This window comes from Rhodococcus sp. AG1013, assembly GCF_003350365.1.
GTDB lineage: Bacteria > Actinomycetota > Actinomycetes > Mycobacteriales > Mycobacteriaceae > Prescottella.
Map to the genome: position 1 here is coordinate 1 of NZ_QQAT01000006.1, position 54,986 is coordinate 54,986.

Consider the following 54,986-nt stretch of genomic DNA (forward strand, 5'->3'; position numbering starts at 1 on the left):
CGAGGATGACGACGCTGGCGCCGTCGGCGAGCAGGGCCTTGGCGGTGGCGAGGCCGAGGCCCGAGGCGCCGCCGGTGACGAGGGCGACGCTGTCGTTGACGATCATGTGGGTTCCTTCCGGATGTTCTTGTGCTTCAGGGTCGTTCGATGATGGCGCGTTGGCCGTTCCCGCGCCTTCGCGGATGGTCTGCAGACCGTACCGCTCGCCTGCCGCTTCGAGGTGAATGACGAGTGGCGGGTCCCTTTCCCAACAATCTTACTTATCGATCGCTAAGTGTTAGTACCACGGGGGCCGAGGGAGGTCAACGTGTGGGTCAGTGCTGTTCGGCCCCGACCATCTTCGACGCGATCGCCGCGTACTTGGCGGCCACGGCCTGGGGTCCCAGTTTGCCCTCGGTGTGGTACCAGCGGGGAATCGCCTGGCACATGCCAAGGATGGCCCGGGTCGTCTCGGCCGGGTCCTCGACGTCGAAAGCGTCCGCGCGGTTTCCGTCCCGGACGATTCCCAGTACAAGGTTCTCGATGCCCTTGCGGACGGTCCGGTAGCGCTCGTAGGCCTCGGGGCTCAGGTAGCGCGCCTCGCCCTCGACGGCCGCCAGTCGCGCCCGATCGGTCATCCGCAGCACGATTGCGGACACCACGTTCTCGAGCCGTCGGGCGGGGTCGTCCTCGCCGGCGTCGTCCGCGGCGTGTGCGCGTGTCAGCACGTCCCTGGTGGACAGCTCGGTAAGGGCGACGAGCAGGCCTTCCTTGCTCTCGTAGTGGTAGTACAGCGCCGGCACCGTGACCCCGACCCGGCGGGCGATCTCGCGCACGGATGCGCCGTGGAAGCCCTTCTCGTAGAAGGCATCGAGCGCCGCTGACAGGATCGGCGTGAGCTCCAGCGGCTCGAGGCGCTGCCACTGAGGCTGAGGTGCGTCACCAGCTGTTGTGCCCATCTACGGTCTCACCTGTCGATCGTCGGTCAATGCTCGTCGAGAATACGCACGGTGCGGGTGTCCCGGGGCGCCCCGCCCTGAGCGCCCCGCGGAAGCGGAAGGGTCCCTTCACGCGCTGACAGCGTGTGTGAAGGGACCCTCCGCTCGAGCGGTGACCGCTTACTTGCCGGTGAAGTTGGGGGAGCGCTTCTCTGCGAAGGAGCGCGGGCCCTCCTTGGCATCGTCGCTCTTGAAGACCGCCATGCCGATCTGGGCCTCGAGCGCGAACGCCTCCTCCTCGTGCATGCCCTCGGTGACCCGGATGGTCTTCAGGATCGCCTGCACCGCGATGGGGCCGTTGGCGGCGATCTGCTCGGCGATCTCGAGTGCCTTGTCGAGGGCCGTGCCGTCGGGGACGACATGGCCGATGAGGCCGAGTTCCTTGGCCTCGGGGGCGGGAATCGTCCGGCCGGTCAGCAGGATCTCCGCGGCGACGGTGTACGGGATCTGGCGCACCAGTCGGACCGCGGATCCGCCGAGCGGGAACAGTCCGAGTCGCGCCTCGGAGACGCCGAACCGCGCGCTCTCGCCGGCGACGCGGATGTCGGTGCCCTGCAGGATCTCGGTGCCGCCGGCGATGGCCGGGCCCTCGACCGCGGCGATGAGCGGCTTGGTGAGGCGGCGGCCCTTCAGCAGTGCCGGCAACCGCGTCACGTCCATCCCGGCGCCGAACTTGTCGCCCGGGGCGTTGCGGTTCATCTCCTTGAGGTCCATTCCGGCGCAGAACGTGCCACCGGCGCCGGTGAGGATCGCGACGCGAATGTCGGGATCGGAGTCGATCCGGTCCCAGGCGTCGGTCATGATCGCCATCATCTCGCCCGAGAGCGCGTTCCGGGCCTCGGGGCGGTTCATCGTCACGATCATGACGTGGCCACGCTTCTCGATGAGGCAGTGGGGCGATTTCGCCGAAACGTCTGTGTTTTCCGTAGTTTCGGTGGACACTGAGGGCTCCCGCTATGTGTGTGAGTTGAGTCTCAAATTGGGTCTTGTCACCGACAGTAACACGTTCTACTTTGTTGACGTGGCCATTAATATCGCAGATCTCGTAGAACACTCGATCGACCTCAACCCGGACCGCCTCGCCCTCGTGGACGCCGACCGTGAGCTGACGTTCGCGCAACTGGAGGAGAAGGCCAACCGTCTGGCCAACTACCTGCGGGATCAGGGCGTCGCGCCCGGCGACAAGGTAGGCATCTACAGCCGGAACACCATCGAGGCCATCGTGTCGATGGTTGCCATCTTCAAGGCCCGCGCCATCATGGTCAACGTCAACTACCGGTACGTCGAGAACGAGTTGCAGTATATCTTCGAGAACTCGGACATGGTCGCGCTCATCCACGAGCGCCGCTACAGCGACAAGGTCGCGGGCGTCCTGCCCGAGACCCCTCTCGTCAAGACGGCAATCGTCGTCGAGGACGGCACGGATCTCGACTACTCGTCGTACGGCGGCGTCGAATTCGAGAAGGCGCTGTCCCAGGGTTCGCCCGAGCGCAACTTCGGTGAGCGCAGCCCCGACGACATCTTCATCCTCTACACCGGCGGCACCACCGGCATGCCCAAGGGCGTCATGTGGCGGCACGAGGACTGGTGGCGGGTGCTCGGCGGCGGTGTCAACTTCGTCACCGGTGAGTACCTGCAGGACGAGTGGGAGCTGGCGAAGCTCGGTGCCGCGCACCCCGCGATGGTCCGCTTCCCGATTCCCCCGATGATCCACGGCGGTTCGCAGTCGGCGGTGTTCCACAGCCTGTTCGGTGGCGGCACGCTCGTCATGCACCCGGAGTTCGACGGCCACGAGGTGTGGCAGGTCATCGACCGTCACAAGATCAACCTCATCTTCATCACGGGCGACGCGATGGCGCGTCCCATGATCGACGCGCTCATTGCCGGCAACCCGGAGACCGGTGAGCCGTACGACCTTTCGTCGCTGTACGTGATCGCCAGCAGCGCGGCCCTGTTCTCGCCCGCGCTCAAGGAGCAGTTCCTCGACCTGCTCCCGAACCGTCTGCTCACCGACTCGATCGGCTCCTCGGAGACCGGATTCGGCGGCCTTGCGACCATCACCAAGGGCTTCGAGCACACCGGTGGCCCGCGCGTGAAGATCGACGCGGCCACCGTCGTCATCGACGACGACGGCATCCCGGTCGTGCCCGGTTCCGGCCAGGTCGGCATGCTCGCCCGCAGCGGCCACATTCCCCTCGGCTACTACAAGGACGAGGAGAAGACCAAGGCGACGTTCAAGGTCCTCAACGGAATTCGCTACTCGATTCCGGGCGACTACGCCACGGTCGAGGAGGACGGCACCGTCACGATGCTCGGCCGCGGATCGGTCTCGATCAACAGTGGCGGCGAGAAGATCTACCCTGAGGAGGTCGAGGGCGCCGTCAAGACGCATCCCGACGTCTTCGACGTCCTGGTCGTCGGTGTGCCCGACGAGCGCTGGGGCAACCGTGTCGCGGCCGTCGTCGCACCGCGCCCCGGAACCAACCCGAGCCTGAACGATATCGTCGAGGCAGCCCGCAAGGAGATCGCCGGCTACAAGGTGCCGCGCAGCCTGTGGCTCGTCGACGAGATCAAGCGCTCGCCGGCCGGCAAGCCGGACTACAAGTGGGCCACCGCGGAGACCCAGTCGCGCGACGCCGACGATCACTACACCAACGGCAAGGACGCTTGATGCACACCGATCTCGCCGAGAAGTTCGGCATCCAGTACCCGATCTTCGGTTTCACGCCGTCCGAGCATGTGGCAGCAGCAATCTCGCGGGCCGGTGGACTCGGTGTCCTCGGTTGCGTCCGGTTCAACGATCCGGAAGAGCTCGAGGCCACCCTCACCTGGATGGACGAGAACACCGACGGAAAGCCGTACGGCGTCGACATCGTAATGCCGGCCAAGGTCCCCACCGAGGGCGCGGCGGTCGACCTGGACAAGCTGATCCCGGCCGAGCACCGCGCATTCGTCAACCGGACTCTCGAGGAGCTCGGGGTCCCGCCGCTGTCGGACGATGTCGAGCGCGCGACGGGAACGCTCGGCTGGCTGCACTCGGTGGCACGCTCGCATGTCGATGTGGCACTCAATCACCGGATCGCGTTGATCGCCAACGCTCTCGGCTCGCCGCCGAAGGACGTCATCGACCTCGCTCACGAGAAGGGCGTGCCGGTCGCGGCCCTCGCCGGGGCCGTCGGGCACGCGCGCAGCCACGTCGAGAACGGTGTCGACATCGTCATCGCGCAGGGCTACGAGGCCGGCGGCCACACCGGTGAGATCGCCTCGATGGTGCTCGTCCCCGAGATCGTCGACGCCGTCGGCGACTCCGCCGCCGTCCTGGCGGCGGGCGGCATCGGCAGCGGCCGTCAGATCGCCGCCGCGCTCGCGCTCGGTGCGTCCGGTGTGTGGATGGGGTCGTACTGGCTCACCACGTCGGAGTACAAGCTCGGCAGTGCCGCCGACGGTCCGTCGTCGATCCAGCGTGCCCTGCTCGGTGCCACGTCGGCCGACACGGTCCGCTCGCGGATCTACTCCGGCAAGCCGGCCCGGCTGCTCAAGACCAAGTGGACCGAGGCGTGGGCCAAGCCCGACGCCCCCGATCCGCTGCCGATGCCGCTGCAGAACATCCTCGTCAGCGAGGCACACCAGCGCATCTCGGCGGGTGACGACCCCGAGGTCGTGGCCATGCCGGTCGGACAGATCGTGGGCCGGATGAACGAGATCCGCCCCGTCGCCGAGATCATGGCCGAACTCGTCGAGGGCTTCGAGTCGACGGTGGCCAGGCTCGACAGTCTGAAGTAGCCTTCGCGGTCACAGAAGAACTGGAGCCCGGAACGACGAAAGTCGTTCCGGGCTCCAGTTCTTCGTCGGAGCTAGGCGTCTGCGGTCTGACGCTCCAACGTGAGCGCGAGCTCCGGTGTGAGGAGTGCGAATTCGTCCTGGCCGCGCTCACGGATCCACACGGGCTCGGGGCAGTGCCAGCGCTCCGCGCTGAGCGTGCGGGTGACGACCTTGAACGTTGCGGTGCGCGGGAACTCGCTGCACACCCGCAGCAGGGTCGGGCGCTGCTTGGGCCCCAGATCGGGCTGCCCGTCCAGGAACTCGGCGAAGGCGACCGGATCGAAGTCTGCCGCATCCGCGGTGGGGATGACGGCGGCCATCACGCGGTCGCCGACCTCCCGATCCGGTACCGCGTACACCGACACCTGCGCGAAGCCGGGATAGCGCACCAGGATCCGTTCGATCGGCGCGGCGCCCAGGTTCTCGCCGTCCACCCGGAGCCAACCGGAGCTGCGTCCGGCGAAGTAGACGAAGCCGTCGGCGTCGCGGTAGGCGAGGTCGCCGCTCCAATACATGCCGTCGCGCAGGCGCTCGGCGTCCGCCTCGGGATTCTTGTAGTAGCCGGCGAACGCGCCCGCGCCGGAAACGTTGACCATCTCGCCCGTCGACTCCTCGGCGTTCACGAGGCGGCCGGAGGCGTCGAATTCTGCAGGCGGGCAGACGGCGCCGGTGTCCGGGTGGCGGATCTCCACGTTGTCCGGGAGGAGCCCGAGGGCGCCCGCCGGGGAGTCGGGGTGCGCCGAGATCGACACGCCGCCCTCGGTGCTGCCGAAGCCGTCGATCACGCGCGCCCCGAAGCGACGCGAGAACTCCCTGACCACCGGCGCGGAACCCTCGTTGCCGTACATGATCTTCAGCGTGTTGTCGGCGTCGTCGGAGTGCTCCGGGGTCGCCACGATGAACGACAGCGGCTTGCCGACGTAGTTGGCGTACGTGACGCCGTAGCGGCGCACATCCGGCAGGAAGCCGGACGCGGAGAACTTTCGTCGCATCGCGATACCGGACCGTCCCCGCAGGGCGACGGCCCACGCGGCCATCATCGCGTTGGAGTGGAACATCGGCATCGACATGTAGACGACGTCGTCGCTGGACAGGCCGAACCGGTCCGCGAGCATCACTCCGGGATCGGCGATCTTGGCGTGCGTGCACCGCACGGCTTTCGGATCGCCACTCGTACCCGACGTGAAGATGAGCATCAACAGGTCGTCGGGCGCGGCCGTGGGCGGGATTGCGGGGCTGCCCGCGAAGGGGGACAGGATCTCCGCCCAGTCCGGGGAGTCCACGTTGATCACCCGGACATCGCCGAGGTCGATGTCGTCGAGAAGGTGGGCCTGGGTGTTCTCGGTGAACACGATCTGGCAGTCCGACAGTGCGATGTCGCGGGCCAGGGCCTCACCGCGCCGGGTGGTGTTGAGGCCGGCGAGAACGGCACCGGAGAACGCGGCGGCACCGAGCAGGGAGGAGAACTCGGGGACGTTGTCCATGAGGACACCGAAATGCCGCGGTCGCGCCGGATCGAGGAGGTGGTTCAAAGCGGATGCACGGTCGTACATTCCGTGGACGTGGTCCGTCCACGGAATGTACGCATCTTCGAATCGGATTCCGTGCGTATCGATGTGGCGGACCTGCGCGAGCAGGTCCGCCACCGTGGGAGTCGCTGTCATTCCCACATCATGACGATTGTGACGCCCGTCATGTTTCCCGATTTCACTGTGTGGGACCGATCCGAGTCGTTCGTTTCGGACCGCTTGTGTCCGTGGTGCTTACGCTGGAGTCGTGGCCAGGACGGCGCCGAGGCGGCGGAGCTGATCGGTCGCGGAGCCGAGCAGGAACTCCTGGCGCTTCGCGGCCAGGAAGTATCGGTGCGCCGGATGGTCCTCGTCGAGACCGACGCCGCCGTGGATGTGCACGACGGAGTGGGCGACGCGATGGCCCGCATCCGCGGCCCAGAACTTCGCGATCTCGATCTCGCCCTCCGTCGGCAGTCCCTCCGCGAGACGGAAAGCGGCCTGCCACAGGGTCAACCGCACACCCTTGACATCGATGTACCCGTCGGCGAGTCGCTGCGCGACGGCCTGGAAGCTGCCGATGGGCCGATCGAACTGGACGCGTTCGCGCGCGTAGTCGGCAGTGATCTTGAGCCCCTGGTCGAGGACGCCGAACTGGAAGGCACTCGAGCCCACTGCGCCGCGGTCGAGGATCCACTCGACGATCTCGCCGCCCTGCTCGACGGTGCCGAGCACGCGGTCGGCGTCCAGCTGGACGTCGGACAGCTCGACGATGCCGGTGCAGCCGAAGTCCGTCGTCTGCTGGCGCGTGATCGTGACACCCGCGTCGCCCGGCTGGACCAGCAGCAGCACGGTGCCGCTCTCGGTGGCGGCCGGCACGAGGATCAGGTCCGCGATCGGTGCCGCGTCGACGACGATCTTGGTGCCGCTCAGCGTCCACCCGTTCGCCGTCTGCTTCGCCCGGGTGACCGGCGCCGCGGGGTTGTCGTTGAGCTCCTCGGCGAGCCCGACGGCGATGATCTTCGATCCTGCGGCCGCGGGTGCACCCCATTCGGCACGCTGGGCATCAGAACCGAATTCGGCGATCGCGCCGGCGCCCATCACGATCGACGACAGGTACGGCACCGGCGCGACGCCGCGACCGAGTTCGATGAGGATGCTGCACTGCTCGAGAATGCCGAAGTCGTCGCCGCCGACCGACTCGGGCAGTGCTGCGCCGAGCACGCCGGACGACGCGAGCGCGTCCCACAGCTTGCGGTCGAACCGGTCCTCCGCGGAGTCGAGTTCGCGCAGGTGCTCGTTGGTGACGATGTCGGAGACGATGCCCTTGGTGAGACCGGCCAGGTCCTGCTGGGCCTCGGTGAGAGAGAAGTCCATGGTGTGGTCCTTGCTTATCGCTTGGCGTGGGGCTGGCCGAGGGCGGTCATGGCGATGATGTCGCGCTGGACCTCGTTGGTGCCGCCGCCGAAGGTGAGGATCAGTGCCGAGCGGTGCCACCGCTCGAGCCGGCCGCGCAGGACGGCGCCGGGCGAGTTCTGCCGGATGGTGGCGGACGGGCCCATGATCTCCATCAGCAGTCGGTACGCCTCGGTGGCGAACTCGGTGCCGTACACCTTGTTGGCGGACGCGGCCTCGGGGCCGGGAGCGTGGTCGGTGGCCGACGCGATCTCCCAGTTCATGAGCTTGAGGTACTCGGTCTTGGCGTGCACCCGAGCCAGATTGATCTGGACCCATTCCTGGTCGATCACCCGGCGGCCGTCGGCCAGCTTGGTGTTCTGTGCCCACTCGCGCACTTCCTGCAGCGCGGTCATGATCACGCCGGCCGACGTGAGCGCGACGCGCTCGTGGTTGAGCTGGTTGGTGACGAGCTTCCAGCCGCCGTGCTCCTCGCCGACCAGCGAGCTCTGCGGCACGCGGACGTCCTGGTAGTAGGTTGCGCTGGTGTCGGGCCCGGCCATCGTGTGGACCGGCGTGTACGAGAATCCCTCTGCGGTGGTCGGCACGATCAGCATGCTGATGCCGCGATGCTTCTTCGCGGCCGGATCCGTGCGGCACGCGAGCCAGACGTAGTCGGCGTACTGGATGAGGCTCGTCCACATCTTCTGGCCGTTGATGACGTAGTCGTCGCCGTCCTTGACCGCGGACGTGCGCAGCGACGCGAGATCGGTGCCGGCGCCAGGCTCGGAGTAGCCGATCGCGAAGTGCAGTTCACCCGCGGAGATCTTGGGCAGGAAGAACGCCTTCTGTTCGGGCGTACCGAAATGCATGATCGTCGGCGCGACCGAATTGATCGTCAGGAACGGCACCGGCGCACCCGCAATCGCGGCCTCGTCGACGAAGATCAGCTGATCCATCGCGGACCGCTCCTGGCCGCCGTACTCCTTGGGCCAGCCGAGGGTGAGCCACCCGTCCTGGCCCATCTGCTGGACGACCTCGCGGTAGACGTTTCCTGCGCCGTACTCGCCGGTGGTCGCCATCAGTGCTTCGCGACGTTCCGGAGTCATCAATTTCGCGAAGTAGCTTCGCAATTCCTCGCGCAGCTTCTGCTGCTCCGCGGTGTAGGTGATATCCACTTGGTTTCTCCAATCCAGGCTATCGTCGGCGCGGAATCGCGGGATTCGGCACGGTTTCTGGAAAGATCGCGGGCCACGGCTGTGGTGTTCGAGGCCGTGCGGCGGGCTGTCCGTCACCGAGGCGGAGCCGTGCAGCAGCCGCGTCGAGGATGGTTGTCCGAATCATTGCACAGCAGTGAAACAGGTTCTAGTCTTATGACCGAAGTCGTTGGACCGCAGCCCGGTGCAACGCGCTTTCCGCGAGTCTTTCGAACGAATGTGAAAAGAGGAATGGTCATGGAGGTCAGGGTCGACAGGGATCGCTGCGAGGCGAACGGCGTGTGCGTCGGAATCGCTCCCGACATCTTCGATCTGGATGACGACGAGGAGTTGATCATCTCGGCACCCGTGCCCCCGGCCGACAGGGAAGCCGACGTTCGTTCCGCGATCGCGCAGTGCCCGCGCGCTGCACTGACCGAACACTAGACCGAGCCTTGCGGCCAATGTAGAACACGTTCTACATTGGCCGCGTCGCCGGCAGCCGCAGCGACGAGGCACCGATCGGCACGAGGCCGGTCGACGTCACGGGTACGGGAGCGCGTTCATGAGTGCAGTCAACAGTCGCGAGGTCAGCCTGGAGGGCAAGGTCGCAATCGTGACCGGCTCGGGTTCCGGCCTCGGCCGGGCCGAGGCGATCGGCCTGGCACAGTCCGGGGCGGCGGTCGTCGTCAACGATCTCGGTATCAACGACGCGGTCGAGTCCACGCTGGACGAAATCCGCACTCTCGGTGGAAAAGTCGAGTTCGTCGCCGGTGACGTCGGCGAGCGGTCCACTGCGGACGCGCTCATGGCCGCGGCGCAGGGCCTCGGCGGCGTCGACATCGTCGTCAACAACGCGGGCATCGTCCGCGACCGCATGCTGTTCGGTATGTCCGACGAGGAATGGGACCTCGTCCTCAAGGTCCACCTGCGTGGACACTTCCTTCTTTCCCGCAACGCCGCCACGTTCTGGCGGGACCAGTCGAAGGCGGCCGGTGCGCCCGTCTACGGCCGGCTGATCAACACGTCATCCGAGGCCGGACTACTCGGCCCGGCCGGACAGCCGAACTACGGCGCCGCGAAGGCCGGAATCACGGCGCTGACGCTGTCGGCAGCGCGTGGCCTGTCCCGGTACGGTGTGCGCGCCAATGCCATCTGCCCCCGTGCCCGGACGTCGATGACGGAGTCCGTCTTCGGTGACGCTCCCGAGGGCGAGATCGATCCGCTGTCGCCCGAGCATGTTGCCGCGCTCGTGTCGTACCTGGCGTCGCCGGCGGCGGACAAGGTCAACGGTCAGGTATTCGTCGTCTACGGCCCCATGGTCGCGCTGATGGCGGCCCCCGTCGTGGAACAGCGGTTCGACGCGGCGGCGCAGTGGACGCCTGCCGATCTCGCGAACGAGATGGGCGCGTACTTCGACGATCGCGATCCCGAACGCATGTTCTCCGCATCCGAGGCGCTGAAGGGTCTCGGCTGATCGAGGCCGCTCCTCGCAACCGTGTCCCGCAATCTCCCCTGTAACGGGAGATTGCGGGATTTTCGATACATGCAGGACGAATGCGGACGAAGATGGGGCGGACGCGCGCGACGTGAGTCGGTGCGTCGGGGGAGTAGTACTTCGGGGGCATGCCGCCGCAGAACGCTGTACTGGTGTCTAGAACGCGTTCCAGTTTTTCTGTCGGCTCCTGCCGGTCCGGGGCGCTCGGGGATGGGGTTGATTGCGGTTCTGGATGAGCGCGGCGATCGGAGTGGGTTGTCGATCCGGGCTATTTCGGGACGTCGGATCGTGGCGCCGGACGGCCATGGCGTCTCCTTCACGGCCGCGGCGAAGGCGCTGTTCAGGCTCGTTTATGGGGTGGATCGACGTTCCGGGCGTTCAGCCGCTCGGCGTCCCGGCCGGCCGTGTGCAACGTCCGGTGTCGCCGCTTCGGGGCGTGGCGCGCGTCGGGGTTTCGGGTCCCGCGAGTGGAATTCTGAGACTCGGACACGGTGGACCTTTGACAGGTGAACACGTTCTAGTTAATATGACCTGGATCACAGGGCGTTTGTGCTGTTCGGGCGCTCTGGGGGATGTGTTGCGTCGCGGAAGCGATCGGCGCACACGCGATCGACAACGACGAGTTACGAGTACTGGTGAGGAGGAAGAGTGGTCGACCTCCTCGAAGTACCCCTGAGAGCGGCCGGCGGATTCTTCGCGATGTCGGCGGACACGCTCAAGGCCGTCTTTTCGCGTCCGTTTCAACGGCGGGAGTTCATCGATCAGGCATGGTTCGTCGCCCGCGTGTCGATGATTCCGACCGTGCTTGTCGCGATCCCGTTCACGGTGCTGGTGAGCTTCACGATCAACATCCTGCTGAGGGAGATCGGTGCGGCCGACCTCAGCGGCGCGGGTGCGGCCCTCGGCGCGGTCACGCAGGTCGGCCCGATCGTCACGGTGCTCATCGTTGCCGGTGCCGGCGCGACCGCGATCTGCGCGGACCTCGCAGCGAGAACCATCCGCGAAGAGATCGACGCGATGCGCGTGCTCGGCATCAATCCGATCCACCGACTGGTGGTGCCGCGAGTGCTGGCCTCCACCGCGGTTGCGCTCCTGCTCAACGGCCTGGTCTGCACCATCGGTATCCTCGGCGGTTTCCTCTTCTCCGTGTACGTGCAGGACGTCAATCCGGGTGCCTTCGTCAACGGCATCACCCTCCTCACCGGCTTCGGCGAGTTGATGATCTCGATGCTCAAGGCCGGTCTGTTCGGAATGATCGCCGGTCTCATGGCCGCGTATCTCGGGATGAATGTCCGGGGCGGCGCCAAGAGCGTCGGCGACGCCGTCAACCAGACCGTCGTGTTCTCGTTCATGGCGCTGTTCGTGGTCAACGTGCTCATCACCGCCATCGGTATCAAGCTGACGTCCGGATGAGTGACAGGGGGGTGAAGTAGATGGCTCTGGTGGCATCGGGGCGTTTCGTCCGCACTCGGCGGCGGATCGCAAGAACGTCGCGGTCGGTGGACAAGGTTGGCGAGCAGGCGCTGTTCTTCTGGCGCGCGCTCGTGGGGGCGCCGCGCGCGCTGGTGCACTATCGGAGGGAAGTAATCCGCCTGATCGCCGAGATCGGCATGGGTACAGGCGCGCTCGCCGTCATTGGCGGCACCGTCGTCATCGTCGGCTTCCTGACGCTGTTCACAGGCGGTGTGATTGCCGTCCAGGGCTTCAGTTCGCTCGGGAACATCGGCGTCGAGGCCCTCACCGGCTTCTTCTCCGCGTTCATCAACGTGCGCATCGCTGCTCCGGTCATCGCGGGCATCGGCCTGGCCGCCACCATCGGCGCCGGCTCCACCGCGCAGCTCGGTGCCATGCGCGTCTCGGAGGAGATCGACGCGCTCGAATCGATGGCCATTCCGTCGGTTCCGTACCTGGTGTCGACACGTGTGATGGCCGGCATCATCGCGATCGTCCCGCTGTATTCGCTCGCCGTGATCGCGTCGTTCGTCGCGAGCCGGTTCGCGACCGTTGTGTTCAACGGGCAGTCGGGCGGCGTCTACGACCACTACTTCTCGACGTTCCTCATACCGACAGACATCCTGTGGTCGTTCGTGCAGGCGATCGTGATGGGCGTGGCCGTGATGTTGATCCACACCTACTACGGCTTCAACGCAAGCGGCGGTCCCGTCGGTGTCGGTGTCGCGGTCGGTAACGCGGTCCGCGCCTCGCTCATCGCCGTCGTGACCGTGACCCTGCTGATCTCGCTGGCCATCTACGGCCAGTCCGGCAACTTCAACCTCTCGGGATAGGGGGGACGATGCCCGAAGCAAGGTGGAAGACGAAACTCGCTGCGGCCGTGATGGTGCTCGGCCTCGTGGCGATCGTCGTGGTGGCGCTGACGATGTTCGTCGGTGGATTCACGAAGAGCGAACCGGTCACGGTGACAGCCTCACGCTCAGGCCTGGTCATGGAACCCGATGCCAAGGTCAAACTCCGTGGTGTCGAAGTCGGTCGGGTGGCTTCAATCGACGAGGTCGACGGCCAGGCCCGGATCAAGCTCGACATGGATCCGTCGCAGCTGCACCTCATTCCCGCGAACTCTCCCGTCGAGATCAAGTCGACCACGGTGTTCGGCGCCAAGTACGTCAACTTCGTTACTCCGAGCGATCCGTCGCCCAAGTCCCTTCAGCCGGGCTCGGTGATCGGCGCCGAGAGCGTCACCGTCGAGTTCAACACGCTGTTCCAGAACCTGTCGACGCTGCTGCAGCAGATCGAGCCGGAGAAGCTCAACGCGACGCTCGGTGCCATCTCGTCGGCGCTCAACGGACGCGGTAACGAGCTGGGAGAGCTGTTGGGCGAGACGGATGCGTACCTGAAGAAGATGAATCCGACTCTGCCGCAGCTGAAGCAGGACCTCAACGCGGCGGCCACCGTGACCAACACGTACGCCGACGTCACACCGGACCTGATGACATTGCTCGGCAATCTGACCGCGACCAGCGGCAGCATCGTCGAGGAGCGGGAGAACCTGCGAATGACGCTGGAGAACGCGGTGGCGCTGGCGAACAACGGCAACCAGTTGCTCACCGACAACGAGGCGAACCTGACTCGGGCACTCGACCTGCTGGAGCCGACCACGGCCCTGCTGTCGGGCTACTCGCCCGCCATCTCGTGCCTCATTGTCGGCCTCAACAAGGCCCGCCCGATGGCCGAGCAGATCGAGGGCGGCGGCCAGGCAGGCTTCGCGATGAGTTCGAGCTTCCTGGCTGGCCTCGAGCCGTACACGTACCCGCGGGATCTGCCGAAGGTCAACGCCACCGGTGGTCCGAGCTGCTGGGGCCTGCCCGACTTCGATCCAAAGCGTGACGGCAACGCGCCGTTCGTCGTGACGGACAACGCGAACACCCCGTACATGCCGTCGACGAAGAGCACCATCAGCATGCCCACTCTGTTCCAGATGCTCTACGGAGGAACCCCGGTTGCGGAGGGTCGGAACTGATGCGCGCGACCACAGTCAAGTTCCTCGCGTTCACCACTGTCATGGTGCTGATCTTCGCCGGTTTGGCAATCGTGTTCAGTCAGGCCCGATTCAGCAGCACCGACGGCTACCGTGCGGTGTTCACCAACGCGTCCGGTCTCAAGTCCGGGGAGAAGGTGCGGATCGCGGGTGTCCCCGTGGGCACGGTCAAGGGCGTCGAGGTGAACTCCGACAACCTCGCCAAGGTGACGTTCGACGTCGATGCGAAATACCCTCTGGTGCAGAGCACCCGGGCCACGGTCCGCTACGAGAACCTCGTCGGTGACCGGTACCTCGAACTGCTCGAGGGCGAGGGCTCGACGGCGCCGCTCGACACGGGCGGGACCATCCCGGAGTCGCAGACAGCGCCGGCCCTCGACCTCGACCTGCTGCTGGGTGGCTTCAAGCCGCTGCTCCGGGGACTCAGCGCCGAGCAGGTCAACGATCTGAGTGGCGCGCTGCTGCACGTCCTTCAGGGACAGGGCGGCACGCTGGTGTCGTTGCTCGGCAACACCAGTTCGTTCACGTCCACGCTCGCCGACCGGGACAAGCTGATCGGTGACGTCATCACGAACCTGAACACCACGTTGACGACCATCAACGACAAGGGTGACCAGTTCTCGTCGACGATCGACCAGCTCCAGCAATTGGTGAGCGGCTTGGCGCAGGACAAGGACCCGATCGGCGCCGCGATCCCGAAGATCGCTACGGCGACCGACGATCTCGCGCAGCTGCTCCAAGGAGCGCGTCCGGATCTGCAGTCGACGATCGCCCACGCGAGCGATCTCGCGACGAACCTGCAGAACGGCCAGGACGACATCAACTGGGTGCTCGAGCGGTTGCCTGAGGCGTACCGGAAGCTGATCCGCACGGGTTCATACGGCGCGTTCTTCCAGTTCTATACGTGCGAAGTAGCGTTCAAGTTCTCCGGGCCCGACGGGAAGGAACTGCGGGTGAACCTGCCGACCACACCGCTTCAGACGACGGGGAGGTGTGCATTCGATGGCCAAGGGTGAGCGGAATCTCACGCGCATCGGCATCATCGGTGTCGCTGTATCGGCGTGCCTGGTGCTGGCTGGACTGCAGTACGACAGACTGCCGTTCCTGTTCGGCAACGTGCGCTACGAGGCGCTGTTCGAGGACGCGGGCGGGCTTATGCCCGGCGACTTCGTGACCCTCGCCGGCGTCAACGTCGGCAAGGTGGAGAATATCGAACTCGACGGTGCCGAAGTGCGGGTCGCCTTCTCGATGAACGAGGGTATTCGCCTCGGCGGCAGTTCGGGCGCTGACATCAAGACCAACACGATCCTCGGACGCAAGTCGCTTCAAGTGACCTCCGAGGGCGAGGACGTCATGAAGGTCGGCAGCACCATTCCGTTGGAGCGCACCAACTCTCCGTACTCGCTCAACGATGCGCTCGGGGACCTCACCTCGACCGTCTCGGATCTCGACACGAACCAGCTCAACGAGTCGCTCAACGCGGTGTCGGAGACGCTCTCCGACACCCCGCCCGAATTGCGCGCCGCGCTCGACGGCGTCACTCGCCTGTCCCAGAGCATCAACTCGCGAGACGAGTCCCTGAAGGACCTGCTGGGCCGGGCCGAGGGCGTGACGAAGATCCTCGCGGACCGCAGCGACCAGATCAACACGCTGATCCTCGACGGCAACCAGTTGCTCGGCGAACTCGACCGTCGTCGCAACGCGATCAGTGAGCTGATCACGAATGTCTCGTCGGTCTCGCAGCAGCTCACCGGTCTGGTTCAGGACAACGAGCAGCAGATGAAGCCGACGCTCGACAAGCTCAACGCGGTCGTCGCGAACCTGCAGAACAACAAGGACAACATCGGCCAGGCGCTCGAGGGGCTGGCGCCGTACGCGCGTTCGCTGGGCGAGGCTGTCGGCAGTGGCCCGTTCTTCATGGCGTATGTCGCGAACTTCAGCGTCAGCGCGCTCACGCAGACTGCGGTCGATCAACTGTTGTGGCCCGAGCATGTGCCGCAGGACCTCGCCCAGCTCCCGCCATTGACGACCGAGCTCAAGGACCCGAACCGATGAGCGACCAACAGCAGCAGACAAGTACGAGGAAGAAGTGGCTGACGATCGGCGGCGCTGCCGTCGTCGTGGTTGCCGTTCTCGTGGCCGGGGTGATCTACCTGTTCCCCGGGCTCGGAAAGACCACCATCACGGCGCAGTTCCCCTCCACCACAGGCTTGTACGCCGGCGACGACGTTCGAGTGCTAGGTGTGAAGGTGGGCTCGATCGAGAGCATCGACCCCAACGGAACCGGCGCGACGGTCGTCATGAACATCGATCGCTCGGTGGACATCCCGGCCGACGCCAAGGCGGTCATCATCGCGCCCAGCCTCGTCGCTGCGCGGTTCGTGCAGCTCACCCCGGTGTACACCGGGGGAGAGGCGCTGGCAGACGGTGCCGAGATTCCGATGGAGCGCACCGCTGTTCCGGTGGAGTGGGACGAGATCAAGACGGAGCTGACGAAGCTGTCGGACGCCCTCGGTCCACAGGGCGGCGCCGATCAGGGCTCGCTCGGTAACTTCATCGACACCGTCGGGGACAATCTCGACGGCAACGGTGACGCACTGCGCAGCACGCTGCGCGAGCTGTCCGACACGATGAAGACCCTGTCCGACGGGCGAACCGATCTGTTCGCGACCATCCGCAACCTGCAGGTGTTCGTGTCGGCACTCTCGTCGAGCAACCAGCAGATCGTGCAGTTCGGCGGACGCCTGCAGTCCGTGTCGTCGCTGCTGGCCGACACCAGTGACGAACTCGGTACGGCGCTGCAGGATCTCGACGTCGCGATCGGCGACGTGAACCGCTTCGTCACCGAGAACCGCGCCTCACTCACCGAGCAGGTCGGCCGGTTGGCGGACGCGACCTCGGTGCTCGTCGAGAAGCGCCCGCAGCTCGAGCAGGTTCTGCATGTCGCACCGAACGCGCTGGCGAACTTCAAGGACATCTACACCCCCAAACAGGGATCAGTGAACGGTGTTCTGGCCGCGAGCAACGCAAGGAACCCGATCAACATGGTCTGTGGCCTCATCGCGGGGCTCGAAACCAACGATTCGGATCGATCGGCAGATCTTTGCGCTCAGTTCCTCGGCCCGGTGCTCAACTCGATCACGACGAACTACCCGGCGATCCTGACGCGTGTTGCGGATTCCCAGGGTGCTCTGCCGGAGCAGATCGAGTTCAGCCCGCCGAGTCTCGCCGGCCAGGTGCCGGCGCGGGCGCCGTCCGGACCGTCATCCTCCGAGATTGCGCCGCTCTTCACTATGCCGTCGGTCCAGGTGCCCAAGGACCTCGGCGAACTGCTCAATCCGGGAGGTGGGCGATGACCCGGAACCGCAAGCGAACCCGAGTGCTGGCCACGTCGGCCATCGCCCTCACCCTCACCATGGCCGTGACAGGCTGCGAGTGGAACGGTCTCAACTCGGTTCCGTTGCCGGGCACCGAAGGCCGAGGAGACGACTCGTACACCGTTCAGGTCCAGATGCCGAACGTGACGACCATGTCGCAGAACTCACCGGTTCGGGTGAACGACGTCACGGTCGGCGCGGTCACCGGCATAGAGGTACAGGACTGGCACGCCCTCGTCACGGTGTCGCTCAACAAGGACGTGCAGTTGCCGGCCAACACGACGGCGAAGATCGGGCAGACCAGCCTGCTCGGTTCGCAGCACCTCGAGTTGGCGCCCCCGGTGGGCATCGCCCCGCAGGGAACCTTGAAGGACGGGGACGTCATCCCGCTCGAGCGAGCGGGCGCATACCCCACGACGGAGCAGACGCTGTCGTCCCTGTCGGTCGTGCTCAATGGCGGTGGCCTGGCGCAGATCAACGACATCACCCGGGAACTCAACGCGGCCCTCGGCGGGCGCGAGGATTCGATCAGGGACCTCCTACCGCAACTCGATCAGCTTGTGGGCAGTCTCGACGACCAGCGCACCCAGATCATCTCCGCCATGGAGGGGATCGATCGACTGGCCGGCACGGTGAACCAGCAGACCGACACGCTGAACCGCGCTCTGGACGGGATTCCCCCTGCCCTCGAGGTGCTGGTGGCGCAGCGTCAGAACCTGACGAACGCGCTCGTGGCACTGGGTAACTTCAGCGAGACCGCGACGCGCGTGATCAACGCGAGTGGCGACGATCTGAAGGCGAATCTTGCTTCGCTGTCACCGCTTCTGGAGCAGCTCGCCGGCACGGGTAACAACCTGACCGAGGTGCTGTCGCTGATGCTGACCTTCCCGTTCACGATGAAGTACATGGATCAGGTGTTCCAGGGCGACTACGCGAACCTCAACATGATGATCGATCTGACCAACGAGCGCCTGACCAGCAACTTCATCGACCAGACGGGTCTCGGTTCGACACTCGCAGGTGTCGAGGGCGCGCTCGGGACGTTGGCGGGCACGGCCGGCCAGACCAACGATCCGCTCAAGATCCCCGAGCCGAAGAAGCCTGATCTGATCCAGCCCAAGCCCAAACCTGCGACGGCGAACGATATTCCGTCGCTGCAGATTCCTGGCCTTCCGCAACTAGGAGCGCCGACGCCATGATGCTCTCGAGGTTCGTCCGCATTCAGTTGGTGATCTTCTCGATCCTGACCGTCATCGGTCTGGTCGTGATGGCCACCCAGTACGTGCAACTGCCCGCGCTGTTCGGCATCGGGCAGAACCGGGTGACCGTGCAACTGCCCTCGAGTGGTGGGCTGTACGTCAACGCCAATGTCGCGTTCCGCGGCACCAATATCGGCAAGGTCGAGGACGTAGTGCTCACCGAGGACGGTGTGGACGCGAAGCTGTCGATCAGCAGCAGCTACGACATCCCCGCGGACCTCGACGCGGCGGTCAAGAGCGTGTCCGCGGTCGGTGAGCAGTACGTCGACCTGATTCCGCGCACAGATTCGGAGCCGTACCTTACCGACGGGGACGTGATTCCCGTGGGCCGCACGAGCATTCCGCAGGACGTCGGCGCGATGCTCGACCAGGCGAACACACTCGTCCAGAGCATCTCGAACACACAGTTGCGCACCGTGGTCGACGAGTCGTTCAAGGCGTTCAACGGCGCCGGTCCGGATCTGCAGCGACTCATCGACTCGGCGCGACTGTTCGTCCAAGAGGCCAACGCCAACTCGGACGCCACCAAGACGCTGATCGAACAGGCCGAGGGCTTGCTCGACACGCAGGTGGTCACGAGCGACGCGATTCGGGCGTGGACCCAGGACCTGGTGACATTCTCGAACCAGTTGCGCGCCAGCGATCCTCAGATCCGCAGCGTGCTGGCGCAGACGCCGAACGCGGCGAACGAGGCCAACGCCCTGTTCCAGGAGTTGAAGCCGACCCTGCCGCTGCTACTCGCCAATCTGGTGAGTGTCGGCGAGGTCTCCACGATCTACCACAAGAGCATCGAGCAGGTGCTCGTGATCTATCCGCCGCTGGTGTCTTCGTTGCTGACCATCGCGATGAAGGGACCGATCGACGACGGAGCGATCGTGAACTTCGCGCTGCAGGTGAACGATCCGCCGCCGTGCACCACGGGCTTCCTCCCGGCCGACCAGTGGCGTGCACCGAACGAGAGGACGACTCCTCCCACGCCGTCGGACCTCTTCTGCAAGGTGGCGCAGGACGACCCGACCACAGTTCGCGGTGCGCGCAACTACCCGTGCATGGAGGTCCCGGGCAAGCGGGCCGCTTCGCCCGAGGAGTGCCGTAGCGCAGGTGGATACGTTCCGCTGGGCAACAACCCGCCCAGTGGGCCGCCGCAGGATCCGTCTGTACCCTCGTACACGACGGCTCCGGCGAGCGTCGGGAGCGCGAATGTGCCTGCCACAGCGCGCCCCTACGACCCGACGACGGGCAAGTACGTCGGGCCCGACGGCCTGCTGTACTCGCAGCCGGGGCTTGCGGGAGGAACACCGAGAGAGGACACGACGTGGCAGACGATGATGACACGTCAGCAGGGCTGACACCCGACGAGTACAAGCGGCCGACACGTCGGCGTGCCAGTCGCAGTGCGGGACCGGCGAACGGCGACGGCGCACAGTCGGTGAAGAACGTACAGTCTGCCGACTCGGGTACCAGCCCCACAGGCATTATCACGTTGGAGAAGGCCCGGACGCCGGTCGTGGACGCCTCGGCGACGGAATCCTCCGCGGACACCGAGGCAGCAAACCTCTCGGGTCCGGCGGGGGAGGCTGCGTCGGACGATCGGAACCCGGCCGCCTCGACCGACCCCGGTCGGAGCCGCGGGGCGCTGGCGGCCATGATCGCTGTGGGCTTGGTGATCGTGGCGCTTCTCGGGGTCGGTGGGTGGTTGGTGTTCGAGCGGATGGCCGCCAATGATCGTGACGCCCGGCGAGAAGCCTTCATGGGAACCGCTCAGCAGACGGTCCTCAATCTCACGACGATCAAGCCGGAGACTGCCAAGGAAGATGTCGAGAAGATCCTGGCGGGGGCGAGCGGCGAGTTCAAGTCCGAGTTCGATGGCCGCGAGGACCCGTTCGTCAGCATCGTGAAGGAAGCCGGCGTGACCACGGTGGGCCGGATCGTCGCGTCCGGAATCGAGAGCGACAGCGAGGACACCGCAAAGGTTCTCGTGTCCGCGCGCGCCGATGTGACTACCCCCGACGGAGCGCAGAACGGTACGCGTGACTTCCGGATGCGAGTCACGGTGACCGACAACGACGGGACGTTGACCGCTTCGAAAGTGGAGTTCGTGCCGTGACCGACAAGAGTGTTGAGAACGAGGGCGCTGGTATGAGCACCGACACAGGTTTGCCGCCGACCGAGCTCGCGTCCGAGTCCGTGAAGTCCTCGTTGCCGATGGCGCTCGTGGCCGTCGCCGGCGTGGTGGTTGCAGCCCTGCTGGTGGGCGTCGGGTTTCTGGGCTGGGGCTACCTGCAGGATCGCGCCACCGAACAAGCCAGGACCGACGCGGTCCAGGCGGCAACGGCTCAGGCTACGGCGATGCTGTCCTACAACTTCAACGACGTCGACCAGCAGTTGGCTGCCGCCGGTGACGGTCTCACCGGTGACTTCAAGGCCGACTACGACAAGTTGGTGAAGGAAACGATCGCGCCGGGCGCCAAGGAGAAGAAGATCACCGTCGAAGCCACAGTGCAGGCGGGGGCGATCGAATCGGCGAGCCCTGACGACGCGGTGGTGCTGCTGTACGTCAACCAGATCACAACCAGTGAGGACATGCCGGACGCCGCCACCACCGGCAGCCGGGTGCGGATGGAGATGCACAAGGACGGCGATCGCTGGCTGACAGGGCGACTCGCGCCGGTGTAGCGATCGAACCGAACGACCGAACGACAATGGGCTCCCGCACAGCGCGGGAGCCCATTGTCGTTCGGTGGCAGTCCTATTCGGTGTACTCGCCGTCCGCGGGCAGCAGAGCCGCCCCGGCGACGCCCTGCCGGCTGAGTGCGTCGAGGAACGAGCGGGCCCAGCGGTCGACGTCGTGCGCGAGAACCTGGCGGCGCAGGGCGCGCATGTGGCGTCGCCCGTCCTCCCGGTTCTGGTTCAGTGCTTCCTCCATCTTGTCCTTGACGTCGTCGAGGTCGTGGGGGTTGCACAGGAAGGCCTGGCGGAGTTCGGCTGCGGCGCCGGTGAATTCGCTGAGCAGTAGGGCGCCGCCGAGGTCGCTGCGGCACGCGACGTACTCCTTGGCGACGAGGTTCATGCCGTCACGCAGCGGCGTCACGAGCATGACGTCGGCGGCGACGAAGAACGCGATCAGCTCGTCGCGGCCGATGGGCCGGTGGATGTAGTGCACCACCGGGCGGCCCACCTCGGCGTACTCGCCGTTGATGCGGCTGACGGTCTGCTCGATCGCACCACGCATCTGGACGTAGCTCTCCACACGCTCCCGGCTGGGGGTGGCGAGCTGCACCATGACGGTGTCGGCCGGATCGACCCGGCCCTCGTTGAGCAGCTCGTACAACGCGTCGAGTCGGACGTCGATGCCCTTGGTGTAGTCGAGGCGGTCCACGCCGAGCATGATGTGCTTGGGGTTGCCGAGTTCCTTGCGAATCTGCTTGGCGCGGTCGCGAATCGACTTGCGCCGGGACAGCTCGTCGAGCTTGCCGGAGTCGATGGAGATCGGGAAGGCGCCCACCCGCACGGTGCGGAATCCGACCTGGACGACGCCGAGCTTGGACCGCACACCGACCGTGCCGCGCGAGGTCTGCTGGCCGGCGAGACGGCGCGCGAGGAACATGAAGTTCTGTGCGCCGCCGGGCAGATGGAAGCCGATGAGGTCGGCACCGAGCAGTCCCTCGACGATCTCGCGCCGCCACGGCATCTGCATGAACAGCTCGACCGGCGGGAACGGGATGTGCAGGAAGAAGCCGATGGTCAGATCGGGGCGCAGCATCCGCAGCATCTTCGGCACCAGCTGCAGCTGATAGTCCTGGATCCAGACGGTGGCACCCTCGGCGGCCGCCTCGGACGTGGCCTCGGCGAAGCGCCGGTTCACCTCCACGTAGGCGTTCCACCATTCACGCCGGTACTCCGGCTTGACGATGACGTCGTGGTACAGCGGCCACAGGGTGGCGTTGGAGAAGCCCTCGTAGTAGTCCGCGACCTCCTGCGAGCTCAGCCGCACGGGGTACAGGTCGAGGCCGTCCTCGACGATGGGCTCGAGGTCCACGTCGGGGACGCCCGGCCAGCCCACCCAGGCGCCCTTGTTGTTGCGCAGGATCGGCTCGAGGGCCGTGACGAGACCGCCGGGGCTGCGCTTCCAGCGCGTGGTGCCGTCCGGCAGCTTCTCGAGATCGACCGGCAGACGGTTTGCGACGACGACGAAGTCGGATCCTCCGCGCTCCGCGTCATCGGAGTCGGCGCCCGCAGCGCCCTCGGAACTGTTCGATAATTCCGAGAGCTCAGCCACGGATTTCCTACTCTTTCTCAGTCGTCGTTCGTCAGTCGAGCTTCGCGGCAGGTCCGATGCCGAGCATCGAGAGCAGCATGCGGCACTCGTCGGCGTCCGTGGCATACGCAGCGACGACGCGCTGGGCCTGCCGGGCGGTCTCGTCGGCTACGGGCTCGAGGTCCTCGTCCGCGATCTCGTTCTCGGCGGTCGTCTTCGCGGCCATCTTGTTCCTTCCGGCTTGCTGCTACTTCACGAGCAGGTAGTTCCTGACTGCGACTCTATGAGAACTGCCCCGGTCAGCGCCACTCACCACCGGGTTAGGGTCTACTAACACACGCTGTGGTCGAGGGCTGGAGGGTTGATGGCAGGTGGTACCGCGGTGCTGCGCCGCACGTTGGCACGGAATCGTGCGCGTCTGATCGCGGGCACGGTCCTGGTGAGCCTGCATCAGGTGGCGGAAACGGCGGTGCCGATCGCGATCGGCGTGATCGTCGACCGCGCCATCGAGACCGGCGACGTCACCGCGCTGGTGGTGTGGCTGGCCGCGCTCGCCGCGCTGTTCGTGGTGCTGACGTCGGCGTGGCGTTTCGGTGCCCGATTCATCGTCGTCGCCGTCCAGCAGGAGGCGCATCGCCTCCGCGTCGAGGTCGCCGGACGGATCCTCGATCCGCGCGGGGTCCGCACCGACCTGCGGGCCGGTGAACTGCTGACGGTGTCCACGTCCGACGCGGACCGCGAGGCCTGGATCCTCGACGTGGTCCCGCGCGTCGCGGCCGCGCTCACCGCGTTGATCGCGTCGGCGATCGCGCTGCTGTGGATCGACGTTCCGCTCGGACTGGCGGTGCTGATCGGCACCCCCGTCGTGCTCGGCCTGCTGCAATTGGCGGCGCCGTTGATCACCCGTCGGGTGACGGCCCAGCAGGAGACCACCGCGCGGGCGGTGGGCATGGCGACCGATCTGGTCAGCGGTCTGCGGCCGCTGCGGGGCATCGGCGCGGAGGCCACCGCCGCGCGGCGCTACGGCGACGTCAGCCGCGGCGCGCTGGCCGCGACGATGCGGGCCGCGAAGGCGACCGGTGTGTTCGTCGGGGTGTCGACGACGGTCAGCGCGCTGCTCGCGGTGGCGGTGGCCGGGTTCGCGGGCTGGTTCGCGCTCGACGGCCGCATCTCGGTCGGCGAGCTGATCACCGTCGTCGGCCTGGCGCAGTTCATCTCGGAACCGCTCGGCATGCTCGCGCGGGTGCCCGGCTACTACGCGAACGCGCGGGCGTCGGCGGATCGTCTCGCGTTGGTGCTCGACGCCGAGCCGCTGCTCCCGACCGGGACCGTCGAACCCTCCGGCGCGAGCGACGTGCGGCTGCGGTCGGTCGCGTACCGGTCCCTCGACGGCGTCACCCTCGACGTCGCACCGGGCGAGCTCCTCGGAATCGTCGCGTACCGGCCCGAGGATGCCGAGGCGCTCGCCGAGGTCCTGTCGGGGCAGGTGCCGCCCGACCGTCGCGCGGGCGAGGTGCGGATCGGCGGCGTCGACGTAACGGAGCTGGGGCTCGTGCACGCGCGCCGCACGATCCTCGTCGAACCTCACCACACGGATCTGTTCGCCGGCACCGTGCACTCCAATGTCACGGCCGGGGCCGCGGACGCCGACCACGACGTCGTGCAGCACGTGCTGCGGGCGTCGGCCGCCGTCGACGTCGTGGACGCGCATCCGGACGGTCTCGATCACGAGGTGACCGATCGGGGCGCGAGCCTGTCGGGTGGTCAGCGGCAGCGGGTCGCGCTCGCCCGGGCGCTGGCGGCGCAGGCCCCGGTGCTGGTGCTGCACGATCCCACCACCGCGGTCGACGCCGTGACCGAACACGCGATCGCCGACGGCATCGCGGCCGGCCGTCACGGTGGCACCCGCGCGCACTCGACGATCCTCATCACCAGCAGCCCGGCTTTGCTGTCCGTCACCGACCGCGTGGTGGTCCTCGCGGACGGCCGCAGCGCCGCCGAGGGCACCCACGCCGGGCTGTCGGCCACCGACGAGAACTACCGGAAGGCGGTGCTGCGATGAGCGCCCCGGAGCGGCAGTTGCTGCCGATCGCGTCGGCCTCGGAGAGCTGGCGCTGGCTGCGCGGCGAACTGGGCCGGCGCAAGGGCCTGGCGACACTGACCCTGCTCGTCGGGCTGATCGCGGCGGCGGCCGCGGTGGTCCCGGTGTACGTGTTCGGTGTCCTCGTCGATCGGGTGCGTGAGGGCGCCCCGGCGTCGACGATCGTCGGGGTCGTCGCCGTCATCACGGCCGCCGCGATCGTGGCGGGCGCGCTCACCGGGTTGGGTTCGTATCTCATCGCGCGCCTGGGCGAGGGCACGCTGGCGCGGCTGCGGGAGCGGGTGGTGGCGCGGGCGCTGCGGCTGCCGATCCCGACGGTCGAGCGCGTCGGCAAGGGGGATCTGCTCTCCCGCGTCGGCGACGACGTCTCGGTGATCGGCAAGGCCGTCGCCGACGTCGTGCCGGGGCTGGTGTCCGCGCTGCTGCTGGTGGTGCTGAGCATGGTGGCGATGGTCGGCATCGACTGGCGGCTGGGTCTGGCCGGGATGGTCGCGCTGCCGATGTACGCGCTCGCGCTGCGCTGGTATCTGCCCCGGTCGGGCCCGCTGTACGCCGAGGAGCGCGTCGCGATGGGGCGGCGCTCGCAGGCGCTGATCAGCAGCATGCAGGGTGTGCGCACGGTCCGTGCGTACGGCCTCGAGGACCGTCATCTCGCGGACATCGACCGGGCGTCGGCGGAGGCGCGTGATGTTGCCGTCGGGGTGTTCGGGCTGTTCACCCGCTTCGCGGGGCGTGGCAACCGAGCCGAGTTCGTGGGACTGGCGGTGATCCTCGCGGTCGGGTTCGCGCTCGTGAAGCAGGACGTTGTCACCGTCGGTCAGACCACCACCGCGGCCCTGCTGTTCCATCGTCTGTTCAACCCGATCGGCACGCTGCTCTTCACGTTCGACGAGGTGCAGTCGGCCGGCGCGAGTCTCGCCCGACTGGTGGGCGTGCTGCGGATCCCGGAGTCGGACGACGAGGGCAGGACCACCGACCCTGCCGATGCGTCACTCGAGTTGGTCGATGTGCGGCACGGCTACGACGACGACCACGAGGTGCTGCACGGCGTGAGCGTGCGGATCGAGCCGGGGGAGCGGGTGGCGCTGGTCGGTTCCACGGGCGCCGGCAAGACGACGCTCGCGGCGCTGGCGGCCGGTTCGCTGCTGTCGACGTCGGGCGCGGTGCGGCTCGGCGGCGTGCCGATCGCCGACCTCGGGGACCGGCTGCGGCGTCACGTCGCGATCGTCAGCCAGGAGGTGCACGTGTTCGCGGGCCCGCTGATCGAGGACCTGCGGCTGGCCCGGCCGGACGCGACCGTGGACGACGTCACCGCCGCACTCGACGCGGTCGGGGCGCTGGTGTGGGTGCGCGCGCTCGACGCCGGCCTCGACACCGTCGTCGGCGAGGGCGGCCATGCGCTGACGGCGGCACAGGCGCAGGAGCTGGCACTGGCCCGGTTGGTGCTGGCCGATCCGCCGGTCGCGGTCCTCGACGAGGCGACCGCGGAGGCCGGCAGCGCCGGCGCCCGCGAACTCGAACGGGCCGCCGATGCCGCGACCCGGGGTCGGACGACGCTCGTGGTGGCGCACCGGCTGACCCAGGCGGCGGCCGCCGACCGCGTCGTGGTGCTCGAGCACGGCCGGATCGTGGAACAGGGCACTCCCGCCGAATTGGTCAGCGCAGGTGGCCGTTACGCACAGCTGTGGGCGGCCTGGGAGGGCGCCGGTTCAGGCGAGCAACTTGGTGCGCAGGGCGTCGACGGTCTGCTGATCGACACCTAGCCCCTTGCGCACATAGTTCTCGACGCTGCCGTACAGCCGGTTCACCTGCGCGAAAGAGGCGTCGAGCCAGGACTTCTCGACGGCGTCGGAGCGTCCGAGGTAGGTGTTGCTGGCGAGGAAGTCGGCGTACACCGTCTCCTTCGGGACCCCGAGCAGCGTCAGCAACACCGCGGTGCCCCAGCCGGTGCGGTCCTTGCCGGCGCTGCAGTGGTAGACCGTGGCGCCGTCGGTGTTGCCGGCGATAGCCGTCAGCAGGTCGCGGAACGCGACGTCGGAGCCGCGGTAGGTGACCATGAACGGGTAGCCGATGGACTGGCCGATGTCGGACGATCCGTTGACCGCCGCGTCGATCAGCGCGCGGCCCAGCGTGAGCGGCACGAACTCGTGGAATGCGATCCCGTGCTCGAACGAGACGACGTCGGCCACCTGATAGCGGACGCCCTCGGGGATCCGGTCGGGGTCGTCCTTGCGCTCCCACATGTTTCGCAGGTCCACGTCGAGCGTGACGTTCGCGGCGGTCAGCGCGGCCTGATCCGCGTCGGTGAGCGAGCTGAGCCTGTTCGACCGGAACACGAGGCCGCTGCGGACCCGCTTGCCGTCGGACGTCTCGTAGCCGCCGATGTCGCGGAAGTTCTTCGCGCCCTCGAGGCGGATCGCGGTGGTGGGCTCGGTAGCCGGTTCGGCGGATGCGAGCGGAGCGACGAAGGTCGGCGCCACCAGGGCGAGCACGCCCACCACGAGCAGCAGTAGGCGGTTGACGGCGGAGCGGACGGAGCGTGTCGATCCCATGGGGTCCTCACGTCAGACGGGGTAGGTGAGCGGCCCAGTGCCCCTCGCCGATTCGGTGGGAGGGTAGCCGGTCCGGGGCGGTGGCAGCAGGCGAATCGTCGAACCCGGCAGCCTGCCGGCCACATCCGGACCGCGACGCGCTCGATGATCACGCGTCCTTCACCCGGCGGCCAGCGGGGGCGCACCTCGTACTATCCGGCGCCACCTAGCTTAATTGGTCCAGACCAATTATCGGATCGGGTCTGGTGACCGCGCCGAAGACAAAGGAATTCTCGTGAGACGCAGGACTATCGTGATGGCTGCCGTGGCTGCGGCGCCCGTCGCCCCGGGCGTCGCCCAGGCGGATCCCGCGTGGGGAAGTGCCGGAAGCCTCGGGTCCGGATGGGGCGGTTCCGCCGAGCCGAAGGACGCGCCGCCCGCCGCACCGGGCGTCAGCGTTCCCGGTGGGCGGTACGAGCACCCAGTCCGAGCTGAAGTTCACTGCCGAACGGGGCACGACCGTCCGCTACACCCTCGACGGGACGACCCCGACCCGGGCAGCCAGGTCTATGCGCCCGGCCGCCCGTTGAAGATCTCGGACGACACGAACGTCACCGCCGTCGCCTTCCGTGGCGATCAGGCCAGTGCCCCGGTCTCGTTCGGATACCTGATCAGGACGGCGGAGACGCCGATCGCGCAGCTCGTGGTGATGTCGGACGTCCACGTCGGGGACTACGAGAACAACAGCAAGAAGTACGAGAGCTTCTTCGACACCATCGGATCGATCTTCCCGAAGCCTGACGCGATCCTGTCGAACGGCGACATGATCAACGACAACTGGAACGGCAAGGGGCTGGACCACAAGATCGTCTCGCGGATCTTCCAGGAGAACTTCGCGCGCAAGGGCATGACCGATACCCAGGTGCTGATGTCCTACGGCAACCACGACGCGTACCTCGACGACGTCCGGGCCGGCTATCCGAAGGAATGGTTCCCGGATTCCGGCGGGGGCTACTACGAATCGCAACAACAATGACGACCGGTCGATCCACCAGCGTGATTTCACGTCGGTGAACGACGGTTCGATGTCGTACATCGAGATCGATCACGGATATCAGATGGTCACCGAGACGGGGCTCGCGAACCGCTTCGAGTCGCCGACCGCCCAAGGCACTGTTCGTCGAGGTGTATCAGGATCGGACGGACATCAGCCGCATCAACATGGCCGCCGACAAGCACGACATCTACGCCGGTGGACAGTGGTCCGCGAGTTGGCAGCCGCCGTACGCGAGCGCGGGCACGCTCAGCGGCCCGGGGTGGACGGTGGAGTTGAAGGGATCCACGGGCCGGCAGATCAAGGACAACTTCCGCTACACGTCTGCGGCCCGAAACACCGTCGCCCCCGAATTCGCCACGGCCACGCCGCTGTCGGCGGTGACCGCACCCGACGGCGCTGCGGCCCTGCGGATCGAGCAGGCGCGTGACGACCAGATGGTCCACCACTACCGCGTCGACATCACGGACACGACGACCGGTACGAAGGTCGTCTCGTCGAAGGTGCTCTCGGACTTCTACTTCATGCCGCGCCCCAACGTCCTGGACATCCCCGTCCCGGATGCGGTGGCGGGCAACACGTACGAGGCCAAGGTCGTGGCGGTGGACGCGTACGGCAATGCCTCCCCCGAGGCGACGCTGACGTTTACTCGCTGACCGTCGACTGAAACGTTCCGAACTGGGGAAGACTGTTGCCGCAGGGGTTGTCGTGCTGTCGCACGGGTTGTCGGTACTGAATCGGTATGCGGCACTCGCACAAACCCTGCGGCAACTAGCCTGTGCGCGACTCGACGGCGGCTTCGATCACGACCAAATCGACGGATCGGATGATCTGGGCCGCATGGAGACCCCCGACTTCGTCGGCGACGTGTGCTGATTGCTCAACGTCACGTACGAGGACTTCGACGTAGTACCAGCAGCGCGCGCAATCGTGCTGATCGCCGAAGGGCTCGCCGTCACGCTGGTCGAGCGCACCCCGCGATTCGTGGTGCGCTCCCAGCACGTCGCGTTCCCGCTCCCGTGCACGATCCAGCTGCTCGAGTACGTTCACACACCGCCGCGTCCGGTCGTCGACGACGACTCCCGGGCCGCGTTCCCGGCGATCCTGGTGCGCGATCACTACCGGTGCGCGTACTGCCCGAACGTGGATGTTCATCCAGGTGCGCGCGGTGACTGCGTTGGGGGATATACGGGCCATGACAATCGACAACCTCGTTCTCTCACAAAGGGAGTGGCGGGTTCTCGAGGTATGCACGGCCCGTGGCGGCCTGAATCGGCCAGTGGATCACCGGAAGGCGACTACACCGTCGGGGCGCGCACGCCCCGAGAAGTGGGGCGTCAGAGGACGCGGAATCCGGCTGTGGCGACAGGATTCTCGGATTGCCGGTCCATGCGCTGAATCAGCGGATGCAACATGCACTGCGAATACGTATTGATGTGCATCCGACTGTTCCTTCCTGATCGCGTGGCTGACTTCCGGGCGCCCAGTGTGCCACGAATCCCGGCCCCACGCGGCGGAATTGTTTCGACACGCGGCCGGACCGGCGCTCGCACGGTCGACCACGTGTTCCCCCGCAGTCGGGGCGGTGGAGACACGTACGACAACCTGGTCGCAGCGTGTGCGGACTGCAACGGCCGCAAGGCGGACCGGACCCCCGAAGAAGCTGGCATGCCACTGCTGTGGATCCCCCGGGCGCCGCGCGAGGACCTCAAGCGTCAGCGTGCGATCTGGCGCGATCTGACCCCGACGGCGTGAATCACCCTGTAAGGAGGAACAACCGATGACCACCGTGATCTTGGCCGATCTGTTGCCGGTCACCGACGACAGCGACGACTGGGATGTCGCCGCCTGCCGCGGCGACAAGCACCCTGACCGCTGGTTCCCGGACCCGAGCGAGCCGCTCGACTACGCCGCCAGCGTCTGCGCATGCTGCCCCATCGCGGCCGCGTGTGGCGACTACGCCGTGGCCACCCACCAATCCGGTGTGTGGGGCGGACGGGAGTACCGGCGCGGCACCATGGTGCGGTAGCCCGGCGGTGGCGCCGGCGGTTTCGAGGCGGTCGTGGGGTGACCTCGCTGATCACGGGAGTGTTCGTGCACGGCTCAGTCTCGAAACAGCGCCGCGGCCGCGAGTCCGTCGTCCAGGTGCTCGTAATCCCCGATCATCGCAGCGCGAAGGATCGCTTCGTCCATGTCGGACCCGGCGGCCAGCAGTGTCTCGAGTGCCGTGTCGTCTCCGCGCACCGCTGAACCGAACAGGTCCTCGGATGCCTGCTCGAGGAAGTCGGCGAGGGTGGAGAGCGCGGACGTGGGCTCCCGTGACGGGCCCGGTGCCAGCATCATCGGCGCGATGCGCATCGGGTCGTGGCCGACCGCAAACCACCGTCCACTGTCGTACCCGTACGCGAAGTTCGAGATGGCTTCGCTGCATGCTGATTCGAGCCACCAAGGAGTGGATCCGAGGTCCTGCAGCACCTGGCGATTGTCCTCGAGGGTGGGATCGGGGCAGGCGCGATCGAAACCGAAGATCGTCGCCCGACCGTTCGAGAGTCGGGCGAAGTGGAAGTGGGAGCCGCCACCATCGTGGTAGGTGACCCGACCAGCCTCGATGGAGAAGGCGCTCTCGAGTTCCGGCAGGGAGAAGATTGCCGCGTGGACGGCAGCCCATCCCGCGAGCATCCGATGAACTGAATCCGGATCCGGTAGTTCGACCTGAATCTGTTCCATGGGGTGTGCTCTGTCGGGCGGCCCGGACCTACTGGGCGGCGGGGGGCTCGTGCGCGCCACTCGACGCGGCGAGCAGCTGGTCGAGCAGCGCCGGGACGGCGTCCTTGGGGTCGAAGCCGAGCAGGCGGCCGATCAAGGTGAGCATTCCCATTCGTGTCTCCTGAGGTCTCGGCCCGGCCGAAGCCGTGCCCGGTGGGGGAGAGGTGATCTCCGCTGTGCCGTCGGGGACGGTATCAATCGGGTGGGGAGCGCCGACGCGATTCGGCCGAAACCGGGTGTGCGGTGCATTCGAGCAGGGTGACGCCCGGCACCGCCTCACGATCCGGGTCCGGGACGGACTGCGGGGTACCGTTGCCCCAGGATTGGTAGCCCCAGCCCGATCGCAACTAGCCGGAACGTCACGAGGAAGGCCGACATGCCCATCGCCACCATCAACGGGATTCCTCTGAACTACCAGGTCAAGGGTGACTGCGACCTGGTCGTGATGATCATGGGCACCGGAAGCCCCGGCCGGGTGTGGGACCTGCATCAGGTTCCGGCCCTGTTGTCCGCGGGATATCGGGTGTGCACGTTCGACAACCGTGGGATCGCCCCGTCGGGGGAGAGCGTCGACGGCATCACGATCGAGGACCTGGTGGCCGACACGGCGGGGCTGATCGAACTGCTCGGCGGCGGCCCCGCGCATGTCGTCGGCACGTCGATGGGTGCCCGTGTGGCGCAGGAGCTGGCGCTCGCGCGTCCGGAGTTGGTGCGCAAGGCGGTGTTCCTTGCGGGCCACTCCCGGATGGACCAGTTCCAGCGGACCCTCAACGAGGGCGAGCGCGAGCTCGAGGATGCCGGGATCACGCTGCCGTCCAAGTACCGCGCCGCCGTCACGGCCGTCATGAACCTCTCGCCCGCGACGCTCGCGGACCAGCATGCCGCGCGGGACTGGCTCGACGTCTTCGAGTTCTCCGGCGGCAAGACGTCGGCCGGTGTGCGGGCCCAGCTCGCGATGGACCGCGACTTCGACCGGGCCGACGCCTACCGCGGCATCACCCGTCCGTGTCTGTCCGTCGGATTCGCGGACGATCGAATGATTCCGGCCTACCTGTCGAAGGAACTCGCCGACGCCATCCCGAATGCGGTGTACCAGGAGATTCCGGACACGGGGCACTACGGTTACCTCGAGCGTCCCGAGGCCGTGAACAAGGTGGTTCTGGACTTCCTGGCGGACTGAGACCGACGGGCTGAAGAAAGCTGCAGGACATGACCGGCCTATCGGTGACCGCTGCGCAGTCCCGGATCCTGATCGCACAGCAACCGGATCCGCAGAGCCCCGCCCACAACCTGTCGCTCGTCGTCGAGGTCGCCGGTCCGATCGATCTGGATCGGACCGCGGAGGCGATCCGCCGCACCGTCTCCCACGCCGAGGCGCTGCACGTGCGGTTCCGTGCAGGGGAGGACGGCACGCCGCGGCAGGTGCCGGCCCCGGCCGATACGTGGCCGCTCGACGTGGTCGACCTGCGCGAGGCCGCAGATCCGGAGGCAGCGGCGCAGGCGTGGATGGACCGCGACGCTCGCACCCGCGTCGACGTCACCGGGTCCGACGCGCTCTTCGCGCACGCGCTGCTGCGGCTCGCCGACGAGCGCACCGTCTGGTACCAGCGCTACCACCCCGCCCTCGTCGACGGTTACGGGATCGCGTTGCTCGTCGCCGACACGGTCGCCCGCTGCGACGACCCGGACCTCGAATCGAATGCGGGGGAGTGGGCGGTGCGCGATCTGGTCGACGCGGACCGCGACTACCGCGGCTCGGCCCGGTTTGCCGCGGACCGCGACTACTGGCTCGCCGAGGTCCTCGGATCGCCCGAACCGCCGCAGCTGTGCGCCGGTGCCACCGACGCGTCGGCGTCCCCCGAATCGACGACCGTCCACATCGACGCCGGCATCGCGGATGCGTTGTCCGCGTTCGCCGCCGACGTCGGTATCCGCCGTAGCCGGCTGCCGATGGCGCTGCTCGTCGCCTACCTGCACCGCATCACCGGACTGCGCGACCTCACGGTGGCCGTGCCGATCGCCGCCCGCGTGGGACGCGGGATCCGTCGCACACCGGGCACCGTGTCGACGATTCTGCCGGTGACGTTCCACGTGGATCCGGACGCCACCGTCGGGGAACTCGCCCGCGCGATCGACGTCCGACTGGTGGCGGCTCTGCGCCACGGCCGCTTCCCGGGAGGGGATCTCGAGCGCGAGGTCCACGCGATCGACCCGGACCGCCGGGTGTTCGGCCCCGGTATCAACTCCATGATGTTCGAGCACCCGCTCGCACTGGGCGGCTCGCCCGCCGGAGTTCGGGACCTGGTCACCGGGCCGGTTCGCGACCTCGACTTCTCCATCCTCGGCGGCGGGGACGGTGAACCCGTCCGCATCGACCTGCGGGTTCCCGCGGGTCGGCGCGCGGACCTGCTCCGGCACCAGGATCGGTTGGTGCACTTCCTGTCCCAGTTCTTCGCCGACCCCATGGCCACGGTGGGCACGCTCGACCCGATGACCGACGACGACCGCAGCCCGACGCTGGTCCCGACGGACGGGTCCGGGCCGGTCCCGCTCGCGCCGTCGCAGCGCCTGCACTGGCTGCGGCATCGCGCGGCGGGCAGGTCGGCCCGTGCCGACCACGCGCTGGCGCTGCATTTCGCCGGATCGGTGGATCCCGAGCACCTGTCGCGCGCGCTGGACGACGTCGTCGACCGGCACGCCCCGCTGCGGACATTGTTCGCAACGGACGGGCGGGAGGTGCTCGCGTCCGACGGCCCGCGACCGCGCCTCGAGATGATCGAGATCGGTGACGACGACCTGCAGCGCCGGGTCCACGGACTGGCGCAACTGCGGATCGACCTCACCGAGGAGGCGCCGGTGCGGCTGCACCTCGTGTGCGACGACGCCGGACGGCAGGTGCTGCTCCTCACGATGCACTACCTGGCGGTCGACGACCGGTCGGTGGGTCTGCTTCTCGCGGACCTGTTGTCCGCGTACGCGGCTCGATCCGGTGGCGGCCGTCCGCAGTGGGCGCCGCTCGAGGTGGCGTACCCGGACTACGCCCTCTGGCAGGACCGGTTGCTGGGCGATCCCGCCGACCCGGACAGCAGGCATGCCCGGCAGCTCGACTACTGGCGGAATCGGCTGTCGGACATGCCTGCCCGGCTCCACCTACCGGCCCCGGCCGGTGTCCGCGAGCCCCGGCGCGAGACGATCCGGGTCGAGATCGGCGCGGCGCTGCGCGACGGCATCGACCGCCTCGCGGACCGGACGGAAACCAGCACGTTCATGGTGCTGCAGGCGGCGTTCGCCACGATCCTCACGAGACACGGTGCGGGGAACGACATCCCGATCGGTTCGCTGGTCGCGGGTCGTACGGAGGACGCGCTCACCGGCCTGGTCGGGTGCTTCTCCAACCTGGTGGTGCTGCGTACCGACACGAGCGGCTCGCCTAGATTCGACGAGTTGCTCTCTCGCATCCGAGCGTCGAACCTCGAGGCTTTGGATCATCGGGATGTCGGATTCGCCTATGTTGCAGCCGAACTCGGTGGTCGGGCGGGCACCCGCTACCCGCAGGTGCTGCTCGTCCACGACGAGCAGCTCCGGGTCGACGCCCCCGACGGTGTCCTCGACGGACTTCTGCCGGTTCCGGTCGGGATGCCCTCGGCGGAACTGACACTCGGCTTCCGCGAGCCTGCGGGCGCAGGTCCCGTGCATGCGTACTTCGAGTTCTCCACGGGAGTTCTCGATCGGGATACCGTCGAGCGGTGGGCGCGAGAGATGCCGGTACTGCTGGAAGTGGTTTCGGACGCCGAAGCGCGCGCCTGAGCGGGGGCGCGAGCGACGAAGCGCGCGGTCGGTCCTCCGTTGGTGCTCCCCGAGTGAGGATAGCCTTTGCTATCTTCTGCAATGCGCCCGACGCGCGGATCACCGCACGCTTCTTCGAGAAGCAGGATCAGTTCGGCTGGCACCAGGACATGCTGCTCGACGGCGCCACGATGCAGATCGCGTCTCCCGAAGGACCTGGTCACGTTCCGTAATCCGTGCAGCGGAGCGGGTCGAGGCCGACGTCCGCTACAGCACGGTCGACGAACTGCACTCCGCTCCGCCGGAGGAACGCGCCCGACTGCTCGAACTGCACCGCAGCACCAACTATTCGGTGGTCGACATCGAACTGATCAACGAGCTGTACGCGACCGAGTACCGGGAACGGGTCCGCGGTGAGCGGCGCCTGTTCATGCGCCGCGCCTCCGAGATCGACGGCGTCCGCGAAGTAGAGGACGGCATCGAGGTGTCGGTGCGCAGCGCGGTCGACGGGCTCACCGACACGCTGACCTGTGACGCGCTGATCCTGGCCACCGGGTTCTCGGCCGCGCCGCTCGAGTCGCTGTTCGGGAGTTCCCTCCCCGAGGTGAGCGTCGATCGTGGTGTCGGCCGGGGCTACCGACTCGAGGTCGGTCCGGCTGTTCGCGGCGGCATCTACCTGCAAGGTGGGACCGAGAAGACCCATGGTCTGACAGCATCACTGTTGTCCGATGTTGCGGTGCGCGCAGGAGAGATTCTCAATTCGATTCTCGCTCATCGAGATCTCGGCGGCAGCCTTGCTAGGCTGAACGCAGACAACCCGTACGCGACAAGCGAGGTTAGATGAGCACCAATCCGTTCGACGACGAAGACGGCCGCTTCTACGTGCTGGTCAACGACGAAGACCAGCACTCACTGTGGCCCACGTTCTCCGAGGTCCCGCAGGGCTGGAGGATCGTTTTCGGTGAGGATTCGCGTCAGGCATGCGTCGAATACGTCGAGAAGAACTGGACCGACATGCGGCCCAAGAGCCTGCGTGAGGCGATGGAGCAGGACCAGAAGAACGCCGGGAAGTAGCCGCTTCCGGCCCGCCCCGTCGACCTACTGCGTCACGGAATCGGGCACCGAATCGCTCATCACGACGCTGCGTCGTCCGAACCTCGGACGGCGCAGTGTCGTGTTTCGGCGAACTATCGCATTCCGGCGCATCCGGGGCGGCCGCCGTAGCGTCCGGGCGCCCCATTCTCCGAGCGTGACCCCCGCCGCCAGCGCACACCCGATGCCGAACGCGGACAGCAGGGCGCTCAGCCCGATGATCAGTTCGTCGTTCAGCAGCGCGTACAAACCCCGGTAGAGCGACAGGCCGGGCAACAGCGGGGTGATGCCCGCGACCGCGACCACGAGTGGCGGTGTCAGGGCGCGGCGTGCCATCAGGCCACCCGCGAAACCGACCACCGTCGCCGCGATCGCGGACGAGATGACCGGGCCGATGCCCACGCTCTGGGCAATCACGAAGAAGAGGAGCCCGGCGGCGCCGCCCAGTCCGGCCGTTGTGAGTGCCCGACGCTCGGCGTAGCAGGCCAGCGCGTAGAACATGGACGCCAGCGCGCCCGCGGCCATCTTGGCCGGAAGCTGTGTGAGGTCCGGTTGCGCGGCGTTGCTGATCACCGGCAGGTCCGCCCCCAGCGCCGATGCCACCCGCAGCGACAACGCGACGCCGGCAATGATGCCTCCCGTCATCATCACGACCTCGAAGAACCGGGCGGCCGCCGTGATCGGAGCCCCCGTGATCGCGTCCTGCACCGAGCCGACCAGCGACAGCCCGGACAGCAGCACCACCACACCGGCGGCGATGACCTGGGAGGGTCTGATGACGACCCCCAGGTGGTCCTGGACCGTGTACAGCGCGGTCGCCGGCGCCGCCGCGATCAGTCCACCCATCATCTGTTGGAAGAAGTACGGAAGGCCGAAGCGGTTGAGGACCCGGTTGACGCGGTCGATGACGACGGTGGTGAGGAACGCGACGGCCGTGATGAGCGGACCACCGCCGAGCAGCACGGCCACCGCGGCCGCCAGTCCGGCCCAGCCCAGCGTCGCGATCCACCGGTTGTAGGGGTGCGGCGCGGAGACGATCGCGTCGAGCGCGGCGTGCGCCTGCGCGGGGGTGATCGCCTCGAGGCGGATCCGCCGCGTCAGGCGGTCCGCGGCGGCGAGGCGGGTGAAGTCCATCGACCGGTAGTGCACGATGCGCATCGTGCCCGCCGGCGGGATCAGCGGACCGCGGTGCGCGGAGACCACGATCGAGTTGTAGGTGACGTCCACGTCACACTGCGCCAGCCCGTAGGTCGCCGCGATGAACTTCACCTGTGTGGCGGTGTCCATCGCGGCGGTGCCGGATGCGAGCAGCACCTCGCCGACCCGGACCGCGAGATCGAGCACTTCGGCCACTCGCGCATCGTCGGTGAGGTCGATCGGCTGCAGCGGGGTCGGCGCGGCGGTGACCGAGTCGACCGTCGCCCGGCGGTCCTTGACGAGACTGCCGATCGACGCTGCAAACCTGCGCACGTCAGATGTCGGTGACGAGATCCTTCTCGCTGAGATCGGTGGCCTCCAGTGCCTCTTCGAGGGTGTCGTGCCGGAAGACGGTGGTCACCTGGTCGTTCACGACACGGAAGGCGGTCGCCACGGTCTTCGACTGGTCCGGCTGAGACGCCCAGGTGGCCTGCTCCTCGACGACGATCACCCCGTCGTGCATGAACATCCGGCCGGGAACCAGTGTAAGGCCGGACGACGAGGCCCATTCTCGGAGCACCGTCAGCCCCTGCGCCGCGCCCTCCTCCCCGGCGATGTCGATGTCGTCACTCGAGACCGCGAGGAGAGTGTCGATGTCGGATGAGTTGAGAGCGTCGTGCCACGCGAGGACAGTGGCGATCTCCGAGATGCGCATGGGACAACGCTAACGAAAACGGGCGGTCGCGGCACGGTTACGCACACCACTGTCGGCTATGGATATGATGAGCGCGCTCGAATGCCTCCTTAGCTCAGTGGTAGAGCACTCGCCTTGTAAGCGAGCGGTCGTCAGTTCAATCCTGACAGGGGGCTCCACCAGCGGAAACGCGTCGAAGCAGGTCAGGGGTCGGTACCGGAAACGGGACCGGCCCCTTCTCGCGTTCCGGCCCACTTCTCGCCCACACGTGGGCCTCAGGGGTGCAGTGGCGCCTGGAGGAGCACGTGGTCGTTGCCGGGGGCGCTGATTCCGAGCGTCGTCGCGTCCGACATCGGTAGTGCCACCGCCAGTTGCATCGACATCGTCCGATCGCCGCCCGCGATGAAACTGCCTGCGTTCATGCGACTTCCGTCCGGGCGCTGCAGCCAGACGTTGTAGGTGCCCCCTTGCGGGAGTCCGGTGACGTCGAGGCTGATGCCGGTTCCCCAGGCCCGGTTCTCCACCCGTGCGGACGCCTCCACTCCCGGGGACAGCGCGGTGAACGCCACGGCCTGTCCGGGCGGATCGCCCGCGGTGGCGCCGCGGAGCAGGAACCCTGCGGTCACCAGGCCCACGGCGATCACGGCGGCCGCGGCGACCAGTCCGATCCGGCGGTACCGCTGCCGTCCGCGTTCGCGGTCGAGGGCTCCGAAGATCGTGTCGGGCAGAGTCGGTGGCGGCAGTGGCGGCGGCTCGGCGAGCCGATCCGGGTCGGCCTCGGACAGGGCCGCCGCGACGGGCGCCAGCTGGTGCAGCTCGGAGCGGCAGTCCGGACATCCGTCCAGGTGGGCGCGCAGCGCGACGGTCTCGCGGCCGTCGAGGTGTCCCAGCGCGTACATCCCCAGCAGGGGACGCGTCTGCCGGCAGTGCTCACTGGTCACCGTGCCACCCCATTTCCTCCAGTACGAGTCTCAGTGCCTTCAGCCCGTAGTACACGCGACTGCGGACGGTGCCCACGGGTATGCCCAGTTGTGCCGCGACCTCGGCGGCGGGGCGATCGCGCAGATGGATCTCCACGAGCACGAACCGATGCTGATCGGACAGCCGTCGCAGCGCCTCCTCCATCTGCAGTCCCACGAGGAGTTGTTCGAGCGGTCGTTCCGCCGTCGGCAGGTCCGGGGGCTCGGCGTCGGCCAGGCGTGGGCGGGCGGCGAGGGCACGACTTGCGTCGATGACGACGTTGCGGCAGATGGCGTACAGCCACGTCCGGACCGTCGAGCGCCGCGGGTCGTATCGGTCGGCGCCGCGCCAGGCCCGGAGAAACGTCTCCTGGACAGCCTCTTCCGCGCGTCCCCGGTCCCCGAGCGAGCGGTAGGCCAGGGCGAAGAGTTCGCCGCCGTGGTCGTCGTACGCGGCCCGCAACACCGTGCCGTCGGCCAAACTGCCGACCGACTCGTCCGTTTGCCGACGCGACCTGCGTAGCCGCACGCCGTCACCTCCTGCCTCAGCGGAAACTCGTCGGTGCGCCCGACGTCCACCGAGGAGTACGTGACCGAGAGCCGCGGCGTTCACGGTCGATCCTCGCATCGGTCCGAGTTGCCGCGTCGAGTTACCCGTGAACGGTCCGGGTGGACGGTCCGTACTCCTGTGCGTCGCCCGCAGCGAGTGGGTGACTGCCCCGAAACCTGACGATGGAGACCCTGATGAAGTCCAAGAAGTCGATCATTGCCGCGGTCTGTGCTGGTACCGCCCTCGTATTGACGTCGGGATGCGGCGCGAACACCGACGAGCAGGTGGCCGCCCCCGCGACGGTCAGCACGAGCGCCGCGCCGGCGGTGACGAGCACCACCGCTGCGCCGACGGGCGGCCTCGAGATCGGCACCGCCGAGACCGCGCTCGGCACCGTGCTGACCGATGGCGACGGCTTCACCCTCTATCGATTCGACGAGGACGTGCCGGGCGCCATCAAGTGCACCGGTCAGTGCGCCGAGATCTGGCCGCCCGCGATCGGGGCACCACAGGCCGCCGGGCCTCTCTCGGGTGCTCTGGGAACTGCCGCGCGTCCCGACGGGACCACACAGGCGACCTACGACGGCCAGCCCCTCTACAGGTTCGCGAAGGACACCGCGCCGGGCCAGACCAGTGGCGACGGGGTCAAGGGCACCTGGCACGTGGTGAGGGTGGACACCGCCGACGAGTGACGTGGCGGAGCGCTCGCGTTACAGGGCGAAGCCGTCACCCACGCTCGATTCCGCGACGGCGAACAGTGGGTACTTCCCGCCGGCGTCGTGCTGCAGGAGTTGGACGCGCACACCGGACTCGCAACGCCGTCGTCCGACGATCCTGCCGAAGCACCAGTTGCCGCTGTCGAGAGCAACGAGCGTCTTACGTCCGCGACGCATCATGAACTGTTCACCTCAACCGTCGTCCTGAATTGGTCTACTACCAGGTTCTCTCGGGAGGGGATCCGGGGCCACGTCAGAACTACCTGTTCCACTACCTGTATTCGGCCCGTAGGCAGGGGCTTTTCCGGGCCGCGCCGCGCACCGACATGCGCGCGGCGCGGCCCGCCCGACCGGGCGTCACCGAACGGGGACGAATCCGTTCAGGCCACCGGTCGGCTTGATGACCTCCAGCCCTTCGGGCAGGTACGGATCGACGTACGTGCGACCGGGGCGAGTGACGTCGTGGTCATGACGCCGAGGGTGGCGAACATGCGTCCGTCGGGGGCGATCGCGAGAATGCCCTCGGTGGTGTCGGTCGCGAAAGCGACGTTGCGGCGGCCCTTTCCGGTCGCCGGTGAGCACGTAGATCGACCCGTCCGGGGACAGGCCCGGGCTCGATCCGCTGCCCGGGCCCATCTGCGCGGCGAAGGCGATGTCGACGCTGCCGGGGGTGGTGCCGGCGGGCGGCGTGACGTCGATGCCGTACAGCGCGCCCCGGTCCCCGTTCGGTGCTGATGCTGAGCACCACGATGCTGTCCCTGCGTGTACAGGACCTGGCCGGTCGACGCGGGTTGCCGCTCGGCGCAGTCGATTTCGAGAAGAACCTCGTATCGATGGTGACGGCGGCCCTCACCGCGCCGGCGGACGGGTAGCAGGAGTTACGTCGCCGGACCGCGTTCGATCGGATTGCGCGGGTTCGCCGACCACTGCGACCACGACCCGGGAAACAGGGTGATGTCGAGTCCGGCCGTCTCGGCCGCGGCGAGGACGACGGCGGCGGTCACCCCGGAACCGCAGTAGGCGCCGGCCGGCCTCGTTCCGTCCAGGCCGTGCTCGGCGAACAGCGCGCGCAGTTCCTCGCTCGACTTGAACCGCCCGTCGGCCGCCAGCACCCAGGTCGACGGGACGTTGCGGGCCCCGGGGATGTGCCCCGCCACGGGATCGACGGGTTCGACCTCGCCCCGGAAGCGTTCAGGCGCACGCGCATCCAGCAGCCGGCCCGAGCGTGCGAGGGCCGCGGCCTCGCTCTCGGTGAGGGTGCCCGCATACAGGTCCCGACGCGCGAGCGATATCGTGCCGGCGGGCGGTGTCACCTCCCCGGTTTCCACCCGACCCGACGCCTCCCGCCACGCCGACCACCCGCCGTCGAGGATCCGGACATCGCCGAGCCCGGCGGCGCGCAGCACCCACCACGCCCGCGACGATCCGGCGGCGTTCCAGTCGTCGTAGACGACGACCGTGTCGCCGTCGTCCACGCCCCACCGGCGCAGGGCCGCCTGCAGGTCGTCCGCGGAGGGCAGGGGATGGCGGCCCCGATCGGCGACGGCATGGTCACTGAGTTCTCGCTCGAGGTCGACGTAGACCGCGCCCGGGACGTGCCCGGCCGCGTGGGCGGCGCGGCCGTCGGGCTCGGGCAGCGACCATCGGACGTCGAGGACCCGTGTGACTGCGCCCGAGGCCAGTCGGGCGGCGAGGTCCGGTGCGGAGATCAACGTCATGCTGGGTCCTGTCTGAGGTGCTGCCGGATGGATTGCCCTGCCGGGGTGGATGATTAACGCTGTCCGGCCAACTCTGCGGGGGTCGTCAACGGTGGGATCGCGGGGTACTCTGCACGGTACCCGTGCCCGCACTGCAAGGAGTGACGAGATGATGCCGACCAGTGGACTGCAGCCTCCTGCGCTGCGCACGGTCTGGCACAGCTGGCGGTTGTATGTGGACCTGTGCCGAGTCGGCGCCCTGCGCTGTCGTAGCTGATCCTTCCCGATCGCCGAGGTGATCGGGGCATTCGGCTCCCCCGCGTCATCCCGACACACGAAGGTATCTCGTCATGTCCGCTACGTCCTTGTCGTTCCATTGGTTCCTGCCCACCTCAGGCGACAGCCGCAAGATCGTCGGCGGTGGCCACGGCGCAGATCTGCGCTCGTCGGCCGGCGACCGGCCCGCGACGTTGGAGTATCTCGGCCAGATCGCGCGTTCGGCCGAACAACTCGGCTTCGAGGGGCGTTGACCCCGACCGGCCTGCAATGTGTGGACGCCTGGGTCACCACCGCAATGCTCGTCGCGACCACCGAGCGGCTGAAGTTCCTGGTCGCGTTCCGCCCCGACGCGCTCTCGCCGACCCTCGCCGCGCAGATGGCGACGACCTATCAGCAGCATTCGCAGGGACGCCTGCTGGTCAACATCGTCACCGGCGGCGAGAGCGCCGAGCAGCGGGCCTTCGGTGACTTCCTCGACAAGGACGATCGCTACCGCCGCACCGACGAGTTCCTGTCGGTGGTCCGGCGCCTGTGGCGCGGCGAGCGAGTCGACTTCCACGGCAACCATATTCGGGTCGAGGGGGCCGAACTCGAGCAACTGCCCGATCCGGCGCCGCAGGTGTACTTCGGTGGCTCCTCGGCGGCGGCGCTGCCGGTAGCGGGTGCGCACTCCGACGTGTACCTGACGTGGGGCGAGCCGCCGGCCGCGGTCGCGGCGAAGATCGCCCGCGTCCGGGCCGCCGCGGCGGAGCGCGGCCGCACCCTCCGGCTCGGTGTGCGCCTGCACGTGATCAGCCGCGACACCTCGGCGCAGGCCTGGGCGCAGGCGCAGCTGCTGCTGGACGACATGGACCCGGCCGACGTCGCCCGGGCGCAGGCCGGGATGGCGGCCAGTGAGTCCGAGGGTCAGCGCCTGATGCGGGAGTTGCACGGCGGGGCCACCTTCGGAGACGGAGACGCCCGCTCCCTCGAGATCTACCCGAACCTGTGGAGCGGTGTCGGCCTGGTCCGCGGCGGTGCCGGGACGGCCCTGGTCGGCAGCCACGCCGAGGTCGCCGCGCTCATCGAGGAGTACCGCGCCGCCGGGATCGACGAGTTCGTGCTCTCGGGTGCGCCGCACCTCGAGGAGGCGTACTGGTTCGGGGAGGGCGTGCTCCCGCTCCTCGAACGCAAGGGGCTGTGGACACACCCCGCCTCCGCCACCGCTGTCCCGACCACGGTGCGGGGGCTGGCGGGGGTGTCGGCGTCGTAGGGCCGAGGCCGGAGCACAGGCGGTGGCCCGGTGCTCCGGCCAGGGCCAGGCCGGCGTCAGCGAAGGCGCTGCGCGCGGACGACGCTGTCGTGGATGGTGACCTCGTGGCCGTCGTGCTCGACGGTGCGCGACGTCGCGGCCGCGGTGACGATCTTCCATTCCTTCGGATCGATCCGGGACACAACGTCTTCCGGCGTGAAGTACAGATCGGCGTGGCGTGGACGCTGCAGGTGGGTATCCAGATCCGACGGGTGATGTCCCACGATCAGCAGGGTGCCGCCCGGCGCGACGAAGTCGGCGAGGCGGTCGTACAGCGCCTCGCGCGGACCGCTGGGCAGGTGCACGTACTGCGACGTCACGAGGTCGTACCGGTCGGTGCCCGGATCCCATTCGAGCAGGTCGGCCTGCTGCCAGGTGATCCGGCCGGCGATGTCGTCGCCGGAGCTCGCTGCGTGCTCGGCGGCGCGCTCGACCGCCACGATGGACAGGTCCAGGGCCTTCACCTGCCATCCGCGGCCGGCCAGCCAGATCGCGTCGGCGCCCTCGCCGCAGCCGACGTCGAGTGCCGTTCCGGGATCGAGGTCCGAAACCTCGTTCACGAGACCGCCGTTCGGGTTCCCGCTCCACACACGGTGGCTCGATCGGTAGCGCTCGTTCCAGAAATCCTCGTCGAACTGCACGGTCATGCGTCCACTCCCTTCGATTCGCTTGCGCGGTGTTCCGCGACGGCAAGCTGTGTGTCCTCGGCGATCAGATCGTTGTTGATGGCGACGGCGGCGATCGCGGCGCCCGCCGCGGCCCCGAGCACCTGCAGCTTGGCGTCGGCGACGTTGCCCGCGACCCAGACCCCGGGCACCTTCGTCAGTCCCGACCAGTCGCCCGGCACGAACTGGCCACCACTCATCGGCTCGACCTCGGTCTCGAGGCCCAGCGAGGTGAGCGCGTCGACGCGTGCCACGAACCGCGGCGCCACGACCAGCGCCCGACGGTCGACGACGGTGCCGTCGTCGAGACGGACCCCGGTGAGGCGTCCGTCGTCGGTCACCAGCGACTGCACGTGTCCGGGCACGACGCTGATGCCGCGCGCCGCGAGCTGCTCGTGCTCGTCGGCCGTCGGCTCGGGGCCGGTGTGCTGGAACAGGACGACGTCGTCGCTCCACTGCCGGAACATCAGCGCCTGGTGCACGGACATCGGTCCGGTCGCCAGCACACCCACCGGCTGATCGGCGATCTCCCACCCGTGGCAGTACGGGCAGTGCAGCACGTCGTGCCCCCACAGTTCCCGCAGGCCCGGGACGTCCGGCAGCTCGTCGACCAGCCCGGTCGTCACCAGTACGCGTCGCGCCTGCACGGTCCGGCCGTCGGCGAGCGCCACGGTGAACCGGGACCCGTCGCGGCGGATGTCCGCGACGGTGCCGTCCACGATGTGCCCGCCGTAGCCGCGGACCTCTTCCCGGCCGACCCTCACCAGCTCGGCGGGTGGGACGCCGTCCCGGGTCAGGAAACCGTGGACGCCCTCTGCCGGCGCGTTGCGCGGATCGCCCGCGTCGATCACCAGCACGCTCCGGCGGGACCGAGCAAGCATCAACGCCCCCTCGAGCCCGGCCGCGCCGCCCCCGACCACTACTACGTCGTATCCGTCCGACATCTGTTCGCTCATCGATACCTCCCTTGGTGCCACCACCATGCCGACCCTCGGCCGGATCGAGCAAGCTTTATTGCCGAAGCGGCAACTTCCGGGCAGTCTGGAGGGCATGGACGACGTCGAGGACATGGACCGGATTCTCGGGGCGGTGGGCCCGCGGTTGCGGGATCTACGGCAGCAGCGGGCGGTGACGCTGGCGGATCTGTCCGCGGACACCGGGATCTCGGTGAGCACGCTGTCGCGGCTCGAATCGGGTCAGCGCAAGCCGAACCTGGAACTGCTGTTGCCGCTGGCCAGGGCGTACGGGGTGCCGCTCGACGAGCTCGTCGGCGCACCACCGACCGGTGACCCGCGGATCCACATGCGTCCGGTCACCCGGGGGGACAAGACCATCGTGCCGCTCACCCGGCGACCGGGCGGAATCCAGGCGTACAAGCACGTCATGCCGGGCGTCACCGGCCGGCAGGCTCCGGATCCGCGGGTGCACGAGGGCTACGAGTGGCTGTACGTCCTCAACGGGAAACTGCGACTGGTGCTCGGCGACCAGGACATCGTGATGCTCCCGGGCGAGGCGGCCGAGTTCGACACGCGCGTCCCGCACTGGTTCGGGGCCGCCGACGCGAACCCGGTGGAGTTCCTGGGGCTCTTCGGGCGCCAGGGCGAACGCGCGCACATCCGGGCGCGTCCGGCGCGGGACGAAACGGGGGAGTGATCGAATTGGGAAGGGGCCGGGACTACTTGTCCTGATGGCCGGCGGGGGCGTCTCCGAACATTGCCGCGATGCGTGACTTGATCTCTTCGGTGCTGATGGATCCGGTGCTGATACCGCTCGCGGTGGTCTGACGAGAGTTCGAGATGTGGTTCATCGACTGCTTCCGTGCCTTTCCAGGTACTTCCATTGCCGTCCGGTGCATTTCGCACCGGTATGACCGGCGGCGCCGCATCCGAGGTGGAGCAACTGCGCCAAGGCCAGGCTAGCGACGGAACGACCCCGCGGGAGGGCCTCGGCGAAGTGGTTACGCAACCGGAATGAAAGGGCGGCAGCGGCGGTCGAATCGTTACGAATCCACCGTGTATCCGGGACCGAGGACCCTAGTCTCGGAGGATGTCCACGGTTTCGCTGCCCACACCGGACGGTCCGATCGACGCGGTGCTCGAGACTCCGGGGCACGACGGACCGTGGCCCGGCGTGGTGGTCGTCCACGACGCGCTCGGGGTCGGCCGCGACATCCGCGAGATCACTGCCCGTGTCGCCGCGCGCGGATACCTCGCGCTCGCCCCCGACCTGTATTCCCGTGGGGGTCGAGCCCGATGTGTCACCCGGGTCTTCCGCGAGTTGATCCGGCGGCAGGGGCGCGCGGTGGACGACCTGCTCGCCGCGCGGGACCTGCTCGCCGCCCGACCCGACTGCACGGGACAGGTCGGCGCGGTCGGGTTCTGCATGGGCGGTGGGTTCGCACTCGTGCTCGCGCCCAAGGGGTTTGCTGCCTCCGCGCCGTTCTACGGGCCGCTACCTCGGCACCTCGAGGAGGCCCTCGGCGGGACGTGCCCGATCGTCGGAAGCTACGGCGCACGGGACCCGATCCTGCACGGTGCCGGACGCAGACTCGACGCGGCCCTCACCGGCTTGGGCGTCGCGCACGATGTCGAAACGTATTCCGGGGTGGGACACAGCTTCGCCAACCGCATCGTCTCGGGTCGGGCGAACACGCTCGCGCGGATCGCCGGGATGGGGTACGACCACGAGACGGCCGAGGACGCGTGGCGTCGGGTGTTCGCGTTCTTCGACGCGCACCTGTCAGGCGGGTCCGAGGGTTAGGTCGGGTCCGCGGCCGCCCTTGAGCCAACGTCCGGGCAGGCGTCCGGCGAGGTCGCCGAGCGGTCCGACCGCGGCACTGAGCACCCCAACGGTCTCCTGGAGCAGATCGATGCTCGCGCTCATCCGCTGCAGGTTCGGGGCCAGCGCCGTGAGTGTCTCCGACAGCGCGACGATCTGGTCGAGCGGACCGCCCTCCGCGATGAGTCGCTCGAAGGCGCCATCCTCCGCGAGCAGCGTCTCGAGGATGCCGTCCTCGGCCAGCGCGCGGTCGACGATCCCGTCCTTCTTCGTGAGCCGTTCGACCGCGCCGTCCTGCGCGGTGAGTCGCTCGAGCGGGCCGTCCTCGGCGGTGAGCCGGTCCAGCAGACCGCCCGGTGCGAGCAGGCGTTCGAGCGGGCCGTCCTCGGACAGCACGCGGTCGAGCGGGCCGTCCTCCGACGTCACGCGGTCGAGCGGACCACCCGGTGCCAGCACGCGATCGAGCGCTCCGCCGGGCTCGAACAGCCGCTCGAGGGTGCCGCCGTCGGACGTGAGCCGGTCGACGACCCCGCCCGGCGCCAACAGTCGATCGAGCGGACCGCCGGGACGCAGTGCCTGGCCCAGCGGGCGGTCGTCGGAGGCCAACGCCGCCAACTGCTGCACCAGCTGCAGCGGTCCGCGAGGATTGGCGAGTGTTGCCGCGCTGACGCTGGTGACGGTGGTGCTGGACAGCGCCAGCCGGGTCGTGGCCAGCGCCGTCTCGGCGACCTCGAGCGCCGCGTCCGTGATGGCGAGGCCGGCACGGACCGGGAACGTGATCGCTGACACCAGGTTCATCCGATTACTGTAACCCCCGCCACACAGTCAAACGGGGTGTTCGGTACGCGGGGCGCGGGTCCGTCGGGCGGTCAGTGCAGGACCTTCAGGCCGACGACGCAGCCGACGATGCCGAGGATCAGCAGGACCTTGACGAACGAGGCGCTCTCGTCCCCGGTGAGCATCGCGTAGGCGACAGTCAGGGATGCGCCGATGCCCACCCAGACCGCATACGCGGTACCGGTGGGCAGGGTGCGCATCGCGTAGGCGAGTCCGGCCATGCTGAGCGCGATGCCGACGGCGAACACGATCGAGGGGGCGAGGCGGGTGAAGCCTGCGGACTTACCGAGGGCGGTCGCCCACACGGCTTCGAGAACGCCGGAAATTACGAGAACGATCCAGGCCATGGTGTTTCAACTCTCCAAACACCGTCTTGTCGCTGGCCGGGTACGGTGTGCTCGTCCGGATGTCGTCTTGACCGGTACCAAGGTACCGAATTCGCGCACCGATTCCGAGTTCGGTGGCCGCTCTCACCACCCGTTCAGGCGCTCGCCGGGCATTCACAGGAACATCCCAGGGAACGTCCAGCATGCGACCAGACATGTACGGGAGTCTGGAGCTGTGAGTGAGATGCCGCAGGTCCGGGTGCTGATCGTCGACGACGAGCCGTCGCTCGTCGAACTGCTGTCCGTCAGCCTCCGCTTCCAGGGGTTCGAGGTGGAGACCGCGTCCAACGGGGCCGAGGGCCTCGACAAGGCGCGCATCTTCCGACCCGACGCGCTGATCCTCGACGTCATGATGCCCGGCATGGACGGGTTCGGGATGCTGCGCCGCCTGCGGGCGGACGGCATCGATGCTCCGGTGCTGTTCCTGACCGCCCGGGACGCCGTCGAGGACAAGGTCACCGGATTGACGATCGGCGCCGACGACTACGTCACCAAGCCGTTCAGTCTGGAGGAGGTCGTGGCCCGGCTTCGGGTGATCCTGCGGCGCTCCGGTCACGGCGACCAGGACAAGCAGCCCGCCCGGGTCCGGTTCGCGGACATCGAACTCGACGACGACACCCACGAGGTGTGGAAGGCGGGCGACCAGGTCTCGTTGTCGCCCACCGAGTTCACGCTGCTGCGCTACTTCATGGTCAATGCGGGCACGGTGCTGAGCAAGCCACGGATCCTCGACCACGTCTGGAACTACGACTTCGGCGGCGAGGTGGGCGTGGTGGAGTCCTACGTCTCGTACCTGCGCCGCAAGGTCGACACCACCGAGCCGCGCCTGATCCACACCCTGCGCGGCGTCGGCTACGTGATGCGCGAACCTCGGTAGGCGGACGGATGAGGCGCCTGCGCGCGTTACCGCTGCGGATCACCCTGGTCGCGGCGCTGCTGCTGTTGGCCGCGGCCGGGCTGCTCGCCTCCGGTGTCGCGGTGACCTCCGCGATGGAGAGTTCGCTGATTGCCCGCACGGACCGGCAGTTGTTCGACGCGGCGCACGGGTGGGCGAAGCCGCGGGACTCGCGCCCCGGTCCACCAGTCGCCGAGCCAGGACCGAATCGGCCGCCCAGCCCGTTCTACGTCCGCGTCACCGCCCCGGACGGCACGGTCCACCTCGAAGTGAACGACGAGAGCACCAACGCGACACCACAACTCGTCGCCGACCCCGGACCGGTGACCGTCGGATCCGCCGGTGGTGGCGACATCCGGTGGCGGGAGATGACGGTCACCACCCCCTCCGGGACGACGACGGTGGCGATCAAGCTCACCGACATCGACGAGACCGTGGACCGGTTGGTGGTGCTGCAACTCGGAATCGGCATCGTGGTTCTGGCGGTACTCGGATTCGCGGGGTACTTCGTGGTGCGTCGCAGCCTGCGACCGCTGCAGGAGGTGGAGGAGACGGCGGCCGATATCGCCGCGGGCGATCTGCACCGACGGGTGCCGGAGCGGGACCAGAGCACCGAGGTGGGTCGGCTGTCTTCGGCGCTCAACGGGATGCTCGCGCAGATCCAGTCGGCGTTCGCCGCGACGGAGGCATCGGAGGAATCGGCGCGTCGGTCCGAGGAACGGATGCGGAGGTTCGTCGCCGACGCCAGCCACGAACTGCGCACGCCGCTGGCCACGATCCGGGGCTTCGCCGAGTTGTACCGTCAGGGCGCGTCGACGGATGCCGAGATGGTTCTGAGCCGGATCGAGAGCCAGGCCACCCGGATGGGTCTGCTGGTCGAGGATCTGTTGATGCTGGCGCGGATGGATGCGCAGCGACCGTTCGAGCGGCATCCGGTGGACCTGCTGACGGTCGCGGCCGACGCCGTCCACGACGCGCGCGCGCTCGCGCCCGGGCGGCGGATCACGTTGGAGGTCTTGCCCGGTTCGGAACCCGCCCAGGTGATGGGCGACGACGCCCGACTGCGGCAGGTGCTCGGCAATCTGATGGGAAATGCGCTCGAGCACACCCCCGGCGCGGCGTCGGTGACGGTGCGCGTCGGCACCGATGGCACCGACGCGGTCCTCGAGGTGTCCGACACCGGACCCGGCCTCGGTGACGAGGACGCGGCCCGGGTGTTCGAGCGGTTCTACCGCGCCGACGAGTCCCGGACTCGGGCGAGCGGCGGAAGCGGACTGGGGCTGTCGATCGTCGCGGCCATCGTCGCCGCGCACGACGGCACGGTCACCGTCGACAGCGCACCCGGGAAGGGTGCGACCTTCCGGGTGCGGCTGCCGAGAGGCTGACCGGTCAGGCCGGAACGTTCTCGGCGTGGCCGAGGTCGCGCAGCGCGGCCTTGATCTTGGTGGCGGCCTCGTCCATGGACTCGGGCGACGGGTCGGTGTCGGCGCCACTGATGTCGAAGTTCCCCATGGTGTACGCGGGAAAGACGTGCATGTGCAGGTGCGGAACCTCGAGGCCCGCGATCAGGAAGCCGGCGCGGGGCGCGTCGAACGCCTTGCGGACCGCCTTCGCGATCGTGCGGGAGACGGTGGTGCACTTGGTGAACAATTCGTCGTCGACGTCCTGCCACTGGTCGACCTCCTTGCGGGGGACGACGAGGGTGTGGCCCTGGGTGACGGGCGCGATGGTCAGGAACGCGACCACGTCCTCGTCCTCCCACACGAAACGACCCGGCAGATCTCCGGCGATGATGGCGCTGAACACAGAAGGCATATGGCGAGGATAGGTCCCGGCCGTGGCCTCCGGTACTCGGACCGCGATCGCGGCCGCGCACCCGGGCGTGCCCGCCGGCGACCCGGGGAAAATCACGGTTCGTGATGTGCGAGCGCATTGCGTGGGTCACACTGTAATCCGTCTTTCACATCTCGGTCGGGGGACCGTTACGCCAAGGAGCGTCATGTCCGTCCGTTCGTTACGCCCCCGCCGGATCCTCGTTTCGGCCGTCATCGCGGCGGCCGCCGCCGGACTCGCGCTGCCCGGCCAGGCCGGTGCCGAGTCCTCGCTCGGCATCGTCAATGCGGTGTCGCCCACCACGCTCGTCAACGGTGCGCTCTCCGTCGTCGGCGGATGCCAGACGCCGGTCCGGGACCTCATTGTCAGCTGCACCCGGCTCGAGACGCTGACCACGCAGGTCCCGGTGATGCTGGCGATCAATCCGTTCACCACGAACATCGTCGTGCTCGGCGCCGGACTGTTCCCGGACGGCACTATTCGGCCGGTGCTCGAATCCCGTCTGCGGGCGGCCCTCCAACTGGCGCAACAGTATCCGCTCGCGCCGATCATCGTCAGCGGCGGCGTGCCGCAGTCGGGTGTCACCGAGGCGCAGGCGATGCGTCAGTGGCTCGTCGCGAACGGGGTCGTGCCGTTCCGGATCACGGAGGAGAACACATCCCGCTCCACCGTCGAGAACGCGGCCAACACCAACGTGATCCTGCAGCAGCGCGGGGCGGTCGGCGCGGTGGTCGTGACCAGCCCCGACCACTTGCAGCGGGCCATGGTCGACTTCCGGGTCGCGGTGGCCGGCCGCATTCCGATCGCGGGCGTCGTCGCACCGTAGGCGGAGTTCCCCGGAGGTTCGTGGCCGCTTCGCGCAGGCTTCCGTGAAATGTTGACACCCATCACGCGCTGAGTCACTATGTGCACCGAGCGATCGATCGGTCGGCTCGGTGGTGAGGATGGAAGAGGATCGCTTTATGGCGCCGTCGGCGCGTGCTCGGCAGGCTCCGGATGCTCGCGACAAAACTGTCATCGACCGTCCGGAAGGGTGAAACATGCAGCTGCTCATCGTGAGACATGCTCTGCCGGAACGCATCACGGTTGCGGAGGGGCCTGCTGATCCCGGGCTCGCCGAGCTCGGACATCGGCAGGCGGGCCGCCTGCCGCAGGCACTTGCCGAGTACGACATCGCACGGATCGTCACGAGTCCGCAACGTCGGGCACGGGAGACTGCCGCGCCGATCGTCGAGGCGACGGGGCTGACACCCGAGGTCGACGAGGAACTGGCCGAGTACGACTCCCAGATGGACCACTACATCCCGATCCACGAGGCGCGGGACAGGGCTCCGGAGGTGTTCGAGCGGATCCGCGGCGGTCTGCTGCCCGAGTTCGTCGACGAGGACGCCTTCCGGGGCCGGGTGGTCGGTGCGATCGAGCGGGTGGTGGCGGGCTCGCGGCACGAGGACACCGTGGCCGTCGTCGCGCACGGTGGCGTGACGAACGTCTTCCTGCAGCAGGTTCTCGGGCTGCCTCGGCCGTTGACCTTTCCGCTGGACTACACGTCGATCACGCGGGTGCTCGTTTCGCGCAACGGCAATCGACGTGTGGCCTCGGTCAACGAAACCGGACACGTGCGGGACCTGCTGCACCACTGACGGCCGTCCCCGGCACGACCGCCCGCCGTCGCTGCCGGGGTCCGATTGGCAGGTACCTCACAGCTGGGCTCCCGCCGGGCCGCAGGCGCAAGCGCCAACCTGGGCTCCACGACGACCGAACCCCAGCCCTCGGTTGACGTGCAGCGGCCCGAGGCGGTGACGACTGCGCCGGCCCTCGACGTAGTGGTGCCGGTGTACAACGAGCAGCAGTCACTCGAGGGATGCGTGCGGCGCCTGCGCGCCTACCTGTCCACCGAGGTGCCCTTCCCCGCGCGAATCACGATCGCGGACAACGCCAGCACCGACCGGACCCTGGAGATCGCGCGGACACTCGCCGACGAGTTCGGCGACGTCCGGGTGGTGCACCTCGACGAGAAGGGCCGCGGTCGCGCGCTGCGCACCGTGTGGAGCGGCTCCGACGCCCGCGTCCTCGTCTACATGGATGTGGACCTGTCCACGGGACGGTATGGGCGGCGGTCGCGACGGCGTGGGCACGGCGTCGCAGATCTCCGAATGGGTGCAGGCGAACTTCACCGCGACCACCGTCGACGGGATCACGATCTACGACCTGACGCGGTAACCGGACAGCGCTGCCGATCCGGTTTACCATGAGGTGGGAGGCACACCATGTCCGAGCACGACATCATCGAGAGCATCGACGAACTCGTCCGTGAGGAAAGGGAATTGCGCTCACGGGCCGAGAGGCAAGGGCTCTCGGACGAGGAGAGTGCCCGCCTGACGTTCCTCGAGCAGCGGCTCGACCAGTGCTGGGACCTGCTCCGGCAGCGCCGTGCCAAGGTCGAATTCGGCGAGGATGCAGCGCGGGCCGCTCCGCGACCGGTCGACGAGGTCGAGTCCTACCGCCAGTAATCGGCTGGTCGGGATTGTCCGATCGATGAAAGCGACTGCCGCACCAGGATTTCCGGTGCGCAGTCGCACTGCGCGGCGGTGTGCCTGCCGGTACGGAACGAAGAATCGAACTGCTTGGTGGTGATTGCCATATGACTTTGGTGGAAGACGTGTACACGACCCGGGTTTCGGGTGAGCCGCGGGTGATCGGCCGCCCGGATCCGGTGTTCTGGGGCGATCCCACCACCGCGGAGTATGCGGATTTCGACCGACGCGGATATCTGCATCGCGAGAATGTGATCGGCGACGCGGACGTCGGGGCCTGCCTCGCGGAGATCGAGCGGATCCAGCACGATTCGACGTTGCGGGATGACGAACGCATCGTCCGCGAGGACGGCTCCGATGCGGTGCGCTCGATCTTCGACATTCTCGAACTCAGCGATGCCGTTCGTCGGGTCGTCGAGTTGTCCGGCGCGTACGACATCGCGCGCGACGTTCTCGGCTCGGACGTCTACGTCCACCAGAGCCGGCTCAACTACAAGCCGGGATTCCAGGGCGGCGCGTTCTACTGGCACTCGGATTTCGAGACCTGGCACGCGGAGGACGGCATGCCCCGTCCGCGCGCGGTGAGCGCCTCGATCGCGCTCACCGGAAACACCGAGTACAACGGCCCGCTGATGATCATGCCCGGCACCCAGCGGTCCTTCGTGCAGTGCTCGGGCGCCACACCGGACGACTTCTATCGCGAGTCGCTCGTGACCACGACGCCCAGGATCGGGGTGCCGTCGGAGCGCGTCATCACCGACATGTGGCAGCGGCACGGCATCGAGGTGCTGACCGGCGGCGCCGGTTCGATGACGATGTTCGACTGCAACGCCCTGCACGCGTCCGGTGGGAACATCTCGCCGATGCCGCGGGCCAACGTGTTCGTCGTGTTCAACAGCGTCGAGAACGTCGTGCAGGCGCCCTACTCGGGTTCGGCACCGCGGCCCTCGTTCCTGGCGAAGCGCCCCCGCTGACGAGGGTGGGGGTGGTCGAGGCGTCGGCGTCCGGCCCGTAGTCTGAGACCCGTGCGCGTACTCGTGATCGGCTCCGGAGCCCGTGAACATGCCCTCCTGTTGGCCCTCGCCCGTGACCCGGGCGTCGACAAGCTGATGTGTGCCCCCGGCAATGCCGGCATCGCCCGCATCGCCGAGACGCATGCGGTCGACGTCGCGTCCGGTGACGCCGTCGTCGAGCTCGCGAAGTCGCAGGCCGCCGACCTGGTCGTCATCGGCCCCGAGGTGCCGCTGGTGCTCGGTGTCGCCGACGCCGTCCGCGCCGCGGGGATCGCGTGCTTCGGCCCGTCCGCCGAGGCCGCCCGCATCGAGGGCTCCAAGGCGTTCGCCAAGGACGTCATGGCGGCCGCCGGTGTCCGCACCGCGCACAGCGAGGTCGTCGACACCCCGGCCGATCTCGACGCCGCCCTCGATCGCTTCGGCCCCAACTGGGTCGTCAAGGACGACGGACTGGCCGCCGGCAAGGGCGTCGTCGTCACCACCGACCGCAGCGCGGCGCGCGACCACGCCGCCGAGTGCCTCGAGATCGGGCACCCCGTGCTGCTCGAGTCGTTCCTCGACGGCCCCGAGGTGTCCCTGTTCTGCCTGGTCGACGGCGAGACCGTGGTC

Annotated in this window: 59 protein-coding genes, 1 tRNA gene, 4 pseudogenes and 1 riboswitch (1 of these 65 running past the window's edge); of the genes and pseudogenes, 40 read left to right on the top strand and 24 right to left on the bottom strand. The window is 68.0% G+C overall.

What is annotated here, in order from left to right; translation table 11 throughout:
* From DEU38_RS09780 to DEU38_RS09790, 3 genes are all read right to left on the bottom strand, one after another.
* Positions 1–106 (bottom strand): SDR family NAD(P)-dependent oxidoreductase (locus tag DEU38_RS09780; RefSeq protein WP_114720499.1); only part of this gene is annotated, 106 nt, incomplete at its 3' end.
* Positions 107–314: 208 nt separating this feature from the next.
* The gene (locus DEU38_RS09785; RefSeq protein ID WP_114720501.1) at positions 315–938 is read right to left on the bottom strand and encodes a TetR/AcrR family transcriptional regulator; all 624 of its coding nucleotides are present in this window, start codon (positions 936–938) and stop codon (positions 315–317) included.
* Positions 939–1,097: 159 nt separating this feature from the next.
* Positions 1,098–1,919 (bottom strand): crotonase/enoyl-CoA hydratase family protein, encoded by an 822-nt coding sequence (locus tag DEU38_RS09790; RefSeq protein WP_114720503.1) that lies wholly within the window; start codon positions 1,917–1,919, stop codon positions 1,098–1,100.
* Between the two features lie 79 nt (positions 1,920–1,998).
* Here DEU38_RS09790 and DEU38_RS09795 point away from each other — a divergent pair, with 79 nt between their 5' ends.
* The gene (locus DEU38_RS09795; RefSeq protein ID WP_114720505.1) at positions 1,999–3,648 is read left to right on the top strand and encodes an acyl-CoA synthetase; all 1,650 of its coding nucleotides are present in this window, start codon (positions 1,999–2,001) and stop codon (positions 3,646–3,648) included.
* Entirely contained in the window at positions 3,648–4,760 is a 1,113-nt protein-coding gene (locus tag DEU38_RS09800; protein WP_114720507.1) for a nitronate monooxygenase family protein, read from the top strand. Before DEU38_RS09795 ends, DEU38_RS09800 begins: the two co-directional genes overlap by 1 nt.
* Before the next feature lie 71 nt (positions 4,761–4,831).
* Here the strand turns inward: DEU38_RS09800 and DEU38_RS09805 are convergent, their stop codons facing one another.
* The 3 genes from DEU38_RS09805 to DEU38_RS09815 all read right to left on the bottom strand — a co-directional run bounded on the left by DEU38_RS09805 (position 4,832) and on the right by DEU38_RS09815 (position 8,880).
* Complete coding sequence (locus DEU38_RS09805) at positions 4,832–6,463, bottom strand: long-chain-fatty-acid--CoA ligase (protein ID WP_114720509.1); 1,632 nt, start codon at positions 6,461–6,463, stop codon at positions 4,832–4,834.
* 99 nt (positions 6,464–6,562) lie between these two features.
* Positions 6,563–7,684, bottom strand: coding sequence for an acyl-CoA dehydrogenase family protein (locus DEU38_RS09810; protein WP_114720511.1), 1,122 nt, complete (start codon positions 7,682–7,684; stop codon positions 6,563–6,565).
* A 14-nt stretch (positions 7,685–7,698) separates the two neighbouring features.
* Complete coding sequence (locus DEU38_RS09815; protein WP_114720513.1) at positions 7,699–8,880, bottom strand: acyl-CoA dehydrogenase family protein; 1,182 nt, start codon at positions 8,878–8,880, stop codon at positions 7,699–7,701.
* A 276-nt stretch (positions 8,881–9,156) separates the two neighbouring features.
* Here DEU38_RS09815 and DEU38_RS09820 point away from each other — a divergent pair, with 276 nt between their 5' ends.
* From DEU38_RS09820 to DEU38_RS09875, 12 genes are all read left to right on the top strand, one after another.
* Entirely contained in the window at positions 9,157–9,345 is a 189-nt protein-coding gene (locus tag DEU38_RS09820; RefSeq protein WP_114720967.1) for a ferredoxin, read from the top strand.
* Positions 9,346–9,463: 118 nt separating this feature from the next.
* The gene (locus tag DEU38_RS09825) at positions 9,464–10,375 is read left to right on the top strand and encodes a 3-oxoacyl-ACP reductase (protein WP_114720515.1); all 912 of its coding nucleotides are present in this window, start codon (positions 9,464–9,466) and stop codon (positions 10,373–10,375) included.
* A gap of 669 nt (positions 10,376–11,044) precedes the next feature.
* The gene (locus DEU38_RS09830; RefSeq protein ID WP_114720517.1) at positions 11,045–11,809 is read left to right on the top strand and encodes an ABC transporter permease; all 765 of its coding nucleotides are present in this window, start codon (positions 11,045–11,047) and stop codon (positions 11,807–11,809) included.
* Between the two features lie 20 nt (positions 11,810–11,829).
* Positions 11,830–12,681, top strand: a complete 852-nt coding sequence (locus tag DEU38_RS09835) for an ABC transporter permease (protein ID WP_114720519.1) — start codon at positions 11,830–11,832, stop codon at positions 12,679–12,681.
* 8 nt (positions 12,682–12,689) lie between these two features.
* Positions 12,690–13,871: an MCE family protein gene (locus DEU38_RS09840; protein WP_114720521.1), complete on the top strand. Its 1,182-nt coding sequence runs from the start codon at positions 12,690–12,692 to the stop codon at positions 13,869–13,871.
* Positions 13,871–14,905 (top strand): MCE family protein, encoded by a 1,035-nt coding sequence (locus DEU38_RS09845; RefSeq protein WP_114720523.1) that lies wholly within the window; start codon positions 13,871–13,873, stop codon positions 14,903–14,905. Before DEU38_RS09840 ends, DEU38_RS09845 begins: the two co-directional genes overlap by 1 nt.
* The gene (locus tag DEU38_RS09850) at positions 14,892–15,944 is read left to right on the top strand and encodes an MCE family protein (protein ID WP_114720525.1); all 1,053 of its coding nucleotides are present in this window, start codon (positions 14,892–14,894) and stop codon (positions 15,942–15,944) included. The genes DEU38_RS09845 and DEU38_RS09850 overlap by 14 nt, the downstream gene beginning before the upstream one ends.
* Positions 15,941–17,245 (top strand): MCE family protein, encoded by a 1,305-nt coding sequence (locus DEU38_RS09855; protein WP_114720527.1) that lies wholly within the window; start codon positions 15,941–15,943, stop codon positions 17,243–17,245. Before DEU38_RS09850 ends, DEU38_RS09855 begins: the two co-directional genes overlap by 4 nt.
* Positions 17,242–18,465 (top strand): MCE family protein, encoded by a 1,224-nt coding sequence (locus DEU38_RS09860; RefSeq protein WP_114720529.1) that lies wholly within the window; start codon positions 17,242–17,244, stop codon positions 18,463–18,465. The genes DEU38_RS09855 and DEU38_RS09860 overlap by 4 nt, the downstream gene beginning before the upstream one ends.
* Positions 18,462–19,874 (top strand): MCE family protein, encoded by a 1,413-nt coding sequence (locus DEU38_RS09865; RefSeq protein WP_114720531.1) that lies wholly within the window; start codon positions 18,462–18,464, stop codon positions 19,872–19,874. The genes DEU38_RS09860 and DEU38_RS09865 overlap by 4 nt, the downstream gene beginning before the upstream one ends.
* A complete protein-coding gene (locus DEU38_RS09870; protein WP_147283493.1) occupies positions 19,841–20,632 on the top strand; it encodes a hypothetical protein in 792 nt (263 codons plus the stop codon). Before DEU38_RS09865 ends, DEU38_RS09870 begins: the two co-directional genes overlap by 34 nt.
* Positions 20,633–20,664: 32 nt before the next feature.
* The gene (locus DEU38_RS09875; protein ID WP_181818726.1) at positions 20,665–21,201 is read left to right on the top strand and encodes a h domain protein; all 537 of its coding nucleotides are present in this window, start codon (positions 20,665–20,667) and stop codon (positions 21,199–21,201) included.
* A 73-nt stretch (positions 21,202–21,274) separates the two neighbouring features.
* Here DEU38_RS09875 and DEU38_RS09880 read toward each other — a convergent pair whose 3' ends face one another.
* Positions 21,275–22,804 (bottom strand): trehalose-6-phosphate synthase, encoded by a 1,530-nt coding sequence (locus DEU38_RS09880; RefSeq protein WP_114720535.1) that lies wholly within the window; start codon positions 22,802–22,804, stop codon positions 21,275–21,277.
* A gap of 31 nt (positions 22,805–22,835) precedes the next feature.
* Complete coding sequence (locus DEU38_RS28375; protein WP_174908216.1) at positions 22,836–23,009, bottom strand: hypothetical protein; 174 nt, start codon at positions 23,007–23,009, stop codon at positions 22,836–22,838.
* Between the two features lie 138 nt (positions 23,010–23,147).
* Between DEU38_RS28375 and DEU38_RS09885 the strand changes: the two genes are divergently transcribed.
* Positions 23,148–24,845 carry an ABC transporter ATP-binding protein gene (locus DEU38_RS09885; RefSeq protein WP_114720537.1) on the top strand — a complete coding sequence of 566 codons (1,698 nt, stop codon included), beginning with the start codon at positions 23,148–23,150 and terminating at the stop codon, positions 24,843–24,845.
* Positions 24,842–26,647 carry an ABC transporter ATP-binding protein gene (locus DEU38_RS09890; protein WP_114720539.1) on the top strand — a complete coding sequence of 602 codons (1,806 nt, stop codon included), beginning with the start codon at positions 24,842–24,844 and terminating at the stop codon, positions 26,645–26,647. Before DEU38_RS09885 ends, DEU38_RS09890 begins: the two co-directional genes overlap by 4 nt.
* Here DEU38_RS09890 and DEU38_RS09895 read toward each other — a convergent pair.
* A complete protein-coding gene (locus DEU38_RS09895) occupies positions 26,594–27,436 on the bottom strand; it encodes a tyrosine-protein phosphatase (protein WP_114720541.1) in 843 nt (280 codons plus the stop codon). The two genes, DEU38_RS09890 and DEU38_RS09895, sit on opposite strands and share 54 nt — an antisense overlap.
* A gap of 443 nt (positions 27,437–27,879) precedes the next feature.
* Here DEU38_RS09895 and DEU38_RS29105 point away from each other — a divergent pair, with 443 nt between their 5' ends.
* The 3 genes from DEU38_RS29105 (at position 27,880) to DEU38_RS29115 (ending at position 29,125) form a co-directional block, all read left to right on the top strand.
* Positions 27,880–28,005, top strand: coding sequence for a chitobiase/beta-hexosaminidase C-terminal domain-containing protein (locus tag DEU38_RS29105; protein WP_258557767.1), 126 nt, complete (start codon positions 27,880–27,882; stop codon positions 28,003–28,005).
* Between the two features lie 119 nt (positions 28,006–28,124).
* Positions 28,125–28,451 (top strand): metallophosphoesterase, encoded by a 327-nt coding sequence (locus DEU38_RS29110; protein WP_258557791.1) that lies wholly within the window; start codon positions 28,125–28,127, stop codon positions 28,449–28,451.
* 149 nt (positions 28,452–28,600) lie between these two features.
* On the top strand, positions 28,601–29,125 hold the full coding sequence (locus tag DEU38_RS29115; protein ID WP_258557768.1) for a hypothetical protein: 525 nt from the start codon (positions 28,601–28,603) through the stop codon (positions 29,123–29,125).
* A 115-nt stretch (positions 29,126–29,240) separates the two neighbouring features.
* Here DEU38_RS29115 and DEU38_RS28380 read toward each other — a convergent pair whose 3' ends face one another.
* Entirely contained in the window at positions 29,241–29,666 is a 426-nt protein-coding gene (locus tag DEU38_RS28380) for a hypothetical protein (protein WP_181818727.1), read from the bottom strand.
* A gap of 348 nt (positions 29,667–30,014) precedes the next feature.
* Here DEU38_RS28380 and DEU38_RS09910 point away from each other — a divergent pair.
* Positions 30,015–30,224 (top strand): annotated as a pseudogene (locus DEU38_RS09910) (HNH endonuclease); the annotation flags it as partial.
* Between the two features lie 25 nt (positions 30,225–30,249).
* Positions 30,250–30,498, top strand: coding sequence for a WhiB family transcriptional regulator (locus tag DEU38_RS09915; RefSeq protein WP_114720543.1), 249 nt, complete (start codon positions 30,250–30,252; stop codon positions 30,496–30,498).
* A 74-nt stretch (positions 30,499–30,572) separates the two neighbouring features.
* Here DEU38_RS09915 and DEU38_RS09920 read toward each other — a convergent pair whose 3' ends face one another.
* The gene (locus tag DEU38_RS09920) at positions 30,573–31,196 is read right to left on the bottom strand and encodes a hypothetical protein (RefSeq protein ID WP_114720545.1); all 624 of its coding nucleotides are present in this window, start codon (positions 31,194–31,196) and stop codon (positions 30,573–30,575) included.
* Between the two features lie 28 nt (positions 31,197–31,224).
* Entirely contained in the window at positions 31,225–31,347 is a 123-nt protein-coding gene (locus DEU38_RS29120; protein ID WP_258557769.1) for a hypothetical protein, read from the bottom strand.
* Between the two features lie 264 nt (positions 31,348–31,611).
* Here DEU38_RS29120 and DEU38_RS09925 point away from each other — a divergent pair, with 264 nt between their 5' ends.
* The 5 genes and pseudogenes from DEU38_RS09925 (at position 31,612) to DEU38_RS09940 (ending at position 36,095) form a co-directional block, all read left to right on the top strand.
* Positions 31,612–32,415: an alpha/beta fold hydrolase gene (locus tag DEU38_RS09925; RefSeq protein WP_114720547.1), complete on the top strand. Its 804-nt coding sequence runs from the start codon at positions 31,612–31,614 to the stop codon at positions 32,413–32,415.
* 29 nt (positions 32,416–32,444) lie between these two features.
* A complete protein-coding gene (locus DEU38_RS09930) occupies positions 32,445–35,042 on the top strand; it encodes a condensation domain-containing protein (RefSeq protein ID WP_114720549.1) in 2,598 nt (865 codons plus the stop codon).
* A 53-nt stretch (positions 35,043–35,095) separates the two neighbouring features.
* On the top strand, positions 35,096–35,254 hold the full coding sequence (locus DEU38_RS29785) for a lysine N(6)-hydroxylase/L-ornithine N(5)-oxygenase family protein (RefSeq protein ID WP_258557770.1): 159 nt from the start codon (positions 35,096–35,098) through the stop codon (positions 35,252–35,254).
* Between the two features lie 44 nt (positions 35,255–35,298).
* A pseudogene (locus DEU38_RS29130) lies at positions 35,299–35,865 on the top strand (SidA/IucD/PvdA family monooxygenase); the annotation flags it as partial.
* Positions 35,862–36,095: an MbtH family protein gene (locus tag DEU38_RS09940; RefSeq protein ID WP_031937199.1), complete on the top strand. Its 234-nt coding sequence runs from the start codon at positions 35,862–35,864 to the stop codon at positions 36,093–36,095. The pseudogene DEU38_RS29130 and the gene DEU38_RS09940, both read left to right, overlap by 4 nt.
* Before the next feature lie 24 nt (positions 36,096–36,119).
* Here DEU38_RS09940 and DEU38_RS09945 read toward each other — a convergent pair whose 3' ends face one another.
* A complete protein-coding gene (locus tag DEU38_RS09945) occupies positions 36,120–37,583 on the bottom strand; it encodes a threonine/serine exporter ThrE family protein (RefSeq protein WP_114720551.1) in 1,464 nt (487 codons plus the stop codon).
* 1 nt (position 37,584) lies between these two features.
* A complete protein-coding gene (locus DEU38_RS09950; protein WP_114720553.1) occupies positions 37,585–37,965 on the bottom strand; it encodes a nuclear transport factor 2 family protein in 381 nt (126 codons plus the stop codon).
* An 83-nt stretch (positions 37,966–38,048) separates the two neighbouring features.
* Between DEU38_RS09950 and DEU38_RS09955 the strand changes: the two genes are divergently transcribed.
* Positions 38,049–38,123 (top strand) — tRNA-Thr (locus DEU38_RS09955).
* A 96-nt stretch (positions 38,124–38,219) separates the two neighbouring features.
* Here DEU38_RS09955 and DEU38_RS09960 read toward each other — a convergent pair.
* Positions 38,220–38,885, bottom strand: coding sequence for a zf-HC2 domain-containing protein (locus DEU38_RS09960; RefSeq protein WP_258557771.1), 666 nt, complete (start codon positions 38,883–38,885; stop codon positions 38,220–38,222).
* Positions 38,875–39,432, bottom strand: coding sequence for a sigma-70 family RNA polymerase sigma factor (locus DEU38_RS09965; RefSeq protein ID WP_114720555.1), 558 nt, complete (start codon positions 39,430–39,432; stop codon positions 38,875–38,877). The genes DEU38_RS09960 and DEU38_RS09965 overlap by 11 nt, the downstream gene beginning before the upstream one ends.
* 215 nt (positions 39,433–39,647) lie before the next feature.
* Here DEU38_RS09965 and DEU38_RS09970 point away from each other — a divergent pair, with 215 nt between their 5' ends.
* Complete coding sequence (locus tag DEU38_RS09970; RefSeq protein WP_114720973.1) at positions 39,648–40,145, top strand: hypothetical protein; 498 nt, start codon at positions 39,648–39,650, stop codon at positions 40,143–40,145.
* 18 nt (positions 40,146–40,163) lie between these two features.
* Here the strand turns inward: DEU38_RS09970 and DEU38_RS09975 are convergent, their stop codons facing one another.
* Entirely contained in the window at positions 40,164–40,349 is a 186-nt protein-coding gene (locus DEU38_RS09975; RefSeq protein WP_114720557.1) for an enoyl-CoA hydratase, read from the bottom strand.
* 554 nt (positions 40,350–40,903) lie between these two features.
* Between DEU38_RS09975 and DEU38_RS28385 the strand changes: the two genes are divergently transcribed.
* Complete coding sequence (locus DEU38_RS28385) at positions 40,904–41,041, top strand: hypothetical protein (protein WP_181818728.1); 138 nt, start codon at positions 40,904–40,906, stop codon at positions 41,039–41,041.
* Positions 41,042–41,047: 6 nt separating this feature from the next.
* Here DEU38_RS28385 and DEU38_RS09980 read toward each other — a convergent pair whose 3' ends face one another.
* Positions 41,048–41,887 (bottom strand): sulfurtransferase, encoded by an 840-nt coding sequence (locus DEU38_RS09980; protein ID WP_114720559.1) that lies wholly within the window; start codon positions 41,885–41,887, stop codon positions 41,048–41,050.
* 329 nt (positions 41,888–42,216) lie between these two features.
* Here DEU38_RS09980 and DEU38_RS09985 point away from each other — a divergent pair.
* Positions 42,217–43,397 (top strand): annotated as a pseudogene (locus tag DEU38_RS09985) (LLM class flavin-dependent oxidoreductase).
* 56 nt (positions 43,398–43,453) lie between these two features.
* Here the strand turns inward: DEU38_RS09985 and DEU38_RS09990 are convergent.
* Positions 43,454–44,083: a bifunctional 2-polyprenyl-6-hydroxyphenol methylase/3-demethylubiquinol 3-O-methyltransferase UbiG gene (locus DEU38_RS09990; protein ID WP_114720561.1), complete on the bottom strand. Its 630-nt coding sequence runs from the start codon at positions 44,081–44,083 to the stop codon at positions 43,454–43,456.
* Entirely contained in the window at positions 44,080–45,045 is a 966-nt protein-coding gene (locus DEU38_RS09995) for an NAD(P)/FAD-dependent oxidoreductase (RefSeq protein ID WP_220181898.1), read from the bottom strand. Before DEU38_RS09995 ends, DEU38_RS09990 begins: the two co-directional genes overlap by 4 nt.
* Positions 45,046–45,151: 106 nt before the next feature.
* On the opposite strand from DEU38_RS09995, the gene DEU38_RS10000 reads away from it, so the two are divergent.
* Entirely contained in the window at positions 45,152–45,754 is a 603-nt protein-coding gene (locus DEU38_RS10000; protein ID WP_114720565.1) for a helix-turn-helix domain-containing protein, read from the top strand.
* A gap of 22 nt (positions 45,755–45,776) precedes the next feature.
* Here DEU38_RS10000 and DEU38_RS29135 read toward each other — a convergent pair whose 3' ends face one another.
* The gene (locus tag DEU38_RS29135; RefSeq protein ID WP_258557772.1) at positions 45,777–45,908 is read right to left on the bottom strand and encodes a hypothetical protein; all 132 of its coding nucleotides are present in this window, start codon (positions 45,906–45,908) and stop codon (positions 45,777–45,779) included.
* 239 nt (positions 45,909–46,147) lie between these two features.
* Between DEU38_RS29135 and DEU38_RS10005 the strand changes: the two genes are divergently transcribed.
* Positions 46,148–46,861 carry a dienelactone hydrolase family protein gene (locus DEU38_RS10005; protein ID WP_114720567.1) on the top strand — a complete coding sequence of 238 codons (714 nt, stop codon included), beginning with the start codon at positions 46,148–46,150 and terminating at the stop codon, positions 46,859–46,861.
* On the opposite strand, the gene DEU38_RS10010 is transcribed toward DEU38_RS10005, so the two are convergent.
* Positions 46,841–47,677, bottom strand: a complete 837-nt coding sequence (locus DEU38_RS10010) for an ABC transporter (protein WP_114720569.1) — start codon at positions 47,675–47,677, stop codon at positions 46,841–46,843. The two genes, DEU38_RS10005 and DEU38_RS10010, sit on opposite strands and share 21 nt — an antisense overlap.
* A 71-nt stretch (positions 47,678–47,748) precedes the next feature.
* A complete protein-coding gene (locus DEU38_RS10015) occupies positions 47,749–48,063 on the bottom strand; it encodes a multidrug efflux SMR transporter (protein ID WP_114720571.1) in 315 nt (104 codons plus the stop codon).
* 15 nt (positions 48,064–48,078) lie between these two features.
* Positions 48,079–48,140, bottom strand: a riboswitch (guanidine-III (ykkC-III) riboswitch).
* A 146-nt stretch (positions 48,141–48,286) separates the two neighbouring features.
* On the opposite strand from DEU38_RS10015, the gene DEU38_RS10020 reads away from it, so the two are divergent.
* Both DEU38_RS10020 and DEU38_RS10025 read left to right on the top strand, forming a co-directional pair.
* On the top strand, positions 48,287–48,979 hold the full coding sequence (locus DEU38_RS10020; protein WP_114720573.1) for a response regulator transcription factor: 693 nt from the start codon (positions 48,287–48,289) through the stop codon (positions 48,977–48,979).
* Between the two features lie 8 nt (positions 48,980–48,987).
* Entirely contained in the window at positions 48,988–50,382 is a 1,395-nt protein-coding gene (locus tag DEU38_RS10025; RefSeq protein ID WP_114720577.1) for a cell wall metabolism sensor histidine kinase WalK, read from the top strand.
* Positions 50,383–50,386: 4 nt separating this feature from the next.
* On the opposite strand, the gene DEU38_RS10030 is transcribed toward DEU38_RS10025, so the two are convergent.
* Entirely contained in the window at positions 50,387–50,812 is a 426-nt protein-coding gene (locus tag DEU38_RS10030; RefSeq protein ID WP_114720580.1) for an HIT family protein, read from the bottom strand.
* Between the two features lie 184 nt (positions 50,813–50,996).
* On the opposite strand from DEU38_RS10030, the gene DEU38_RS10035 reads away from it, so the two are divergent.
* The 6 genes and pseudogenes from DEU38_RS10035 to purD all read left to right on the top strand — a co-directional run.
* Positions 50,997–51,656: a YdcF family protein gene (locus DEU38_RS10035; RefSeq protein WP_114720583.1), complete on the top strand. Its 660-nt coding sequence runs from the start codon at positions 50,997–50,999 to the stop codon at positions 51,654–51,656.
* A gap of 214 nt (positions 51,657–51,870) precedes the next feature.
* Positions 51,871–52,470 (top strand): histidine phosphatase family protein, encoded by a 600-nt coding sequence (locus DEU38_RS10040; RefSeq protein ID WP_114720585.1) that lies wholly within the window; start codon positions 51,871–51,873, stop codon positions 52,468–52,470.
* Positions 52,471–52,608: 138 nt separating this feature from the next.
* Positions 52,609–52,929, top strand: a pseudogene (locus DEU38_RS10045) (glycosyltransferase); the annotation flags it as partial.
* A 168-nt stretch (positions 52,930–53,097) separates the two neighbouring features.
* Positions 53,098–53,340: a DUF2630 family protein gene (locus DEU38_RS10050; protein WP_114720587.1), complete on the top strand. Its 243-nt coding sequence runs from the start codon at positions 53,098–53,100 to the stop codon at positions 53,338–53,340.
* Positions 53,341–53,471: 131 nt separating this feature from the next.
* Positions 53,472–54,338 (top strand): ectoine hydroxylase, encoded by an 867-nt coding sequence (gene thpD, locus DEU38_RS10055; protein WP_114720590.1) that lies wholly within the window; start codon positions 53,472–53,474, stop codon positions 54,336–54,338.
* A gap of 51 nt (positions 54,339–54,389) precedes the next feature.
* Positions 54,390–54,986 carry the 5' portion of a phosphoribosylamine--glycine ligase gene (gene purD, locus DEU38_RS10060; protein ID WP_114720593.1) on the top strand. It continues 657 nt past the right edge of the window, so 597 of the gene's 1,254 nt are visible here — the first part of the coding sequence; the start codon lies at positions 54,390–54,392; its stop codon lies off the right edge, out of view.

Excerpts from the sequence above, each read along its gene's own strand:
- DEU38_RS09785 (WP_114720501.1), bottom strand. The coding sequence starts at position 938 with ATGGGCACAACAGCTGGTGACGCACCTCAGCCTCAGTGGCAGCGCCTC.
- DEU38_RS09800 (WP_114720507.1), top strand. The coding sequence starts at position 3,648 with ATGCACACCGATCTCGCCGAGAAGTTCGGCATCCAGTACCCGATCTTC.
- DEU38_RS09805 (WP_114720509.1), bottom strand. The coding sequence starts at position 6,463 with ATGACAGCGACTCCCACGGTGGCGGACCTGCTCGCGCAGGTCCGCCAC.
- DEU38_RS09810 (WP_114720511.1), bottom strand. The coding sequence starts at position 7,684 with ATGGACTTCTCTCTCACCGAGGCCCAGCAGGACCTGGCCGGTCTCACC.
- DEU38_RS09820 (WP_114720967.1), top strand. The coding sequence starts at position 9,157 with ATGGAGGTCAGGGTCGACAGGGATCGCTGCGAGGCGAACGGCGTGTGC.
- DEU38_RS09825 (WP_114720515.1), top strand. The coding sequence starts at position 9,464 with ATGAGTGCAGTCAACAGTCGCGAGGTCAGCCTGGAGGGCAAGGTCGCA.
- DEU38_RS09835 (WP_114720519.1), top strand. The coding sequence starts at position 11,830 with ATGGCTCTGGTGGCATCGGGGCGTTTCGTCCGCACTCGGCGGCGGATC.
- DEU38_RS09840 (WP_114720521.1), top strand. The coding sequence starts at position 12,690 with ATGCCCGAAGCAAGGTGGAAGACGAAACTCGCTGCGGCCGTGATGGTG.
- DEU38_RS09845 (WP_114720523.1), top strand. The coding sequence starts at position 13,871 with ATGCGCGCGACCACAGTCAAGTTCCTCGCGTTCACCACTGTCATGGTG.
- DEU38_RS09850 (WP_114720525.1), top strand. The coding sequence starts at position 14,892 with ATGGCCAAGGGTGAGCGGAATCTCACGCGCATCGGCATCATCGGTGTC.
- DEU38_RS09855 (WP_114720527.1), top strand. The coding sequence starts at position 15,941 with ATGAGCGACCAACAGCAGCAGACAAGTACGAGGAAGAAGTGGCTGACG.
- DEU38_RS09860 (WP_114720529.1), top strand. The coding sequence starts at position 17,242 with ATGACCCGGAACCGCAAGCGAACCCGAGTGCTGGCCACGTCGGCCATC.
- DEU38_RS09865 (WP_114720531.1), top strand. The coding sequence starts at position 18,462 with ATGATGCTCTCGAGGTTCGTCCGCATTCAGTTGGTGATCTTCTCGATC.
- DEU38_RS09875 (WP_181818726.1), top strand. The coding sequence starts at position 20,665 with ATGAGCACCGACACAGGTTTGCCGCCGACCGAGCTCGCGTCCGAGTCC.
- DEU38_RS28375 (WP_174908216.1), bottom strand. The coding sequence starts at position 23,009 with ATGGCCGCGAAGACGACCGCCGAGAACGAGATCGCGGACGAGGACCTC.
- DEU38_RS09885 (WP_114720537.1), top strand. The coding sequence starts at position 23,148 with ATGGCAGGTGGTACCGCGGTGCTGCGCCGCACGTTGGCACGGAATCGT.
- DEU38_RS09890 (WP_114720539.1), top strand. The coding sequence starts at position 24,842 with ATGAGCGCCCCGGAGCGGCAGTTGCTGCCGATCGCGTCGGCCTCGGAG.
- DEU38_RS09895 (WP_114720541.1), bottom strand. The coding sequence starts at position 27,436 with ATGGGATCGACACGCTCCGTCCGCTCCGCCGTCAACCGCCTACTGCTG.
- DEU38_RS29110 (WP_258557791.1), top strand. The coding sequence starts at position 28,125 with ATGTCGGACGTCCACGTCGGGGACTACGAGAACAACAGCAAGAAGTAC.
- DEU38_RS28380 (WP_181818727.1), bottom strand. The coding sequence starts at position 29,666 with ATGGCCCGTATATCCCCCAACGCAGTCACCGCGCGCACCTGGATGAAC.
- DEU38_RS09915 (WP_114720543.1), top strand. The coding sequence starts at position 30,250 with ATGACCACCGTGATCTTGGCCGATCTGTTGCCGGTCACCGACGACAGC.
- DEU38_RS09920 (WP_114720545.1), bottom strand. The coding sequence starts at position 31,196 with ATGGAACAGATTCAGGTCGAACTACCGGATCCGGATTCAGTTCATCGG.
- DEU38_RS29120 (WP_258557769.1), bottom strand. The coding sequence starts at position 31,347 with ATGGGAATGCTCACCTTGATCGGCCGCCTGCTCGGCTTCGACCCCAAG.
- DEU38_RS09925 (WP_114720547.1), top strand. The coding sequence starts at position 31,612 with ATGCCCATCGCCACCATCAACGGGATTCCTCTGAACTACCAGGTCAAG.
- DEU38_RS09930 (WP_114720549.1), top strand. The coding sequence starts at position 32,445 with ATGACCGGCCTATCGGTGACCGCTGCGCAGTCCCGGATCCTGATCGCA.
- DEU38_RS09940 (WP_031937199.1), top strand. The coding sequence starts at position 35,862 with ATGAGCACCAATCCGTTCGACGACGAAGACGGCCGCTTCTACGTGCTG.
- DEU38_RS09950 (WP_114720553.1), bottom strand. The coding sequence starts at position 37,965 with ATGCGCATCTCGGAGATCGCCACTGTCCTCGCGTGGCACGACGCTCTC.
- DEU38_RS09970 (WP_114720973.1), top strand. The coding sequence starts at position 39,648 with ATGAAGTCCAAGAAGTCGATCATTGCCGCGGTCTGTGCTGGTACCGCC.
- DEU38_RS09975 (WP_114720557.1), bottom strand. The coding sequence starts at position 40,349 with ATGATGCGTCGCGGACGTAAGACGCTCGTTGCTCTCGACAGCGGCAAC.
- DEU38_RS28385 (WP_181818728.1), top strand. The coding sequence starts at position 40,904 with ATGCTGAGCACCACGATGCTGTCCCTGCGTGTACAGGACCTGGCCGGT.
- DEU38_RS09980 (WP_114720559.1), bottom strand. The coding sequence starts at position 41,887 with ATGACGTTGATCTCCGCACCGGACCTCGCCGCCCGACTGGCCTCGGGC.
- DEU38_RS09990 (WP_114720561.1), bottom strand. The coding sequence starts at position 44,083 with ATGACCGTGCAGTTCGACGAGGATTTCTGGAACGAGCGCTACCGATCG.
- DEU38_RS09995 (WP_220181898.1), bottom strand. The coding sequence starts at position 45,045 with ATGTCGGACGGATACGACGTAGTAGTGGTCGGGGGCGGCGCGGCCGGG.
- DEU38_RS10000 (WP_114720565.1), top strand. The coding sequence starts at position 45,152 with ATGGACGACGTCGAGGACATGGACCGGATTCTCGGGGCGGTGGGCCCG.
- DEU38_RS29135 (WP_258557772.1), bottom strand. The coding sequence starts at position 45,908 with ATGAACCACATCTCGAACTCTCGTCAGACCACCGCGAGCGGTATCAGC.
- DEU38_RS10005 (WP_114720567.1), top strand. The coding sequence starts at position 46,148 with ATGTCCACGGTTTCGCTGCCCACACCGGACGGTCCGATCGACGCGGTG.
- DEU38_RS10010 (WP_114720569.1), bottom strand. The coding sequence starts at position 47,677 with ATGAACCTGGTGTCAGCGATCACGTTCCCGGTCCGTGCCGGCCTCGCC.
- DEU38_RS10015 (WP_114720571.1), bottom strand. The coding sequence starts at position 48,063 with ATGGCCTGGATCGTTCTCGTAATTTCCGGCGTTCTCGAAGCCGTGTGG.
- DEU38_RS10020 (WP_114720573.1), top strand. The coding sequence starts at position 48,287 with ATGCCGCAGGTCCGGGTGCTGATCGTCGACGACGAGCCGTCGCTCGTC.
- DEU38_RS10025 (WP_114720577.1), top strand. The coding sequence starts at position 48,988 with ATGAGGCGCCTGCGCGCGTTACCGCTGCGGATCACCCTGGTCGCGGCG.
- DEU38_RS10030 (WP_114720580.1), bottom strand. The coding sequence starts at position 50,812 with ATGCCTTCTGTGTTCAGCGCCATCATCGCCGGAGATCTGCCGGGTCGT.
- DEU38_RS10035 (WP_114720583.1), top strand. The coding sequence starts at position 50,997 with ATGTCCGTCCGTTCGTTACGCCCCCGCCGGATCCTCGTTTCGGCCGTC.
- DEU38_RS10040 (WP_114720585.1), top strand. The coding sequence starts at position 51,871 with ATGCAGCTGCTCATCGTGAGACATGCTCTGCCGGAACGCATCACGGTT.
- DEU38_RS10050 (WP_114720587.1), top strand. The coding sequence starts at position 53,098 with ATGTCCGAGCACGACATCATCGAGAGCATCGACGAACTCGTCCGTGAG.
- thpD (WP_114720590.1), top strand. The coding sequence starts at position 53,472 with ATGACTTTGGTGGAAGACGTGTACACGACCCGGGTTTCGGGTGAGCCG.